Annotated in this window: 63 protein-coding genes (1 of these 63 cut by a window edge); 22 read left to right on the top strand and 41 right to left on the bottom strand. The window is 70.1% G+C overall.

Annotated elements, in window-relative coordinates; translation table 11 throughout:
* The 3 genes in view from AB0H54_RS04070 to AB0H54_RS04060 are tightly spaced (at most 9 nt apart) and all read left to right on the top strand, a layout consistent with a single transcriptional unit that may run on beyond the window.
* Positions 1–338, top strand: the final stretch of a protein-coding gene (locus tag AB0H54_RS04070) for a geranylgeranyl reductase family protein (protein ID WP_355273853.1). Its footprint begins 928 nt before the window's first position; 338 of the gene's 1266 nt are visible here — the last part of the coding sequence; the start codon falls outside the window, past its left edge; the stop codon is at positions 336–338.
* Positions 339–345: 7 nt separating this feature from the next.
* Positions 346–807, top strand: coding sequence for an AraC family transcriptional regulator (locus AB0H54_RS04065; RefSeq protein WP_357342603.1), 462 nt, complete (start codon positions 346–348; stop codon positions 805–807).
* Between the two features lie 9 nt (positions 808–816).
* Positions 817–1233 (top strand): VOC family protein, encoded by a 417-nt coding sequence (locus tag AB0H54_RS04060; protein WP_357342601.1) that lies wholly within the window; start codon positions 817–819, stop codon positions 1231–1233.
* Between the two features lie 42 nt (positions 1234–1275).
* Here the strand turns inward: AB0H54_RS04060 and AB0H54_RS04055 are convergent, their stop codons facing one another.
* Positions 1276–1773 carry a DUF2505 domain-containing protein gene (locus tag AB0H54_RS04055; RefSeq protein ID WP_357342599.1) on the bottom strand — a complete coding sequence of 166 codons (498 nt, stop codon included), beginning with the start codon at positions 1771–1773 and terminating at the stop codon, positions 1276–1278.
* 39 nt (positions 1774–1812) lie between these two features.
* On the opposite strand from AB0H54_RS04055, the gene AB0H54_RS04050 reads away from it, so the two are divergent.
* From AB0H54_RS04050 to AB0H54_RS04035, 4 genes are all read left to right on the top strand, one after another.
* Positions 1813–2238, top strand: a complete 426-nt coding sequence (locus AB0H54_RS04050) for a DUF3592 domain-containing protein (protein WP_355274640.1) — start codon at positions 1813–1815, stop codon at positions 2236–2238.
* Positions 2239–2310: 72 nt separating this feature from the next.
* Positions 2311–3453 carry a glycosyltransferase family 1 protein gene (locus tag AB0H54_RS04045; protein ID WP_357342597.1) on the top strand — a complete coding sequence of 381 codons (1143 nt, stop codon included), beginning with the start codon at positions 2311–2313 and terminating at the stop codon, positions 3451–3453.
* Positions 3454–3486: 33 nt separating this feature from the next.
* A complete protein-coding gene (locus AB0H54_RS04040) occupies positions 3487–4200 on the top strand; it encodes a demethylmenaquinone methyltransferase (RefSeq protein WP_355273866.1) in 714 nt (237 codons plus the stop codon).
* 185 nt (positions 4201–4385) lie between these two features.
* Positions 4386–8609, top strand: coding sequence for a bifunctional nitrate reductase/sulfite reductase flavoprotein subunit alpha (locus AB0H54_RS04035; RefSeq protein ID WP_357342596.1), 4224 nt, complete (start codon positions 4386–4388; stop codon positions 8607–8609).
* Here AB0H54_RS04035 and AB0H54_RS04030 read toward each other — a convergent pair whose 3' ends face one another.
* On the bottom strand, positions 8610–9653 hold the full coding sequence (locus tag AB0H54_RS04030) for an aldo/keto reductase (RefSeq protein WP_357342595.1): 1044 nt from the start codon (positions 9651–9653) through the stop codon (positions 8610–8612).
* A gap of 82 nt (positions 9654–9735) precedes the next feature.
* Between AB0H54_RS04030 and AB0H54_RS04025 the strand changes: the two genes are divergently transcribed.
* Complete coding sequence (locus tag AB0H54_RS04025) at positions 9736–10347, top strand: TetR/AcrR family transcriptional regulator C-terminal ligand-binding domain-containing protein (RefSeq protein WP_357342593.1); 612 nt, start codon at positions 9736–9738, stop codon at positions 10345–10347.
* A gap of 6 nt (positions 10348–10353) precedes the next feature.
* Here the strand turns inward: AB0H54_RS04025 and AB0H54_RS04020 are convergent, their stop codons facing one another.
* Together AB0H54_RS04020 and AB0H54_RS04015 are read right to left on the bottom strand one after the other, a co-directional pair.
* Positions 10354–11112: a hypothetical protein gene (locus tag AB0H54_RS04020; protein WP_357342592.1), complete on the bottom strand. Its 759-nt coding sequence runs from the start codon at positions 11110–11112 to the stop codon at positions 10354–10356.
* 43 nt (positions 11113–11155) lie between these two features.
* Positions 11156–11755, bottom strand: coding sequence for a TIGR03086 family metal-binding protein (locus AB0H54_RS04015; protein WP_357342590.1), 600 nt, complete (start codon positions 11753–11755; stop codon positions 11156–11158).
* Between the two features lie 156 nt (positions 11756–11911).
* Between AB0H54_RS04015 and AB0H54_RS04010 the strand changes: the two genes are divergently transcribed.
* Positions 11912–12148, top strand: a complete 237-nt coding sequence (locus tag AB0H54_RS04010; protein WP_357342588.1) for a hypothetical protein — start codon at positions 11912–11914, stop codon at positions 12146–12148.
* Positions 12149–12158: 10 nt separating this feature from the next.
* On the opposite strand, the gene menD is transcribed toward AB0H54_RS04010, so the two are convergent.
* From menD to AB0H54_RS03995, 3 genes are all read right to left on the bottom strand, one after another.
* A complete protein-coding gene (menD, locus tag AB0H54_RS04005; RefSeq protein ID WP_355273884.1) occupies positions 12159–13790 on the bottom strand; it encodes a 2-succinyl-5-enolpyruvyl-6-hydroxy-3-cyclohexene-1-carboxylic-acid synthase in 1632 nt (543 codons plus the stop codon).
* 264 nt (positions 13791–14054) lie between these two features.
* Positions 14055–14366: a hypothetical protein gene (locus tag AB0H54_RS04000; protein WP_355273887.1), complete on the bottom strand. Its 312-nt coding sequence runs from the start codon at positions 14364–14366 to the stop codon at positions 14055–14057.
* A gap of 377 nt (positions 14367–14743) precedes the next feature.
* The gene (locus AB0H54_RS03995; protein ID WP_355273890.1) at positions 14744–15190 is read right to left on the bottom strand and encodes a hypothetical protein; all 447 of its coding nucleotides are present in this window, start codon (positions 15188–15190) and stop codon (positions 14744–14746) included.
* Positions 15191–15331: 141 nt separating this feature from the next.
* Between AB0H54_RS03995 and AB0H54_RS03990 the strand changes: the two genes are divergently transcribed.
* From AB0H54_RS03990 to AB0H54_RS03970, 5 genes are all read left to right on the top strand, one after another.
* Positions 15332–16225 (top strand): 1,4-dihydroxy-2-naphthoyl-CoA synthase, encoded by an 894-nt coding sequence (locus AB0H54_RS03990; RefSeq protein WP_357342586.1) that lies wholly within the window; start codon positions 15332–15334, stop codon positions 16223–16225.
* Positions 16226–16239: 14 nt separating this feature from the next.
* Positions 16240–16632 (top strand): VOC family protein, encoded by a 393-nt coding sequence (locus tag AB0H54_RS03985; protein WP_355273895.1) that lies wholly within the window; start codon positions 16240–16242, stop codon positions 16630–16632.
* Positions 16633–16911: 279 nt separating this feature from the next.
* Positions 16912–18045 carry an o-succinylbenzoate--CoA ligase gene (gene menE, locus AB0H54_RS03980; protein ID WP_357344191.1) on the top strand — a complete coding sequence of 378 codons (1134 nt, stop codon included), beginning with the start codon at positions 16912–16914 and terminating at the stop codon, positions 18043–18045.
* Between the two features lie 76 nt (positions 18046–18121).
* Positions 18122–19108 (top strand): ATP-binding cassette domain-containing protein, encoded by a 987-nt coding sequence (locus AB0H54_RS03975; protein WP_355273898.1) that lies wholly within the window; start codon positions 18122–18124, stop codon positions 19106–19108.
* Positions 19105–19929: an ABC transporter permease gene (locus AB0H54_RS03970; protein WP_357342584.1), complete on the top strand. Its 825-nt coding sequence runs from the start codon at positions 19105–19107 to the stop codon at positions 19927–19929. Before AB0H54_RS03975 ends, AB0H54_RS03970 begins: the two co-directional genes overlap by 4 nt.
* Positions 19930–19959: 30 nt before the next feature.
* Here AB0H54_RS03970 and AB0H54_RS03965 read toward each other — a convergent pair whose 3' ends face one another.
* Positions 19960–23748, bottom strand: a complete 3789-nt coding sequence (locus AB0H54_RS03965) for a BTAD domain-containing putative transcriptional regulator (protein ID WP_357342582.1) — start codon at positions 23746–23748, stop codon at positions 19960–19962.
* A 116-nt stretch (positions 23749–23864) separates the two neighbouring features.
* Between AB0H54_RS03965 and AB0H54_RS03960 the strand changes: the two genes are divergently transcribed.
* Both AB0H54_RS03960 and AB0H54_RS03955 read left to right on the top strand, forming a co-directional pair.
* Entirely contained in the window at positions 23865–24323 is a 459-nt protein-coding gene (locus AB0H54_RS03960; protein ID WP_357342581.1) for an SRPBCC family protein, read from the top strand.
* Positions 24324–24351: 28 nt separating this feature from the next.
* Positions 24352–25221, top strand: coding sequence for a 1,4-dihydroxy-2-naphthoate polyprenyltransferase (locus AB0H54_RS03955; protein ID WP_357342580.1), 870 nt, complete (start codon positions 24352–24354; stop codon positions 25219–25221).
* Here the strand turns inward: AB0H54_RS03955 and AB0H54_RS03950 are convergent.
* From AB0H54_RS03950 to AB0H54_RS03925, 6 genes are all read right to left on the bottom strand, one after another.
* Entirely contained in the window at positions 25218–25604 is a 387-nt protein-coding gene (locus tag AB0H54_RS03950; RefSeq protein WP_218716646.1) for a phage holin family protein, read from the bottom strand. The two genes, AB0H54_RS03955 and AB0H54_RS03950, sit on opposite strands and share 4 nt — an antisense overlap.
* A 62-nt stretch (positions 25605–25666) precedes the next feature.
* Complete coding sequence (locus tag AB0H54_RS03945; protein ID WP_357342579.1) at positions 25667–26242, bottom strand: Clp protease N-terminal domain-containing protein; 576 nt, start codon at positions 26240–26242, stop codon at positions 25667–25669.
* Positions 26242–26463: a helix-turn-helix domain-containing protein gene (locus tag AB0H54_RS03940; RefSeq protein WP_355273913.1), complete on the bottom strand. Its 222-nt coding sequence runs from the start codon at positions 26461–26463 to the stop codon at positions 26242–26244. Before AB0H54_RS03940 ends, AB0H54_RS03945 begins: the two co-directional genes overlap by 1 nt.
* Before the next feature lie 50 nt (positions 26464–26513).
* Positions 26514–27056 carry a dihydrofolate reductase family protein gene (locus tag AB0H54_RS03935; protein WP_357342577.1) on the bottom strand — a complete coding sequence of 181 codons (543 nt, stop codon included), beginning with the start codon at positions 27054–27056 and terminating at the stop codon, positions 26514–26516.
* A 51-nt stretch (positions 27057–27107) separates the two neighbouring features.
* Positions 27108–28193 carry a PLP-dependent cysteine synthase family protein gene (locus tag AB0H54_RS03930; RefSeq protein WP_357342576.1) on the bottom strand — a complete coding sequence of 362 codons (1086 nt, stop codon included), beginning with the start codon at positions 28191–28193 and terminating at the stop codon, positions 27108–27110.
* On the bottom strand, positions 28190–28516 hold the full coding sequence (locus tag AB0H54_RS03925) for a DUF4229 domain-containing protein (RefSeq protein WP_355273922.1): 327 nt from the start codon (positions 28514–28516) through the stop codon (positions 28190–28192). Before AB0H54_RS03925 ends, AB0H54_RS03930 begins: the two co-directional genes overlap by 4 nt.
* A gap of 165 nt (positions 28517–28681) precedes the next feature.
* On the opposite strand from AB0H54_RS03925, the gene AB0H54_RS03920 reads away from it, so the two are divergent.
* The 3 genes from AB0H54_RS03920 (at position 28682) to AB0H54_RS03910 (ending at position 29928) form a co-directional block, all read left to right on the top strand.
* Positions 28682–28891 carry a BldC family transcriptional regulator gene (locus AB0H54_RS03920; RefSeq protein WP_019049435.1) on the top strand — a complete coding sequence of 70 codons (210 nt, stop codon included), beginning with the start codon at positions 28682–28684 and terminating at the stop codon, positions 28889–28891.
* A gap of 115 nt (positions 28892–29006) precedes the next feature.
* A complete protein-coding gene (locus AB0H54_RS03915; RefSeq protein WP_355273925.1) occupies positions 29007–29201 on the top strand; it encodes a hypothetical protein in 195 nt (64 codons plus the stop codon).
* Between the two features lie 70 nt (positions 29202–29271).
* Positions 29272–29928 carry a hypothetical protein gene (locus AB0H54_RS03910; RefSeq protein ID WP_357342574.1) on the top strand — a complete coding sequence of 219 codons (657 nt, stop codon included), beginning with the start codon at positions 29272–29274 and terminating at the stop codon, positions 29926–29928.
* 119 nt (positions 29929–30047) lie between these two features.
* Here AB0H54_RS03910 and AB0H54_RS03905 read toward each other — a convergent pair whose 3' ends face one another.
* The 10 genes from AB0H54_RS03905 to hemL form a co-directional block, all read right to left on the bottom strand.
* A complete protein-coding gene (locus AB0H54_RS03905) occupies positions 30048–30449 on the bottom strand; it encodes a DUF4189 domain-containing protein (protein ID WP_357342572.1) in 402 nt (133 codons plus the stop codon).
* Between the two features lie 151 nt (positions 30450–30600).
* The gene (locus tag AB0H54_RS03900; protein WP_357342571.1) at positions 30601–30924 is read right to left on the bottom strand and encodes a hypothetical protein; all 324 of its coding nucleotides are present in this window, start codon (positions 30922–30924) and stop codon (positions 30601–30603) included.
* Positions 30925–31043: 119 nt separating this feature from the next.
* Complete coding sequence (locus tag AB0H54_RS03895; protein ID WP_357342569.1) at positions 31044–31259, bottom strand: hypothetical protein; 216 nt, start codon at positions 31257–31259, stop codon at positions 31044–31046.
* 122 nt (positions 31260–31381) lie between these two features.
* The gene (gene ccsB / locus AB0H54_RS03890; RefSeq protein ID WP_357342567.1) at positions 31382–32347 is read right to left on the bottom strand and encodes a c-type cytochrome biogenesis protein CcsB; all 966 of its coding nucleotides are present in this window, start codon (positions 32345–32347) and stop codon (positions 31382–31384) included.
* Positions 32347–33981, bottom strand: coding sequence for a cytochrome c biogenesis protein ResB (locus AB0H54_RS03885; RefSeq protein ID WP_357342564.1), 1635 nt, complete (start codon positions 33979–33981; stop codon positions 32347–32349). The genes ccsB and AB0H54_RS03885 overlap by 1 nt, the downstream gene beginning before the upstream one ends.
* The gene (locus AB0H54_RS03880) at positions 33981–34793 is read right to left on the bottom strand and encodes a cytochrome c biogenesis CcdA family protein (protein WP_357342562.1); all 813 of its coding nucleotides are present in this window, start codon (positions 34791–34793) and stop codon (positions 33981–33983) included. The genes AB0H54_RS03885 and AB0H54_RS03880 overlap by 1 nt, the downstream gene beginning before the upstream one ends.
* The gene (locus AB0H54_RS03875) at positions 34793–34960 is read right to left on the bottom strand and encodes a hypothetical protein (RefSeq protein WP_355273943.1); all 168 of its coding nucleotides are present in this window, start codon (positions 34958–34960) and stop codon (positions 34793–34795) included. The genes AB0H54_RS03880 and AB0H54_RS03875 overlap by 1 nt, the downstream gene beginning before the upstream one ends.
* A gap of 56 nt (positions 34961–35016) precedes the next feature.
* Positions 35017–35658, bottom strand: a complete 642-nt coding sequence (locus AB0H54_RS03870) for a TlpA disulfide reductase family protein (RefSeq protein WP_357342560.1) — start codon at positions 35656–35658, stop codon at positions 35017–35019.
* Entirely contained in the window at positions 35655–36281 is a 627-nt protein-coding gene (locus AB0H54_RS03865; RefSeq protein ID WP_355274646.1) for a histidine phosphatase family protein, read from the bottom strand. The genes AB0H54_RS03870 and AB0H54_RS03865 overlap by 4 nt, the downstream gene beginning before the upstream one ends.
* Before the next feature lie 107 nt (positions 36282–36388).
* The gene (hemL, locus tag AB0H54_RS03860) at positions 36389–37735 is read right to left on the bottom strand and encodes a glutamate-1-semialdehyde 2,1-aminomutase (protein WP_355273949.1); all 1347 of its coding nucleotides are present in this window, start codon (positions 37733–37735) and stop codon (positions 36389–36391) included.
* 205 nt (positions 37736–37940) lie between these two features.
* On the opposite strand from hemL, the gene AB0H54_RS03855 reads away from it, so the two are divergent.
* Positions 37941–38327, top strand: a complete 387-nt coding sequence (locus AB0H54_RS03855; protein ID WP_357342558.1) for a hypothetical protein — start codon at positions 37941–37943, stop codon at positions 38325–38327.
* On the opposite strand, the gene AB0H54_RS03850 is transcribed toward AB0H54_RS03855, so the two are convergent.
* The 6 genes from AB0H54_RS03850 to AB0H54_RS03825 form a co-directional block, all read right to left on the bottom strand.
* On the bottom strand, positions 38324–38545 hold the full coding sequence (locus AB0H54_RS03850) for a hypothetical protein (protein ID WP_355273954.1): 222 nt from the start codon (positions 38543–38545) through the stop codon (positions 38324–38326). The genes AB0H54_RS03855 and AB0H54_RS03850 overlap by 4 nt on opposite strands.
* 83 nt (positions 38546–38628) lie before the next feature.
* Complete coding sequence (locus AB0H54_RS03845) at positions 38629–38898, bottom strand: hypothetical protein (RefSeq protein ID WP_357342556.1); 270 nt, start codon at positions 38896–38898, stop codon at positions 38629–38631.
* A complete protein-coding gene (locus AB0H54_RS03840) occupies positions 38895–39335 on the bottom strand; it encodes a hypothetical protein (RefSeq protein ID WP_357342554.1) in 441 nt (146 codons plus the stop codon). The genes AB0H54_RS03845 and AB0H54_RS03840 overlap by 4 nt, the downstream gene beginning before the upstream one ends.
* Before the next feature lie 278 nt (positions 39336–39613).
* Positions 39614–40126, bottom strand: a complete 513-nt coding sequence (locus AB0H54_RS03835; protein WP_357342552.1) for a hypothetical protein — start codon at positions 40124–40126, stop codon at positions 39614–39616.
* The gene (gene hemB, locus AB0H54_RS03830) at positions 40123–41100 is read right to left on the bottom strand and encodes a porphobilinogen synthase (RefSeq protein ID WP_357342550.1); all 978 of its coding nucleotides are present in this window, start codon (positions 41098–41100) and stop codon (positions 40123–40125) included. The genes AB0H54_RS03835 and hemB overlap by 4 nt, the downstream gene beginning before the upstream one ends.
* A gap of 42 nt (positions 41101–41142) precedes the next feature.
* Entirely contained in the window at positions 41143–42321 is a 1179-nt protein-coding gene (locus AB0H54_RS03825; RefSeq protein ID WP_357342549.1) for a serine hydrolase domain-containing protein, read from the bottom strand.
* Between the two features lie 222 nt (positions 42322–42543).
* Between AB0H54_RS03825 and AB0H54_RS03820 the strand changes: the two genes are divergently transcribed.
* Entirely contained in the window at positions 42544–42828 is a 285-nt protein-coding gene (locus AB0H54_RS03820) for a hypothetical protein (protein WP_357342547.1), read from the top strand.
* Positions 42829–42884: 56 nt separating this feature from the next.
* On the opposite strand, the gene AB0H54_RS03815 is transcribed toward AB0H54_RS03820, so the two are convergent.
* The 5 genes from AB0H54_RS03815 to AB0H54_RS03795 form a co-directional block, all read right to left on the bottom strand.
* Positions 42885–44456, bottom strand: a complete 1572-nt coding sequence (locus AB0H54_RS03815) for a bifunctional uroporphyrinogen-III C-methyltransferase/uroporphyrinogen-III synthase (protein ID WP_355273975.1) — start codon at positions 44454–44456, stop codon at positions 42885–42887.
* The gene (gene hemC / locus AB0H54_RS03810) at positions 44453–45523 is read right to left on the bottom strand and encodes a hydroxymethylbilane synthase (protein WP_355273976.1); all 1071 of its coding nucleotides are present in this window, start codon (positions 45521–45523) and stop codon (positions 44453–44455) included. The genes AB0H54_RS03815 and hemC overlap by 4 nt, the downstream gene beginning before the upstream one ends.
* The gene (locus AB0H54_RS03805; protein WP_355273979.1) at positions 45520–46917 is read right to left on the bottom strand and encodes a glutamyl-tRNA reductase; all 1398 of its coding nucleotides are present in this window, start codon (positions 46915–46917) and stop codon (positions 45520–45522) included. Before AB0H54_RS03805 ends, hemC begins: the two co-directional genes overlap by 4 nt.
* A gap of 76 nt (positions 46918–46993) precedes the next feature.
* A complete protein-coding gene (locus AB0H54_RS03800) occupies positions 46994–47863 on the bottom strand; it encodes a redox-sensing transcriptional repressor Rex (protein WP_355273982.1) in 870 nt (289 codons plus the stop codon).
* Positions 47864–48069: 206 nt separating this feature from the next.
* Positions 48070–48351 (bottom strand): glutaredoxin family protein, encoded by a 282-nt coding sequence (locus tag AB0H54_RS03795; RefSeq protein WP_355273984.1) that lies wholly within the window; start codon positions 48349–48351, stop codon positions 48070–48072.
* Between the two features lie 184 nt (positions 48352–48535).
* Here AB0H54_RS03795 and AB0H54_RS03790 point away from each other — a divergent pair, with 184 nt between their 5' ends.
* A complete protein-coding gene (locus AB0H54_RS03790; protein WP_355274648.1) occupies positions 48536–49465 on the top strand; it encodes an HAD-IB family hydrolase in 930 nt (309 codons plus the stop codon).
* A gap of 6 nt (positions 49466–49471) precedes the next feature.
* On the opposite strand, the gene AB0H54_RS03785 is transcribed toward AB0H54_RS03790, so the two are convergent.
* The 6 genes from AB0H54_RS03785 to AB0H54_RS03760 form a co-directional block, all read right to left on the bottom strand.
* Positions 49472–50356 (bottom strand): lysophospholipid acyltransferase family protein, encoded by an 885-nt coding sequence (locus tag AB0H54_RS03785; protein ID WP_357342544.1) that lies wholly within the window; start codon positions 50354–50356, stop codon positions 49472–49474.
* A gap of 128 nt (positions 50357–50484) precedes the next feature.
* A complete protein-coding gene (locus tag AB0H54_RS03780) occupies positions 50485–51519 on the bottom strand; it encodes an NAD-dependent epimerase/dehydratase family protein (RefSeq protein WP_357342542.1) in 1035 nt (344 codons plus the stop codon).
* A gap of 236 nt (positions 51520–51755) precedes the next feature.
* Positions 51756–51857, bottom strand: coding sequence for an AURKAIP1/COX24 domain-containing protein (locus AB0H54_RS03775; RefSeq protein ID WP_003402602.1), 102 nt, complete (start codon positions 51855–51857; stop codon positions 51756–51758).
* Between the two features lie 184 nt (positions 51858–52041).
* Positions 52042–52311: a helix-turn-helix domain-containing protein gene (locus AB0H54_RS03770; protein WP_355273993.1), complete on the bottom strand. Its 270-nt coding sequence runs from the start codon at positions 52309–52311 to the stop codon at positions 52042–52044.
* Positions 52312–52473: 162 nt separating this feature from the next.
* On the bottom strand, positions 52474–53292 hold the full coding sequence (proC, locus tag AB0H54_RS03765) for a pyrroline-5-carboxylate reductase (protein ID WP_355273996.1): 819 nt from the start codon (positions 53290–53292) through the stop codon (positions 52474–52476).
* Between the two features lie 28 nt (positions 53293–53320).
* Positions 53321–54193: a thioesterase family protein gene (locus AB0H54_RS03760; RefSeq protein WP_357342539.1), complete on the bottom strand. Its 873-nt coding sequence runs from the start codon at positions 54191–54193 to the stop codon at positions 53321–53323.
* Positions 54194–54238: the final 45 nt, after the last annotated feature.

Raw genomic sequence — 54238 nt, 5'->3', positions numbered from 1 at the left:
CGCTCAACGGCGAGGGCATCGACTACGGCCTCGAAGGCGGGCACCTGCTGGCCGGGCTGCTCGACGAGCCCGATCTGAGCCGGGTCTGGCCGCGCCTGCTGCGCGAGCGCTACGGCCGGACCTTCTCGGTGGCACGCAGGCTGGCCGGGCTGGCCACGCACCCGAAGATGGTCCCGCTCGGCGGCCCGCCGGTGATGCGCTCGAAGTACCTGCAGCGCACGGCGGTTCGGGTGATGGGCAATCTGGTGACCGACGAGGACGCCGACCTCACCGCCCGCGCCTGGCGAGCCGCGGGCCTGGCCTCGCTGCGCGCCGACGAACTGCCACCGTTCAGCTGACGACGCTGTGAGCGGGACGGCGCGTCGACCGGTCCTTGCCCTGCTGCCGCATCTGCGCAGGGCCCGCGATCTGATCGATCAGCGCTACGCCGACCCGCTCGATCTGGACGACCTCGCCCGCGCGGCCGGGGTCTCCAAGTACCACTTCCTGCGCGCGTTCACGGCCGTGTACGGGCGCACGCCGGGCGCCTATCTGGCCGAGCGGCGGATCGAGCGGGCCCAGGACCTGCTGCGGGCGACCAACCTGACCGTCACCGAGGTGTGCATGTTGGTCGGGTACTCCAGCCTCGGCTCGTTCAGCAGCAGGTTCCGTCAGCTGGTCGGGGTCACGCCGAGCGAGTACCAGGCCAGGTTCGCCGACGGCGCGCCGCACATTCCGGGCTGCTACGTCTTCATGCACGGGCTCTCCGACCGGGTCCGGCCCGACACCGCAATTTCGGAGAAGCCCGGCGGCACCGGCCCGTCCTAGCCTCGGGTCATGACAACGATCACGAACGTTTCCCTGGTCACCGTGTATGTGACCGATCAGGACGCCGCCAAGCAGTGGTACATCGATAAGCTCGGATTCGTCGAGACGGCGGATGTGAGCATGGGCGACAACGGCTTCCGGTGGGTGACCGTCGCCCATCCGGAGCACACCGAACTCGAGGTCACGCTGATGGTGCCGGGGCCACCGCTGACCGACGACCTGGCCGAGGCGATCCGGCGGGCCCTCGCCGACGGCACGCACGGCGCGCTCGGGCTGCGCACCGCGGACTGTCAGAAGACCTTCGAAGAGCTCACCGCCAAGGGCGTCGAGTTCATCCAGCCGCCCGCCGCGCGGCCGTACGGCACCGAGGCCATCATCCGCGACAACTCGGGCAACTGGCTGGTCCTGGTCGAGCCGAGCGCGTGAGCGCGGTGCCGCCCGGCCCGGCGGGCGGCACCTTCCGGCGATCTATCTGGTGGCGAAGCGGTTCTCGATGAACTTGCGTTCACTGTTGAGCACGCGCTGGTGCAGCTGCTCGGCCAGCGGCTCGATCGCGCCGCCGACCAGCGGCACCTTCACGGTGACGGTGCCGACGACCTCGATCTCACTGCCTTCGGCGGTGGGACGCAGTTCATAGGTGCCCGACATCTCGGTATTGATGCCGCCGGTCTTGCCGGTGAAGCTGCCCTTGGCGACCTCGCCCTGCAGCGGCTGCCAGTTGTCGGTCCTGGACAGCACCAGATCGCTCTTGAGCACCTTGCGGACCAGGCCGGGGACCTTGTCCCGGCCGGGCGTTTCAGTCATATGGAGGCGAATCGAACCCGGCCCGTCGGGATGGGAGAGTTCGAGGGTCGCGGTCTCGGCGGCAGCGAATCGCTCCTGCCAGACCGCATCGTCGACGAGTGCCCGGTGAAGATCTTCGACCGGGACTGCGTAGGGCACGGTGAAGCTGAATTTTCGGGACATGGCGGCAACGGTACTGTGTGCCGGGTGTCGGATGTGAGCCTGTCGGAGCGGCGGACCAAGCGCCTGCGACGGGCGCGGACGTCGGTGCTGGGCGTGGCCACCGTGATCAGCGTGCTGATGGTGCTGCTGGTTCTCGCGGCCTGGCGCAACGACTTCGAGATCGAGCATCATCGCGGCACCACCTCCGGCGAGGTGCTCTCGGCGGGCAGGCTGCGGTCGGCGGTCATGTACGTGACGCCGGACAGCGTCACGCACAATCCGAAGGTCGGCATCCTGTATCCGACCAATCTGACGGCCGGGCAGCGGATCAATGTCGAGTACAGCACCCGCGACCCCGATCTGGTCCGGGTCGCCGGGCGCGACGCCCGGGTGGCGATCATCCCCGCGGCGTCGGTGATCGTGGTGGTCTGGGCGCTGGCGCTGCCGGTGCTGTGGCTCATCCGGCGCAAGCAGCGCGAGGCGTAACTTCGCCTGCTGTTCGTCCCGGCTTCACGTCTGTGTGGGGGTGTCGCGCGGTGTGGCGGTCACCCTGAGGTGGTGCGCGTAGCCATCGTGGCGGAGTCCTTCCTGCCGAACATGAACGGCGTCGTCAACTCCGTGTTGCGGGTGTTGGACCACCTGGACCAGCACGGACACGACGCGATGATCGTGGCACCCGACACCCTGCGCGGCGCACCACCCGCACCCCGCTTCCACGGCCGCTTCCCGGTGCACCGCGTGCCCGCGATGATGGTGCCGAAGGTCAGCTCGCTGCCGGTGGGGCTGCCGCAGCCCGGGATCACCGCCGCCATCGCCGCCTTCGATCCCGATGTGGTGCATCTGGCCTCGCCGTTCCTGCTCGGCGCAGGCGGGCTGGCCGCGGCGACCCGGCTCGATCTGCCCTCGATCGCGGTGTATCAGACCGATGTCGCCGGTTTCGCCAAGAGTTACGGCCTCGGCCTGGCCGCCCGCGCCGCCTGGGCGTGGACGCGCCGGATCCACGAGGGCGCCACCCGCACGCTGGCGCCGTCCTCGGCGGCCGCCCAGGACCTGGCCGAGCACGGCATCCCCCGGGTGCACCGGTGGGGACGCGGCGTCGACATCGACCGGTTCAACCCCGCCGCGCGCAGCGCCGACCTGCGGGCGAGCTGGCTGGGCGACGAAGACCGGCTGGTGGTCGGCTTCGTCGGCAGGCTCGCGCCGGAGAAGCACGTCGACCGGCTCGCGGCGCTGGCGGGCGATCCGTCGATCCAGCTGGTCGTCGTGGGTGACGGCCCGGAACGCGCGCGGCTGAGCAGGCTGATGCCCGGCGCGGTGTTCACCGGCGAGCTCGGCGGCAGCGAACTGGCCACGCACTACGCGAGCCTGGACGTGATGGTGCATCCGGGCGAGCACGAGACGTTCTGCCAGGGCGTGCAGGAGGCGCTGTCCTCCGGTGTGCCGGTGATCGGTCCGGACGCGGGCGGGCCGCGCGATCTGATCGCGCACTGCCGCAACGGCTACCTGCTGCCGGTCGACCGCTTCGCCGAACTGCTGCCCAGCGCGGTGTCGGCCCTGCGCGACCAGGGCCAGCGCGCCCGGTTCGCGACGGCGGCCCGCAAGTCGGTGCTGCACCGCACCTGGCCCGCGATCTGCACCGAACTGATGACCCACTACGCCGAGGTGACCGGCATGCGGGACCGCTTGCCGCGCTCGGCGTAGAGCGCCGGGACGCGCGCCGGATAAGCTCGAATCGTGGCGACAACAGAGCAGCGGGAACCGATTCGGGCATCGCTGGACAAGCAACCCCACGAGGTCGCGTCGATGTTCGACGGTGTGGCCAAGCGCTACGACCTCACCAACACGGTCATCTCCGCGGGCCAGGATCGATACTGGCGGTGGGCGACGCGCCGCGCGCTCGGATTGCGGCCGGGTGAGCGGGTTCTCGACCTCGCCGCGGGCACCGGCGTCTCGACCGTCGAGCTCGGCAAGTCGGGCGCCTGGTGCGTGGCCACCGACTTCTCCCAGGGCATGCTGGCCGCGGGCCGGTTCCGTCAGGTGCCGATGGTCGCCGGTGACGCGATGGCCTTGCCCTTCGCCGACGACTCCTTCGACGCGGTGACCATCTCCTTCGGCCTGCGCAATGTCGCCGATATCGACCTCGCGCTGCGCGAGATGCTGCGGGTGACCAAGCCGGGCGGCCGGGTGGTGGTGTGCGAGTTCTCCACGCCGGTGTTCGGGCCGTTCCGCACCGTCTACATGGAGTACCTGATGAAGGCGCTGCCGCGGGTGGCGCGCGCGGTCAGCTCCAACCCCGACGCCTACGTCTACCTGGCCGAGTCCATCCGCGCGTGGCCGAACCAGCGCAGGCTGGCCCGGCGCATCGCCGACGCCGGGTGGGATTCGGTGCAGTGGCGCGACCTCACCGGCGGTGTGGTGGCGCTGCACCGCGGCTACAAACTGGGCTGAACCGCCCCGATCCCGGGGTGAGTCCCGTCACCCCGGGGCCGTGCGCGACGCGCGGCGGTGCGCCGGAATGCGCCCTGATCAGGCCCGATATTCGCGGCCGGACCTCACGACCGAAATTTTGACGTGTGAGGTCGATTGTCACCTGGACATAACGTTCGGTAAATCGAGCGCAACGACAGGTGCGGATGATCGAAGGCATGACAGGGGAAGCTGACATCCGCGACACGGACACTGTGCGTTCACAGTGCTCGTACTGCGGCGTCGGCTGCGGCATCACCGTCCAGACCAAGACCGATCAGTCGGGTGCGCGGTTGATCGCCAAGGTCAGCGGCGACAAGCTGCATCCGGCGAACGCGGGCAGGCTGTGCACCAAGGGCGCGACGCACGCCGAGATGATGGCCGCCCCCGGCCGGATGGACACCGCCTACCACCGCCCCGAGCGCGGCCAGGTCCCCGTCCCGCTGCCGGTCGACGAGGCCGTCCACGAAACCGCCACCCGGCTGCGCGCCATCCTCGACGAGCACGGGCCCGACGCGATCGCCCTCTACGTCTCCGGACAGATGTCGCTCGAGGCCCAGTACCTGGCGACCAAGCTGGCCAAGGGCTATCTGCGCACCAAGCACATCGAGGCCAACTCCCGGCTGTGCATGGCCAGCGCGGGCACCGGCTACAAGCAGTCCCTCGGTGCCGACGGCCCGCCTGGCTCCTACGACGACTTCGAGCACGCCGACCTGTTCCTCGTCTCCGGCGCGAACATGGCCGACTGCCACCCGATCCTCTACCTGCGGATGGCCGACCGGCTCAAGGCCGGCGCCAAGCTGATCGTGGTCGACCCGCGCCGCACCGACACCGCAGCCCGCGCCGACCTGTTCCTGCAGATCGCGCCCGGCACCGACCTCGCGCTGCTCAACGGCCTGCTGCACCTGCTCATCGCCGACGGCGCGATCGACACCGCGTTCATCGCCGAGCACACCGAGGGCTGGGACGCGATGCCCGAGTTCCTCGCCGACTACCCGCCCGCCCGGGTCGCCGAGCTCACCGGCCTGGCCGAGGCCGACATCCGGACCGCGGCGACGATGATCGCCGAGGCGGGCGAGTGGATGTCGCTGTGGACGATGGGACTCAACCAGTCGACCCACGGCACCTGGAACACCAACGCCCTGGTGAACCTGCACCTGGCGACCGGCGCGATCTGCCGCCCCGGCAGCGGCCCGTTCTCGCTCACGGGCCAGCCCAATGCCATGGGCGGACGCGAGATGGGCTACATGGGTCCCGGTCTGCCCGGCCAGCGCAGCCTGCTCTCCCCCGCCGACCGGACCTTCGTCGAGACCGCGTGGGATCTGCCCGCCGACACCCTGCGCACCGAGGCGGGCCCCGGCACCATCGACATGTTCCGCGGCCTGGCCGACGGCGAGATCAAGGCCGCGTGGATCATCTGCACCAATCCCGTCGCCACCGTGGCCAATCGCAAGACGGTGATCGCGGGGCTGGAGGCGGCCGAGCTGGTCGTGGTGCAGGACGCCTACACCGAGACCGCCACCAACGCCTACGCCGATCTGCTGCTGCCCGCCACGCTGTGGGCCGAGGCCGACGCGGTGATGGTGAACTCCGAGCGCAATGTCACCCTGCTCCAGCAATCCGTCGATCCGATCGGCGACGCGCGGCCGGACTGGCTGCTGATCGCGCAGGTCGCCACGGCCATGGGCTTCCCCGGATTCGACTTCGCCTCGAGCGCCGAGGTTTTCGCCGAGATCCAGCGCTTCACCAATCCGGCCACGGGCTACGACCTGAGCGGCATGAGCTACGAGCGGTTGCGTGAAGGCCCGATGCAGTGGCCGTGCAACGACAGCGCCGCACCGCGCAATCCGATCCGCTATCTCAACGACGGCGTACACCAGCCGCTGCACGTCGAATCCGACGGCACCACACCGCGACTGGCGTTCGCGACCCCGAGCAGGCGCGCGGTGTTCTTCCCCCGCCCGCACCTGCCCGCCGCCGAACTGCCCGACGACGACTACCCGTTCCTGCTGAACACCGGCCGGTTGCAGCATCAGTGGCACACGATGACCAAGACCGGCAAGGTCGCCAAGCTGACCAAGCTCAACGGCGCTCCCTTCGTCGAAGTGCATCCCGAGGATGCGCGAAATCTGGATCTGCAGCCCGGCGACCAGCTCGAAATCGCCTCGCGCCGTGGCCGTGCCGTGCTGCCGGTGCAGATCAGCGATCGGGTCCGGCCCGGCGATTGCTTCGCTCCTTTCCACTGGAACGACGAACAGGGCGAATATCTGACGATCAACGCCGTCACCAACGACGCGGTGGATCCCGCCTCGCTGCAACCGGAGTTCAAGGCGTGCGCGGTGGCGTTGCGCCGGGTCGGGCCCGCCGCCGCTCCCGAGCAGGCGCCGGCCCAGCCCACCCAGCTGTCCGCCCCGCCGAGCGCGCATCCGCTGGCCGGGATCCTCGGCCTCGACGCGGGCGCCTCGCCGACACTCAGTGAGACCGAGCGCATCTACCTCGGCGGATACCTCGCCGCGTTGCAGTCGCTGCCGGTGTCCGGGCAGCCGGTGCTGCCCGCGAGCGCGCCGCTCTCGGCCCAGTCCCGTCTCTGGGTCGACGGGCTGCTGGCCGGGATGTACTCCCGCACCTCCGGCGCCACCGCCGACGCTCCGGCCGCCGATGCTCCGGCGGCCGCCCCGGTGACGGTCCTGTGGGCATCGCAGACCGGCAATGCCGAGGAACTCGCGGCCACCGTCGCCGCGCGCCTGTCCGCCGCCGGATTCCTGCCGTCGCTGCTCGACATGGATTCCTGCGAGCTGTCGGCGCTCACCGGCGACATCCTCATCGTCACCAGCACCTTCGGTGACGGCGGCCCGCCCGACAACGGCGCCGACTTCTGGAGCAGGCTCGAGGACAGCATCGTCCGGCTCAACGACGTCCGCTACGCGGTCTTCGCCCTCGGCGACTCCTCCTACGACGACTTCTGTGGTCACGGCCGCAAACTCGACCGCCTCTTCGCCGCGCGCGGCGCCAAGCCGCTGGTGCCCCGCGTCGACAGCGAACCCGACTTCGCCGATGCCGCCGAGCAGTGGCTCGACGACGTGCTCGCCGCGCTCGGCGGGTCGACGCCAGGCGACGACACCCCGCCGGAGGGGCCGGGCATCGACACCCCGGAGCCACACCAGGTTTCCGGCTCGTCGCTGCCCCAGCCGACCGGTCGCGGCGGCGCGATCGTGCTCGATCGCCCGCTCGCGCCGGCGCCCACCCGGGTCAAGCGCACCGCACCCGCGCCCTTCACCCGCCAGTCCCCGGTCCGAGCGATGCTGATGCGCAACGAAATCCTCAGCGCGCCGGGTTCGCCGAAGGAGGTGCGCCGCTTCGGTTTCGACCTGCACGACCTCGACGCCAGCTACGAGGTCGGTGATTCGCTGGGCGTCCTGCCCGCCAACGGCCCGGAGCTCGTCGAGGAGTGGCTCACCGCGACCGGCTTGGACGGCCGCCGCGTGATCGAGCTCGACGACCGCGAGCTCACCCTCGCCGAGGCACTGCGCACCCACTACGACATCACCAAGGTGAGCCAGGACCTGCTCGGCTTCATCGCCGAACGCAATCCGCACCCGCAGCTGGCCAAGCTGCTGCGGCGCGACAACCGCAACGAACTGGCCAACTACCTGTGGGACCGGCAAGCCGCCGACGTGCTGCGTGACTTCCCGGTGCGCACCGATCTGGTCGACTGGCTCGGCACCATGAAAAAGCTGCAGCCGCGCCAGTATTCGATCTCCTCCAGCCCACTGACCACCCCCGACGAAGTGCAGCTGACCGTCGGCGTCGTCCGCTACGGCGAGCCGGCGGGCAACTCCGCCCGGCGCGGCGGCGTGTGCTCGACCTTCCTCGCCGACCGGGCCGGCGCCGAGGTGCCGATCTTCCTGCAGCGCGCGCCGCACTTCCGTCCGCCGCTGGACCCGAACGCCCCGATGATCATGGTGGGCCCCGGCACCGGTATCGCCCCCTTCCGTGGATTCCTGCACGAACGCCGGGCCATGGGCGCGACCGGGCGCAACTGGCTGTTCTTCGGCGACCAGCACGCCGCCCAGAACTTCTACTACCGGGCCGAGCTGGAGGACATGTTCCGCTCCGGCTTCCTCACCCGGCTGGACCTGGCCTTCTCCCGCGATCAGCGCGAGCGGGTCTACGTCCAGCACCGGATGATCGAGCACGGCGCCGAGCTGTGGTCGTGGCTGCGCGACGGCGGCCACTTCTACGTCTGCGGCGACGCGGCCCGGATGGCCAAGGATGTCGACGACACCCTGCTGCGCATCGCCCAGATCCACGGGAAGCTGGACGAGGCCGGTGCCCTGGCCTTCAAGAAGCAGCTGGTCGCCGAGAAGCGCTACGTCCGCGACGTGTACTGATCACGCCGCCCGGACGGTCGGCGGATTCAGCCGGGTGAAGTCAGGCAGCCGGTGGTACGGGTAGTACGGGTACGGCGGCGTGGTCGCGCTCGCGGCGTCGAGGGCAGTCCGATGCTCCGGTTCCAGCTCCCAGCCGACCGCGCCGAGGTTCTGGCGCAGCTGTTCCTCGTTGCGGGCGCCGATCAGCACGCTGGCGACGGTGGGGCGGGTGAGCAGCCAGTTGAGGGCGATCTGCGGGACGCTGCGGCCGGTCTCGGCGGCGATCCGATCGAGGACGTCGACGATGTCGTAGAGGTGTTCGTCGTCCACCGGCGGACCCGCCTGCGCGGTCTCGTGCAACCTGCTGCCCGCCGGTAGCGGCTGGCCACGACGGACCTTGCCGGTGAGCCTGCCCCAGCCCAGCGGACTCCAGACGATCGCGCCGACACCCTGATCGGCGGCGAGCGGCATGAGCTCCCACTCGTAGTCGCGGCCGACCAGCGAGTAGTACACCTGGTGCGCGACCGGCTTTTCCAGGCCGAGCGCCTCGGCGGTGGACAGCGTCTTCATCAGTTCCCAGCCGGCGAAGTTGGAGACGCCGACGTAGCGGATCTTGCCCGCGCGCACGAGATCGTCGAGGGCCGTGAGGGTTTCCGCGAGCGGGGTGCCCGCGTCGAAGGCGTGCAGCTGGAACAGATCGAGGTAGTCGGTGCCGAGCCGGCGCAGCGACGCGTCGACGGCGCGGATCAGCCGGGCCCGGCCCGCACCGGCCTCGTGTGCGCCGGGCCCGGTCGGCAGTGCGGATTTGGTCGACAGCAGCACCTGCTCGCGCCTGCCCTTGATCGCCGCGCCGAGCACCTCCTCCGAGGCGCCGTCGGAATACACGTCCGCCGTGTCGAACAGGGTGACGCCCGCCTCCAGGCTGATATCGACCAGGCGCCTGGCCTGCGCCGCGTCGGTATCGCCCCAGGCGCTGAACAGCGCGCCCCGTCCGCCGAAGGTGCCCGCGCCGAAACCGAGCGCGGGAACGTGCAGACCCGATGCGCCGAGCCGCCGGTACTCCATGAGAACTCCTAAAGGGTCTATAGTTCCGTTAACACTTCGGACAGTACACCCGTTGCGCGCTAAATGAAACTGGAGTTCCGTTATGAATCACGACATCGCCTGGCCGGGGTCCGTTCGCCCAGGTGGACGCACCGCCCGGGTCCGCGAATCGGTCCTGCAGGTGGCGGGTGATCTGATCGCCGACCGGGGCTTCGTCAGCCTCGATCTGGCGGAGGTCGCCGCGACGGCTGGCGTCGGCAAGACGACGGTCTACCGGCGCTGGCGCACACCGGCGGGCCTGGTCGCCGATCTGCTCGTCGACATGGCCGAGCAGTCGCTGCCGCGCGCCGACACCGGTGCCCTGCTCGACGACCTGACCGCCAATGCCCGGCTGGTGGCGAAGACGCTCGCCGACCCGCGCCAGGGCAATCTGTTCCGCGCCGTCATCGCCGCGGCCACCGGCGACGAGGTCACCGCCACGGCGCTGCACACCTTCTACGACACCCGGCTCACCGAGTGGGCGCCCTGTGTCGAGGACGCCGTGGCGCGCGGCGAGGCACCCGCGGGCACCGACGCGCGCGCGGTCCTGTCAGCGGTGTCGGCGCCGCTGTACTACCGGCTGCTCGCCAGCGGTGACCCCATCGACGACTGCGCCGCCGATCAGTCGGCGCGGGCGGCCACCCTCGCCACGATCGGCGGCGCCTTCGTCCGCTGAACCGGCCTACTTCGAGACGAATTCGGCCAGCGCGCGCTGGTATTCGGCGAGGTCGGGCTCGGTGTGGATCTTCGGGTTGTCGCCCTTGGTGAGCGCCGAGAACGGGCAGTCGGGCGTCGACTTGCCCGCCAGTTCGACGGTCCCGACCGTGCGGCCGGTCCGTGCCTCGCGGATGGTCACGTCGTAGCGACCCTGATAGAGCGGCAGCGTGCTGCCGGTGAACTTGCAGTCGGTGAGGAACTTGCCGTCCTCGGCCTCGTCGAGGCAGGCGATGAGCTGCACGTCGGCGGGTTTCAGCCCGCGGCCGCCCCACTCGCGCGGCGCGTCGGAACCGCCGATCTCGGCCTCCGAGGTCCCACCCACCTGCTCGTCGACGAACGCGACCACCGGATGCGGTGCGGGCCCGCCGAATTCGGCCGCGGACGGGAAGAACTTGCCGCCCATGTCATGGCAGGCCGATTCCATGTCGCGCACGTTCGCCAGCTGGCCCTCGTACTCCTTCGGCGTCCAGAAGGTCCAGTACACCGCGTAGCCGACCGCCCCGATGACGGTCACCAGCGCGATCACTCCCACCACCCTGGACTGCTTGCCGAACAGCGGACCGGTGGCTCCGGTTCGCTTGCGCACCATGGCGACCACGATCGCGATCAGCGGCGCCAGCGCCAGCAGCGCGAAGATCACGGCGACGACCACGCTGCCGTTGGTGAAGGCCATCCAGGAGAACAGCCCGGCCAGGGCCATCAGGATCAGAACGAATTGCAGCACAACGAAACCCCCCAGGTTTACCGTCAAACGTGCTGCGACCGTATCAAACCCGCCGGTCCGCTGCGATCGCAGCCGGACGCCAGCCCGGATCGCGTCCGGTCAGCCCGAGCAGGCGGTCGAACGCGGGCGCTGCATCGGGCACGGCGACGACCGGACCGAATAGCCCGGGGGTGCCGTCCGGGTCGGTGTCGCGCAGGAAGTCGAGCAGGATCGCCAGATGGTTCGGATCGACAGTCACGGACTGTCCCGTGGCGACCGCGAGATCCCAGGCGTGCACGGTGACCTCGTCGAGCGCGACGGTGGCCATGATCGCCGCGGGCAGCACGACGCCACCGGCCTCGGCGTCGCCGTCCCAGGCCGCGGGGATCCGCCAGGCCTCGGTGAGCGCGGCGAGCTGGGCGGGGATCAGGGTGCGCCAGTCGACGGCCAGCGGGCTGTCCAGGCTCGGCGGCTCCGAACGGCCGACGGACTCCTTGGTGGCGGCCTGCCGGAAGGCCTCGGTCAGCCCGACGACGTGGGCGAGCACCTGGCGCACGGTGGTGTCCTCGCACGGCGTCAGGGCGTCGAGCCGGTCGTCGGGGATCCCGGCGACGACGTCGGCGAGAGTGCGGGCGGCGAGGGCGAAGTCGAATTGCGGTTCCATGGACGCTCCTGGGCGAGGACGGACTCGGTCACCAATGCAGACGACGCGAGCCGCGCGCTCTCATCGGCGCGCGGGTTGCCGAGCGCTGCCGATCGGCGCACGCTGGATGGCGGAACGATCAGCGACACCGTGCGAGGCGACAACCGAGGAGCACCGATGATCGACTACACCGCCCGGCCGCTCGACGAAGTCCCCGAGGCCGATCGGATCGAACAGGAACAATCGGCCTTCGCCGCCGACGATCCCGACGACCCGGCGTCCTTCGATGCCGCCCGATACTCCGACGAGATGGCGGCCAATATCGACCGCGACGCCGACACCGCGAACGCCGCCGACGTGATCGAGCAGACGATCCCGGTCCCCTACGAGGACGAATTCGTCGAGGAGCCGTGACCGGCCCCGCCTAGCCCGCGATCTTGGCGCGGACGGTGGCGTGCAGTTCGCGCAGGCTGGAGCGCTCCGTCGCGACCTCGAGCACGCGCAGTCCGTGCGCGTCGCCCGCCAGCTCCACGGCCAGCTCCGCCGGGTCGACCTGGCGGTGCGGGATGCGGTAGGCCGCGCACAGGGCGGCCAGGTCCATGCCGTGCGGGGTACCGAAGACCCGCTCGAACACGCCCGCGTACTGCGGATCACCCTGTTCGAGCAGCTCGAAGATGCCGCCGCCGTCGTCGTTGGCGACGACGATGGTGAGGTTGTCGGGTCGCGGCTCGCCACGGCCGATCAGCAGGCCGGACGCGTCGTGCAGGAAGGTCAGGTCGCCCATCAGCGCGACGGTGCGGCCGGGATGGGCCAGTGCGGCGCCGACCGCGCCGGAGACGGTGCCGTCGATGCCGGCGACGCCGCGGTTGGACAGCACCCGGACACCGGGGCGCGGATGCGAGACCAGCGCCGCGTCGCGGACCGGGTTGGAGGCGCCGAGCAGCAGCTGATCGCCCTCGCGCAGCGCGTCCATGACGACGGCCGCGACGTGCAGGCCGGTGGCCTTCGGGTGGGTGGCCAGTTCGGCGCGCACCACCGATTCCGCCTGCCGGTTGAGATCGGCGCAGCGCGCCAGCCACTCCGGTCGCGGCGCGCCGGTGGTGACCGCGCGGGTACCGGTGCCGACGACATTGCCGGAGACATCGGGCCAGCGCGGGCCGGTGGTGAGCGCGAAGACGGTGACATTCGGGTCGGCGAGCACCCGCGAGACCTGCCGGTGCAGGGTCGGGCGGCCGGTGATGATCGCCTGCGTCGGCTTCAGCAGCGGCAACGCGAGCGGATGCAGGGCGGGACCGTGCATCGGCGCCGTCGGCTCGGCCACGGTCGGCAGCTCGGCGAGTTCGGGCAGCAGGCGCGCGCCGTGGCCGGAGATGACGACGGTGTCGGGCGTCAGGTCGATGTCGAGCGGCACGTCGAGGGTGGCGTACTGGGTGGCGGTCCAGGGCTGTTCGCCGTCGCGGCCGGTGGGCAGCGGATCGTCGGAGAGCTCGGGCACCAGCGGCTCGCGCAGCGGGATGTCGAACTGCACCGGACCGGCATTGCCCGACCTGGTGCCGCGGGCCGCGGCGAGCACCCGGCACACCGAGGAGCGCCAGACGCTGTTCTGGCGCGGATAGGCCGACTCCCCCGCCTCGGCTTCGGCGAGCCCGAGGCTGATGGTGGCCCGCACCTGGCTGCCGAACAGGCCCAGCTGCTCGACCGTCTGGTTGGCGCCGGTGCCGAGCATCTCGTACGGCCGGTTCGCGCTGACCACGATCAGCGGCACCCGGGCGTAGTTGGCCTCCAGCACGGCGGGGCCCAGATTGGCGACGGCGGTGCCCGAGGTCATCACGACCGGCACCGGCCGCCCGGACGACACCGCGAGCCCGACCGCGAGGAAGCCCGCGGTGCGCTCGTCGATGCGCATGTGCAGCCGCAGCTGTCCGGCCACGTCCGCCGCCTGCAGCGCGAAGGCCAGTGGGGCGTTGCGCGATCCGGGGCAGAGCACGACCTCGCGGACGCCGCCGCGCACGAGCTCGTCGACGACCACTCGTGCCTGCGCAGTTGACGGATTCACAATCCCAGAGTGTCAGACCGGACCACACGCGTCTGCCCCCGGCCCGCGTTGTCTGCGTCACCGGCCGGGCGGACCGGCCACCGCAACCGGCGGATCGGCGGTACGGTCACGTGTTTCGACCGTCCGATATCGGCACCAGCCGAAGCGTTTCCGTAATTACGTGGGAGTTATTCCGCGACCGGGTGTCCGATATGCCGAAAAAGGGGAATTCGGCGACAGATTCACCCCTGCCGCCGAATTCCGGAAAAACACACACAGATCAGCTCAGGACGCGGCGGGCGCGGGCAGCAGACCGTTGATACCGGTGATCAGGTCGATGACGTTGACCAGTGCCGAGGTACCGCCGTCGAGCGCCGAGCTGCCCGAGTCGAGCACGCCGGCGCCGGCGGCCGAACCGGTGGTCAGGGCGGCCGAACCCGAGGACAGGTCGGCGGAGCCACTGGCCAGATCGGCGGAGCCACTGAAGGATCCGGTCGCCGAACCCGAGTCGGCGCTCGCGACGGCGACGGGACCGAGGAACATCACGGCGGCGGCCGCGGCGGCACCGGTGGCGGCGAGAGTCTTGCGAGAGATCATGGGACCGAACTTCCTTCTCGAACCGAACCGAGCGGAAAGGACATTTTCCGCGTCGCGGTAATTCGCCTTCCGAATCACCTGAAATCGAACGTAATCGATTCGGAACGGAAAGAGTCAATCGCGCGGAACCGTCGCCGCGCGTCCGGAATTGTCGGCAACCCGCGATTTTCCAGCTGTTCACCGACGGCGTTGCCCGGCTCACAATCGCAGCTCCGGAATTTACCGCCGACCGGGAAATGCTGTGGCGGCGACCGCCCCGTCCCCCGTTACGTGAGTGTGGTCACCCACCGACGCGAAAGGCCGGTGCGGACGGGTTCGCACCCGGGCCGCACCGGCCTCACGTTCGATCTGACGCGGGGGCTACCCCGCCATGGGACTCAGCCCGCGTGCTTCTGCACCAGGTCGGCCACCCGCGGCAGGGCCTCGACGACGTGCTTCTTGGCCGAGCCACGCATGGAGGAGTACACCTTCTGCAGGGCGGGACGGCTCGACGCGTCGGCGCGGGCGTCGGTGACGGCCAGCAGCGACTCGGCGACCTCATCGGACTTCGAGGTCAGCAGGTCGGCGAAGGTGCCCGCACCCGAGGTGGTGTATTCGGCCCAGTACGGCTGGAGCTGATCGAGCAGCTTCGGCGCCAGCGAGGCCAGCGCATCGGGAACGATGGTCGGGCTGATCTTCTTGACCGCCGCGTAGCCACCCTTCACGGCCAGGCCGGACGCACCACCTTTGTCCGAGACCTCGGCGTCGAGAACTTCGACGGCGTCGGCGAGAAAAGCCGGACGCTTGGTGTCGTCGAGCAGGGATTCAGACAGCGCTGCAACCACTTTCAGGTTCCTCCGGATCGGTTCGTTGAACGAGCAGCCGCAACTATACGCACCGGGTCCGGGAAACACGCGCCGACCGCTCGAGCTGCGGTGTTACGACCTCGTACCGGTCCGCCGGACGGTAGGGCAATAATCAGGGTCGTGACTTTCGATCCGAAGCTGTGGCGGCCCGTCCCCGGGTTCGAGGACCTGACCGACATCACCTACCACCGACATATCGAGCAGGGCACGGTGCGGGTGGCGTTCGACCGGCCGGAGGTGCGCAACGCGTTCCGTCCGCACACCGTCGACGAGCTCTACCGCGCGCTCGATCACGCGCGGATGTCACCCGATGTCGGCGCGGTGCTGCTCACCGGCAACGGCCCCAGCCCCAAGGACGGCGGCTGGGCCTTCTGCTCCGGCGGCGACCAGCGCATCCGCGGCCGCAACGGCTACCAGTACGCCGAGGGCGAGACCGCCGACACCGTCGACACCGCGCGCGCGGGCAGGTTGCACATCCTGGAGGTCCAGCGGCTGATCCGCTTCATGCCCAAGGTCGTCATCGCGCTGGTGAACGGCTGGGCGGCCGGTGGCGGGCACAGCCTGCACGTGGTCTGCGACCTGACGCTGGCCTCGCGCGAGCACGCGCGGTTCAAGCAGACCGACGCCGATGTCGGCTCGTTCGACGGCGGCTACGGCAGCGCGTACCTGGCGAAGATGGTCGGGCAGAAGTTCGCCCGCGAGATCTTCTTCCTCGGCAGGCCGTACACGGCCGAGGAGATGCACCAGATGGGCGCGGTGAACAAGGTCGTCGACCACGACGAGCTGGAGAACCTCGCGCTGGAGTGGACCGCCGACATCAACGGCAAATCCCCGCAGGCCCAACGGATGCTGAAATACGCTTTCAACCTGCTCGACGACGGCCTGGTCGGCCAGCAGCTCTTCGCGGGCGAGGCGACCAGGATGGCGTACATGACCGACGAAGCGGTCGAGGGCCGCGACGCGTTCCTGGAGAAGCGCAAGCCCGACTGGGCGCCCTACCCCTGGTACTTCTGAGAACGGACGGCCCCATGGACATTCTCAACAGCCGGATCATCGTGCGGCCCAGCGACTATGCCACCACGCTGGCGTTCTACCGGGACGGCCTCGGCCTGGCGATCGCGCGGGAGTACCCGGGCGGCACCGTGTTCTACGCCGGACAGGGCCTGATCGAGGTCGCCGGGCACGGCGGCAGCGGCGAGCCGGGCCGGTTCGACGGCGCGATCTGGCTGCAGGTGCGCGATGTCGCCGACGCGGCGGCGGAGTTGGCGCTGAAGGGAATTGCGATCGAGCGCGCACCCGAGCTCGAGCCGTGGGGACTGTGGGAGATGTGGGTGCGCGACCCGGACGGCATCGCGATCGTTCTGGTACAGGTTCCTGCCGAACATCCGATCCGGCGGGATCCGCGCTGGTCGGCGGAGTGAACGAGTGGTTATCGCGGCGGACCCGAGTTGCCGATCCGGGTCCGGCCGCGCACGATAGCTGCGAGCAAGCGCCCGACCGCCGTCGTCCGGAGCGCAGTGCGAGTCGTCGTCCATCTACTGAATCGCAGTCGCTATGCCTGCCTTGTGGCGAACGTTATCCCGGCAAACCGACCCGTTGGCCGGGTCTCGGCCGTCGCATGACACGATCGAAGCCGTGAGGGAGCGCAGCAAGCTGTATCCGGAGGTGGTGGCGTGAGTAGAACCCTGCGGACGCTGCAGATGCCGACCGGTTCCGGTGTCGGCGAAGTGCTTCCCCACCTGCGTCAGGCGCTCGACGGCAACGGCCCGGCGTGGCTGCCGATCCCGACCACCGATCGCCGCGAGGCGCGCAGGCTCTCCGACGCGCTCAAGCCCGGCGATCCGATCGACGACGACGTCGCGCTGGTGGTGACCACCTCCGGCACCACCGGTATCCCCAAGGGCGCGCTGCTCGGCGCCGAAGCCCTGCGGGCCAGCGGTAACGCCACCCACGACCGCCTCGGTGGACCCGGCAGCTGGCTGCTGGCCCTGCCGACCCATCACATCGCGGGCATCCAGGTGCTGCTGCGCAGCATCCTGGCGGGCACCGAGCCGACCGTGCTGGACGTGTCGGGCGGGTTCCTGCCCGAGGCGCTGGCCGGCGCCGTGGCCGCCATGCGCGGGCCGCGCCGCTACACCGCGCTGGTGCCCACCCAGCTGATCAAGTCGCTGGATTCGCCGGTGGCGGCCAAGGCGCTGGCCGAACTCGACGGCGTGCTGGTCGGCGGGGCGGCGACACCGCTGCCGGTCTACGAACGCGCGCGCGAGGCGGGCATCACCGTCGTGCGGACCTACGGCATGAGCGAGACCTGCGGCGGCTGCGTCTACGAGGGCGTGCCGCTCGACGGCACCGAGGTGCGGATCGAGGACGGCCGGGTGCTGCTCGGCGGCGCCATGATCGCGCACGGGTACCGCAATCTGCCCGATCATCCGGCCTTCGCCGAACCCGGCTGGTTCCGCACCGAGGACGCGGGCGCCTACGAGGACGGCGTGCTCTCGATCAGCGGACGCCTCGACGAGGCGATCATGACCGGCGGGCTGCTGGTGATTCCGCAGGTGGTGGAGGCCGTGCTGGCCAACCATCCCGGGATCAGGGAGTGCATCGTGCTGGGGTTGCCCGACGAGCGGCTGGGTCAGCGGGTCGCGGTCGCGATCGTGCCGACGCCCGGCGCCGCGCCGACGCTGGACGAGATCCGGGCCCACGTGGTCGCCGAACTCGATTCCATCGCCGCGCCGCGTGAGCTGGCCGTGCTGACCGAGATCCCGCTGCGCGGCCCCGGCAAGCCCGACCGCGCCGCCCTGCGCGAACACCTGCTGGCCAACACCCGGAGCTGACGCTCACCGGTCCCTTGCGTGGCCACGCCATCGCGACGCAAGGGCCGTGCAAGGCGGGCCGGGCACCGTAGGTCCCATGACTTACACACCCACTGCAGCCCTCGCCGTCGAGGCGGACGGTCTGGTCAAGGTGTTCGGCAAGCAGCGCGCCGTGGACGGGGTGAGCCTGGCGGTGCCGCGCGGCTCGGTCTACGGGGTGCTCGGACCGAACGGCGCCGGCAAGACGACGACCATCAAGATGCTCGCCACGCTGCTGCGGCCCGACGGCGGCAGCGCGCGGATCTTCGGCCACGACGTCGTCGAGCGGCCCAACGCGGTTCGCTCGCTGATCGGCGTCACCGGGCAGTACGCCTCGGTCGACGAGGCGCTCTCCGCCACCGAGAACCTGATCATCTTCGCCCGCCTGCTCGGCCTGAGCAGGCCCGACGCCCGCCGCCGTGCCGTCGAGCTGCTCGACGAGTTCGACCTCACCGAGGCGGCGAACAAGCCGCTGAAGAACTTCTCCGGCGGCATGCGCAGGCGCCTCGATCTCGCGGCCAGCCTGATCTCCACCCCGCCGCTGCTGTTCCTCGACGAGCCGACCACCGGCCTCGATCCGCGCACCCGCGCCCAGATGTGGGACACCATCCGCAGGCTGGTCACCGAGGGCGCGACCGTGCTGCTCACCACCCAGTACCTCGACGAGGCCGACCAGCTGGCCGACCGGATCGCCGTGATCGACCACGGCCGGGTGATCGCCGACGGCACTGCCGACCAGCTCAAAGCCTCCATCGGCGGGTCCTCGGTGCACCTGACGCTGCTCGATCGCGAACAGCTCGAGGAGGCCAAGCGCATCGTCGGCGACTTTCTCGGCGTCGCCGCGCAGATCAGCCCCGAGGCGGGCAGGCTCACCGCGCCACTGCCCGATCCGAATCTCACCGCCGACCTGCTGATCCGCCTGCGCGACTGGGAGATCGGCGTCGAGGAGATCACCGTCTCCAAGCCGACCCTCGACGAGGTCTTCCTCACCATCACCGGCCACCCGGCCGACGAATCCGACGACACCGAACGGAGCGCGGCATGACCGCTGTCCTCACCGCTCCCGCAGCCACCAAGGACGTCGCTCAGGTCAGCGACCGGGTTGGCCTGCGCGAGACGATCTCCACCTCGTTCACCATGGCCTATCGCGGCCTGCTCAAGATCAAGCACAATCCCGAGCAGCTCTTCGACGTGACGGTGCAGCCGATCCTGTTCACCGCGCTGTTCACCTACATCTTCGGCGGCGCGATCTCGGGCAGCGTCGAGGGTTACCTGCCCGTACTCATCCCCGGCATCCTCGTGCAGACCGTCGTGCTCACCTCGGTGGTCACCGGTACCCAGCTGCGCGAGGACATGGACAAGGGCGTGTTCGACCGCTTCAAATCCCTGCCCATCGCCCGGGTGTCGGCCCTGGCCGGCGCGCTGCTGGCCGACATGGTCCGCTACGGCATCGCCTCCACGCTGACGATCATCGTCGGCCTGTGCCTGGGCTACCGGCCCGGTGGCGGCGTCGCCGGGGTCGTCGCGGCCTGCCTGGTGGTCGTCGTCTGCTCGTTCGCGATCAGCTGGGTGTGGGCGCTAGTCGGCGTCACCGGCAAAAGCGCTGCCTCGGTGCAGGGCATCTCGATGATGGTGATGTTCCCGCTGACCTTCATGTCCGGCGCGTTCGCCCCGGTGAGCACCATGCCGGGCTGGATGCAGGCGATCAATCACGCCAACCCGGTGTACTACATGGTCAACACCTGCCGGGACCTGATGAACGCCAACGTCTACAGCAGTGACCTGCTGTGGTCGCTGGTCGGTTCGCTCGTGGTCATCGCGGTGTTCGCGCCGCTCACCGTGCGAGCCTACATGCGCAGGGCCTGAACCCGCGCGGACACAACGGCATCCGATCCGTCAGGGTCGGGTGCCGTTGTCGTGTCCGTCCAGGTGCGTGACGAGCTCGACGATGCGGGTGGCGGCCGCGAGCCTGCGCACCCCCGCCGCCGCGCGCTCGGCCCCGGCCAGCGCGTCCGCGCCCACCCGGTCCCGGTGCAGCGCGCGGTGGCGGGCCAGTTCCATCGACGGATAGTCCTGTCTGGCCGCCGAAGCCGCGGCGAGCGTGAACAGTTCGAGTCCCTCGGGGCGCCGCGGATCGGTCGTCAGCAGGTAGGAGCCGACCGCGCAGGCCACCGCGCCGATCTGCGGCAGGTCCAGGTACTGCGAGAGCCTGCGATCGGTGGTCGCGACGATCTGCGCCACCAGATCGTCCGCCGCCGGGGCCCGGCCGTGCAGCACATGGGCGCTGACCGCCGCCGCCGACACCATCAGCGCGCCGGGACCTGGGCTGAGCTCGAAATCGGGCCAGCCGAGCAGCTCCAGCGCCCGGCGGTAGTGCCGGAGACCGGCGTCGATGTCACCGTCGGCCAGCTCCAGCTCGGCCACCGCGGTCGCGACGGTCGAGAGCCGGTGATTGCGGCGGATGGTGGGATCGTCGACCTGACCCAGCCCCGAATCCGCCGACCGCAGGACGAAATCCAGCTCAGCGCGGGCCTGCTCGCGCTGACCGGCGCCGATCAGGACGGCCGACAGGAAGCACCGTCCCTCCAGGATCTCGTCGTCGACCCGCAGGCGGCTCATCTGCGTCAGCGCCCGGCGGTAGTGGGTGGCCGACTCGGCGTACCGGGCGGACTGACCGCACAGCTGGGCGAGATGCTGGCTCATCATCGCCGCGCCCCAGACGTCGCGCGACTCCATCTCGTCCAGCGCGCGGACGGCGTCGCGGGTCGAGCCCGCCACGTTCCCCGCGTTCTCCCAGAAGTTGGCCCGAGCGGCCAGGGCGGCCACCCGCGCGCTGCGCTCCGGCGCGTGGGCGCCCTCGGCCAGCAACCGGCCGAGGCGGAAGCCGTGCGGCCGCACCGTGATCAGCGCGCCGAGCAGCCGCAGACCCGGATCGAGGCCGGGATGCTGCAGCAGCCTGCGGGCGCGCATCCGCGCCAGCGCGACCGGGCGCGCGTCACCGCCGTTGTGGAACATCAGGTGCAGGCAGGTCAGCATGTGGGTGACCATCTGGAGATCGGCGGCCACCCCGGAGACGGGCCGCGGCGGCGGGATCGCGACCAGCCGCACCGCCCAGCCGATGAACTCCAGGTGCGCGCCCCGCATCACCCACAGCGTCGCGACCACCGGGAACACGGTGTAGACCGTGTCGGCGTCGGCGTGCGCGGTGGCCGTGCGCAGGACCGCGACCAGATTGTCCAGCTCGGCGGTCACCGCGAGCACCACCGGCACCTGGTCGACGGCGGGGTAGTCGCCGACGGCACCGAGCACGAAGTCCCGTGCCCACCCGGCCATCCGCTCGCGGACCAGCGTGGTCTCGGCGCCGTCGGTCACGGCGTCGACGGCGGCCAGCTGCTCGGCGCCGAACTCCCGCACGGTCTCGAGCATGCGGTACCGGATGCCGGTGCCGTCGGGATCGTCGAGCACGGTGAGCAGCGATTGGCCGACCAGCCCGTCGACCGCGGCGGCGACATCGGCGACCTCGGGTCCGGCCGCGACGACTTCGGCCGCGGACAGGATGAAGCCACCCGGGAACCGGGACAGCCTGCGCAGCACGATCTGCTGATCGAGGTCGAGCAGGTTCCAGCTCCACGCGATCACCGCGTGCAGCGTGCGATGCCGCTGCGGGGCGGCCCGATCGCCGCTGCGCAGCAGGGCGAATCGATGTTCGAGCCTGGCTTCGATCTCGGCGACGCTCATCGTGCGCACCCGGGCCGCGGCCAGTTCGATCGCCAGCGGCAAGCCGTCCAGGGTGCGGCACAGCCGCGCCACGATCTCGGGATCGAGCCGGACATCGGGGCGCACCGCCCTGGCCCGCGCGGTGAACAGGTCCGTGGCGGGCGAGCCCGCCGCGTCGATCGCCAACGGGGCCAGCGGATAGACGGATTCGGCGGTGATCGCCAGCGGGGAGCGGCTGGTCGTCAGGACCGTCAGCTGGGCACAACTGCCGACCAGATCGGCGACGACCTCGGCGGCCGCCTCGATCACGTGCTCGCAGTTGTCCAGGATCAGCAGGGTGGGCCGGGCGGCGAGCGCGTCGCGCAGTCGAGCGCGCTGATCGACCACCCGTCCGAGGCGGAGACCGCCCGGCTCACGGATCACCTCACCCAGGCCCATCACGTGCCCGATCGCCGCTTCGATGTCGACCAGGGCCTGCGTGCCCTGCGACTCAGCCCGCGCGCCTGCCGACTCGGCCCGCACGCTAGCCGACTCGGCCTGCGCGCTAGCCGACTCGGCCTGCGCGCCCGCCGACTCGGCCTGCACCGGGGCCAGCTCGACCAGCACCACCGGCATGGTGCCGGTGAGTCGTTCGCCGACCGCGTTCGCCACCCTGGTCTTGCCGGTGCCGCCGGGGCCGAGCACCGTCGTCACCCGCGACCGGCGCACCAGATCGGTGATCGCGTCGAGATCGGCCGCGCGCCCGAGCAGTTCGTTGGGGGCGGCGCGCAAGCCGAGGGAGGTGGGCGGGAGGGTGCGCGGTTGGCCGTTGGCGCGGTCGGCCATCGGAGCGACCGGGCTGCCGGGTAGTCCTGCCGCGGACGCGTCCCAGGTGCTCGTCGACCAGCCGTCGCGGGACCCGGTCGCACCTGTGGCGACTGCCCGCGCCGTGGGGTCGGCGATCGGGGTGCCGGGCAGTGCTGCCGCAGACGCGTCCCGGCCGATGCTCGCCGCCGACCAGTCGTCCCGGGAGTGCGGATCGTCGGCGCCTGTCCGTGCGGCCGGGTCGACGATCGCGGTGTCGGCGGCCGGTGTTCGGTCGCCCATGCCCGGGTTCGCCGGTGCCGACCCCGCGGCATCGCGCTCCGGGATGCCGGTCGCGGAGGGCCGCTGCCTGGCGCCTGGGAGCTCGATCGGATCGCCACGCAGCACGGCGGTATTGAGCGCGAGCAGGGTCGGGCCCGGGTCGGCGCCGAGTTCCTCGATCAGCCGCAGCCGGTAGGTGGCGAAGGTTTCCAGCGCGTCGCTGGTGCGGCCCGCCGCGGCGAGCAGGCGGATGAGCGTGGTGTGGGCAGGCTCGTCCAAGGGGTGCGCTGCCGCGTCGGCGGCAGCCAGCGGGAGGGCGGCGGCGACGTCGCCCCGCGCGGTGTGGGCGGCGAGCTCGGCGCGGTCGAGGTCGCGGCGCAGCTGGTCGGCGGCGGCGCGCAGGTCGTCGGCGGGACCGGATTCGGGCAGGTCGGCGCCCGGTTCGCCGCGCCACAGCGCCCGGGCGGCGGCGATCGCGGCGATGCTCGCCGCGGTCTCGCCGGTCGCGCGCAGGGCATCGGCGCGGTGGACCAGGGCGGCGGCCGCGGTCAGGTCGACGCTGTCGGCGGGCAGGGTCAGCCGGTAACCGGCCGGGCCGATCTCCAGCGCACCGTCGGGCAGCAGCGCGCGCAACCGCGACACCTGCGTGTGCAGGGCGTTCATCGGCGCCCGTGGCGGCTGGTCGCCCCACACCTCGTCGACGAGCGCCTGCGCGCTGCGGGCCCGGCCGGGACGCACGGCCAGCGCGGCCAGCAGCAGCCGGGCCCGCGCGCCGGGCAGCGCGAGCAGCGTCGCGTCGTCGCGGCGGATCGCGATCACGCCGAGCACCCCCACGACGATGGGGGCAGCGGCCACCGCGACGGTGGGAGGCGGCCCGTCGGGGCCGAGATGCTGTGCAGACATGCCGCAAGTCATCGTAGGCGAGCACGGCGACCGGCTCCTGTTCCACGCGGACGACCGGCGCGACACCACCGCCGCACGCCGCGAAAATGTCGGTACCCCGGCCTAGGCTGACCCGCATGGGCGACTTCGAGGTGACCCGGCGCACGACCATTGCCGCCGAACCCGCACGCATCCACGGTTTCATCGACGATTTCCGCCAGTGGCGACTGTGGTCGCCGTGGGAGGACGCCGATCCCCAGCTCGCCCGCACCTACACCGGGCCCGAGTCCGGCGTCGGTGCGCGCTACACCTGGCGCGGCAACCGCAAGGCGGGCGCGGGCGCGATGGAGATCAAGGCCGACGCCGTGCACGAGATCGGCATCGAGCTGGCGTTCGAGAAGCCGTTCAAGGCCACCAACTTCGTCACCTTCACCCTCACCTCGAGTGGCAGCAACACCGAGGTGACCTGGCGGATGACCGGCACCCACTCGGGCCTGATGGGCGTGCTCGGCAAGGTCTTCCCGATCGACAACATGATCGGCAAGGACTTCGACAAGGGGCTGGCCCGGCTCAAGACCATCGCCGAATCCGCTTAGGACACCGGCCGGGGCTAGGCTTCGATCCATGGCTACAGCAGCGGAATGGATCGAAGGCGCCCGGCCGCGGACGTTGCCGAACGCGATCGCGCCGGTACTCGCCGGGACCGGCGCGGCGGCGTCGATCGACGGGGCCGTCTGGTGGAAAGCGCTGCTGGCGCTGCTGGTTTCGCTGGCGCTGATCGTCGGGGTGAACTACGCCAACGACTACTCCGACGGCATCCGCGGCACCGACGACGTGCGCGTCGGCCCGCTGCGGCTGGTCGGCTCGAAACTGGCCTCCCCCACCGCCGTCCGCAATGCCGCGGTGCTCAGCCTGGCGATCGGCGCGGTCGCTGGCCTGGTCCTCGCCGTGACGACCGCGTGGTGGCTGGTCGTGATCGGCGCGGTGTGCCTGGCCGGCGCCTGGTTCTACACCGGTGGCAGCAAGCCCTACGGCTACAGCGGTTTCGGCGAGATCGCGGTGTTCGTGTTCTTCGGCCTGATCGCGGTGCTGGGCACCCAGTACGTGCAGGCACTGCGGGTGGACTGGGTGGGGCTGCTGCTGGCGATCGGTGTCGGCGCGTTCTCCAGCGCCGTGCTGGTCGCCAACAACCTGCGCGACATCCCCACCGACACCGAGTCGGGGAAGGTCACCCTCGCGGTGAAACTCGGCGACGCCCGCACCCGCACGCTGCACCTGGTGCTGCTGGTCGCGCCGTTCGTGATCAGCCTGGCGCTGGTGGCCCGCACCCCGTTGGCACTGGCCGGACTGCTGGCGTTGCCGCTGGCGATCCGTGCCAATGCCCCGGTGCGCACGGGCAAGGGCGGGCTGGAACTGATTCCCGCCCTGCGCGATTCCGGGCTGGCGCTGCTGGCCTGGTCGGCACTGAGCGCACTCGCCGTCGGACTGGCTTAGTCGTCGCCGTCCGGCACGAGGATGCCCAGCGCCCAGTTGACCAGCGAGATGATCACACCGCCCCAGAACGCCGCCCAGAAACCGTCGACCCGCAGACCGTAGTCGGACAGTTCGGTGATCTTCGCGGTGAGCCAGAGCATGCCCGCGTTCACCAGCAGCAGGAACAGCCCGAGCGTGAGGATCACGAACGGCAGGGACAGGAGCTTCACGATCGGCTTGATGACGGCGTTCACCGCGGTGAACACCGCCGCGACGATCAGGATCACCAGGGCTTTGCCCCAGTTGCCCGAATCGGCCGGGACCAGGATGTCGATCTTGTCGATCCACGCCGCCGCGGCCCAGATGGCAATGGCGTTGATGACCAGTCGAATGGCTAGCTGCATGGAGCCATGCTATTCCGGGAATCGGACATTGCGGCGGGTCTGACACACACCCGACACGGAATTCACGCTGCGCGGTCGAGCATTCCGTAGACGTCGGCGCGCAAGGCGGCGGCCCCGTCGCGGCCGCCGAGCAGGTCGGTGGTGGCCGGGTCGGCGGCGCGCAGAATGCCGAGCAACAGGTAGGCCGTGGAAATCTCGCGTTCCTTGCGGTGGATCGCCTCGCGCAGTGCGAGTTCGAGCGTCTTCTTGGCCGGGTTCGTGAACGGGATGTGCCCGGCGCCGAGCAGCCGGCCGAAGACGCCGCGCCGGACCTCCGGTTCGGCCCGGTCCCAGGCGTCGGGGCCGAAGTTCTCGGTGACGCTGGCCCGCACCGCGTCCAGGTCGATGCCGATCGAGCGCAGGGCCTCGGCGTCGTCGGCGCCCAGCGGTGGCGTGCCCGTCCGGGCGGCGAGCGCGGCCCGCGTCCCGTCGGCGGTGATGCCCCGCGCGTCGAGCACTGCCCGCAGGCCCGGTTCGGCGTTCGTGATCACGCCGAGCAGCACGTGCTCGGGACCGATCCGGCCGGCGCCGAGTTCCTTGGCGTCGTCCTGGGCACTGACGACCGCCACCCTGGCCTGTCGGCTGAACTTCTCGAACATCAGCGGGTACCGCCCTTCCGATTGTGTTTCTGATGCACCGCCTGCTTGCTCACCTCGAGCGCTTCGGCAATCGCCTGCCACGACCAGCCATGGGCCCTGGCATTGGCCACCTGGATGGATTCGAGCCGGTCGGCCAGCCTGCGCAGGGCGAGTACCGCGCGCAGGCCGACCGCCGGATCGGGATTGCCCGCCGCCGAGGCGAGCGTTGTTGCATCGGTCATGGCGTCAATTTTGATTGACGATTTCGGCGGTGTCAACAAAAATTGACGAATCACCGCAATCGGTAGACGAGCTTGGCGAACTGGCCCAGCTGTTCGACCTCGACCAGCCGCAGCCGATCGGAGAGCAGGCGGCGCGGCAGCAGCGGGGCGCCGCCGCCGAGCGTCACCGGCGCGACACCGACGATCACCTCGTCGAGCAGCCCGGCATCGGCGAACTGCCCGGCGAGATCGCCGCCGCCGATGATCCAGATATCGCGGTCACCGGCCGCGGCGACCATCTCCGCGTGCACCGACTCGACCCCGCCCGCGACGAAACGCACATTCGCGCCGGGGAACTCGGGCAGCACGCGATGGGTGAACACCCAGGTCGGACGGTCGCCGTAGTTGTCGTGCCAGGACTCGGGCGGTTCGTTGGCCACCATCCACTCGTAGGTCGTCGAACCCAGGCACAGCGCGCCGACGCCGCGCAGGAATTCGCCGACATCGCCGGTCGCGGTGCCCGCGTCGGGGACGGCCATCAGCCAGTCCAGCGAATTGTCGGGGTCGGCGATGTAGCCGTCGAGGCTGGTAGCGGTGTAGTAGCGGGTCGTCATGGACACCGATCCTGACAGCGAAACCTGACACCTTCGGTCAGGTTTCGCCGGTCAGCCGTGCCAGCGACCGGTGGCGGCGAATTCGGTGAGTACGGCGGTGGGTCCGGCCAGGTCGAGATGCTGGGCGTCGACCCAGGCGTCGTCGAAATACGTTCCGGCGTACCGGTCGCCGCCGTCGCACAGCAGCGTCACGACACTGCCGCGACGCCCCGCGGCGAGCAGCTCGGACACCAGATGGAAGGCGCCCCACAGGTTCGTTCCCGTCGAACCACCGACCCGTCGACCCAGCACCGTGCTGGCGTGACGGGCCGTCGCGACCGAGGCCGCGTCCGGGACGACGATCATCCGGTCGACGACCTGCCCGACGAAGGACGGCTCCACCCGCGGCCTGCCGATGCCCTCGATCCGCGAGGGCATCCCGGTCTCGTAGCCCGCGTCACCGGTCTCGTAGCCGCCGAAGAACGCCGAGTGCTCGGGGTCGACCACGGCCAGCCGGGTCGCGTGCCTGCGATAGCGGATGTAGCGGCCGATCGTGGCGCTGGTGCCGCCGGTGCCGGCGCCGACCACGATCCACTCCGGAACCGGATTGGTCTCCAGGGCCAGCTGCTGGAAGATGGATTCGGCGATGTTGTTGTTGCCGCGCCAGTCGGTCGCGCGCTCGGCATGGGTGAACTGATCCATGAAGTGCCCGCCGGTCTCGGCGGCGAGCCGCTTGGCCTCGGGATACATGTCGGGTGCCCGCTCGACGAAATGACATCGGCCACCCTGCGCTTCGATCAGCGCGATCTTCTGCGGCGACGTGCTCGCCGGCATCACCGCGATGAAATCCAGACCGAGCAGCTTCGCGAAATACGCCTCGCTCACCGCCGTCGACCCCGACGAGGCCTCCACCACCGTGGTGCCCTCGGTGACCCAGCCGTTGCAGATCGCGTACAGGAACAGCGAGCGCGCCAGCCGGTGCTTGAGGCTGCCGGTGATGTGGGTGGACTCGTCCTTGAGGTACAGCTGCACCGGCCAGCCGGCGGGCAGCGGGTACCGCAGCAGGTGGGTGTCGGCGGAGCGCTGGGAGTCGGCGTCGATCAGCCGGACGGCGTTGTCGACCCAGTCACGCGGGGCGCTGCGGTCGAGGCACTTCACGCGGTCGGCCCGTCGTCGTCACCTCGCAACCGGGCCCGCAGCTGCGCCTTGTCCTGGCGGCGGCGCGCGTCGACGACGGCGATGTCCTCGTTGACCTTCGTGCGCAGCTTCTTGAACAGGGTGAGCGAGAGCGGCATCGCGACGATCAGCGCGAACAGCGCGGCCACGATGATCGGCACCTCGACGCCGATGAGCTTGGCGACCCCGACGATCACCGCCGCGATCAGCACGACCAGCCCGAGCCGGGCCAGCGTGTAGAGGGCCAGATTGCGGACCAGCCGCTTCCCCGCGCCAGAACCTTGCTGACCAGTTGCTTCACTCACGCCCAACAGCCTAACCCCGCCGCGGCCTGGCCCGATGCAGCCCCGTTCGCGGCTTTTGTCTATTACTTCCCCTTTACCAACAGTAGGTGGTTCGACTACGTGGGGGTCGCAGTGCGACGATGGCGCCATCTGATGAGGGAACTGTCGAGAACGGAGAGGTTAGCTATGACTGCGATCACCGTCGGCGGCCAGGACACTCTGCTGACACCAGGCCAAGTAGCCGCAATGTTCCACGTAGACCCCAAGACCGTCACCCGGTGGGCTCATGCGGGCAGGCTCGGTTCGCTGCGCACGCCGGGCGGACATCGCCGATTCCGCGAGTCCGAGGTCCTGCAGTTGCTGAAATCGCTCACCACGGAGGCAGCACCCCGCTGACCCCACCGGCCGGCGCGAGTCCGCCACGGGCTCGCGTTTGCCAGGAATTTCCCTTCCGTTACGGATGTGCACACGGCGCGGACACGGCTACCCTCGATAGCAGGAGGTGAGCGACGTGACGTACCTGTTGGCACTCATCGCGATCGTGGCCGTCGCGGTGTTGTGCTGGAAGGCGTTCGGCCCGGAGAAGATCGGCCCGAGTTCCGGCCCGCCGTCGCGTCGGCCGATCCTCGGCCCCGACGACGACCCGGAGTTCCTCTGGCGACTCGGTAAGCAGCACCGCGACGATTCGGGTCAGTCCGACTCGTGATCCGCGCGCGTGACCTTACCCACATACCCCCCGATGCACCGCGAAAAACCCGGGTAGATAACGTATTCCGGTGATCGATGTGCAGCAGAGTTCCATCCCGACCACCTGGCGCGCGGCCGACGGCAGCGCCGTGACGTTCACCGAGGCACGGTCGGCGTGGACTCGCGCGGCACACGAGGTGCTCGCCGACACCGCGACCAGGTTCAACAACTTCATCGTCAACACCGAGCTGGCCGAGCTGGTCCAGGAGGAATCCGGGATCCGCACCCAGGTGAAGTGGCAGCACTGGCTGCCGGTCGTGCTGGACAAGGTCGCCGAGCACTGTCACAAGAACAACGAGCCGCCGCTGAGCGCGCTGTGCGTGCGCAAGAACCAGACGGTGGGCACCGGCTACCGCTACATCCTCGAACTCGCGGGCCTGCCCATCCCCGACGACCTCGAGATGCACGCCGCCGCCGCCCGCTGGCAGTGCTACCAGCACTACGCCACCGACCTCCCCGCCGACGGCGGCCTCCCCACCCTCCCCCCGAAGGTCGCGGCCCTGCGCCACCAGACCTCCCAGGACCTCGCCACCGCCGAAGCGGCCGAAGCCGCCGCCAAGCCCAAGCGCACCTCGACGTCCGCCCGCCGCACCGTCACCGTCCCCAAGCCGGAACCGGTCCGCAAACCCGTCTGCCTCAACTGCCACGTCGAACTCCCGGCCAACAAGATCTGCTACTACTGCTGATCCCCGATCACCCCCAAGGCCCGGCCGCTCCTCGAGCAGCCGGGCCTTGGGCGTTTCCGAGCAGGCTTCGGCAGAAAGACCCGGCCCCCGACGGTGTCCGGTCTTTCCGACTACTGCGGTCAGTACGCGTTGGCGGTGCAGAGCACCTCACTGATATGCGCCCCGGACAACTCGGCGGAACCGACGTTGGCCAGGACCGCGGGCGGGTGGAGTTCGGCGAGGCTGGAGTAGGCGTAGGCCAGCGCCTTCCGGCGGTCGGAACCCCACCCGGAGCCCACCGCGTAATCGGAATAGACCAACGCTCCACACCCGTCCGACCAGTCCACGAGAACGACACAGTCGGATCCGCCCATGAACTCGCACCAAGCGAGCGCCTCATCAACAGCCGCACCACGAGTTTCGGCGTCGACACTGGTGCCGTACACCCAGCTCTCCTCGCTGAACGCGATCGCCCCGTACAGATGATCCCCGTCCGCCTTCGCCGTCCCCGCCCCGAAGACCGACCCCGCCGCGAGAACCACACCCGCCACCGCGACAACGGCCCTACCCAACAATTTCATCGAGCACTTTCCTCTACGAACCACGACCGACACAAGACCCGCCGAATCATGTCGGATCACACTCTGATGCGCCCACTTCAACCCGCAGAATCACATCACCCGCCCTCGGCTATTACCCCGCCGAAGTTGATGCCTCCGCAATGGTGGCCGTACGGACGATGAACCGGACTTGGTCGCTGGTCGACACCGACCCGCGCAGGACTACCGTGGTGCGGCCATCATCGAGATGCTCGACGATGGCTATCTCGAGGGGGCACGGAATCGGGTACGGCGAAGACGGGGTGGGTTCGTCATCGCGCGAGGTGAAGAAGATCGGCAGCTTGTCGATGACGGAATGCACGACGCCGTCCGCATCGGCGAACTGGACTTCGATGACGCCGCCAGCGGTGCAGTCGTCCTCAACCCACCGAACGGCTGTCCCTCGCAGTGTTGGCACCCACGGATTGTCCCATCGGGCACCCGCGACCGCCCGGTGCAGCCGGACGACCGCGAAGACCTATGCCAAAGGCCCGGCTGCTCATTCAAGAGACCGGGCCTTGTTGTCCCGACCTGGGATCAGACGCAGGTCGGCATCCCCATGGACACGCTGGTGCCGGTGCTCAGGCAGCGCAGCAGCAAGCCGGGGAGCGCGGCCGAGCCCGAATCCGGGTCAGCGGACGCGGTGTACGGGGTCGCCGAGCCCGAATCGACGGCAACCGGCTCGACCGGTACCGCGGGTGCGGCGGTCGCGATCGCCGCGCCCGACACACCGCATCCCAGCGAAATCGCCACGGCCGCAATCACACTTACACTCCGACGACGCATGTCTTCCACCTCTCGAGCAACCAACAGACACCGAAACGGTAGCGCTGCCCGCCAAAAGTGAAACGCCCATACTTCCGTGGGCGGTACGGCTAGTTGAGACCCGCGTAGCTGTGCAGCCCGCTGATCACCATGTTGATGATGAAGAGGTTGAAGAGCATGGCGACGAAGCCGGCGATGTTGATCCAGGCGGCCTTGGTGTCGCGCCAGCCGGAAGTCGCCCGGGCGTGCAAATACGCCGCGTAGAGGACCCAGGCGATGAAGGAGCAGGTTTCCTTGGGGTCCCAGCCCCAGAAGCGGCCCCAGGCGGCTTCGGCCCAGATGGCGCCGAGGATGACGCCTGCGCCGAAGAGGGGGAAGCCGATGATGGTGGTCTTGTAGGCGAGCTGGTCGAGGGTGCGGGCGTCGGGGAGGCGGCGGGCGATGGTGCCGAAGATCGAGGTCGACTCCTCGCCCGCGGGCTGACGCATGCGGTACAGGTAGAGCAGGCTGGCGACGCCGGAGACCAGGAAGACACCGCTGCCGACGCTCACGATGGTGACGTGGATCGGCAGCCAGAACGAGCGCAGCGCGGGGACGACGGGCGCGGCGTCGGCGTAGAGGACGGTGCCCGCCAGGAACATCAGGATCAGCACGGGGACCAGCAGGAAGACCCACATGGACCGGTAGCGCTGATCGCGCAGGAAGTACAGGCCGATCACCACGGCGGCCGCGGTGGCCATGGTGGTGAACTCGTACATGTTGCCGAGCGGGAAGCGGTGGGTGGCGAAGCCGCGCAGCACGATCGAGCCGACGTGCAGCACCGCGCCGACCAGCAGCACCGAGAACGCCATGTTGCCGAGGCGCTCGGAGGTCGGCTTGGCGGCCGGTGTCTCGATGCGGCCGGGCAGCGACGGGTCGACGGGCGCGCCCGCGGTGACCAGCTCGCGCTCCGCGACCTTGTTGGCGCGCGCCGAGGCGTACTGCACCAGCAACAACACCAGCGCCAGGGCGTAGATCGCCATGGCCGACATGAAGGCGAAGTCGCTGTAGCGCGCCACCGTTTCGTCGATCGGCATCAGTTCTCCGTTTCCGCGTCCAGTACCCGCGCGCGCAGCCGGTCGAATTCGCCGCCCCAGCCCGCCTGATCGCTTCTGGCCAGACCGCCCATTTCTACTACGGTCCGTCGTTGATCCACGGTACCTGCCCCGGTCTCGGCGGGGTACGCCCGGATCCAGATTCGGCGCCGCTTGACCAGCAGCGACACCAGCAGACCCGCCATCATCGTCAGCGCGCTCACCAGCACCCACTGCTGCGCCGGATCGTGCGAGACCTGGAGGTTCACGAACTCCTTGGCGCCGTCGAAGGTGACCTTCGCGCCGTTGGGCAGGGTGGTCGACTCGCCCGGCCGCAGGTTGACCCGCGCTTCCTTGGTGAGCCTGCCCTGCTTGATCATCTCCGGGTCCAGCGCGAACAGCGACTGCGACCGGCCGGTGTCCAGGCCGGTGTTGCCGCGGTAGATGTCGACCGCGACGGCCGGATCGTCCATCGTCGGGAACGACGAGGTGAGCAGGCTGCCGTGGAACAGCGCCGTCGGCGCGAACAGGCCCTCGATGGCGATCTGGTTCTGGCGGCGCTCCTCGTCGGTGGCGTACATGCCGCCGGGCGGGTCGATCCGCAGGACGCCGCTGGACAGGAAGGTCCTGGCGTCGTCGGGGCGCCACTGGATGGTCTCGGTGCGGGTCTGCCCGTTCGGGAAGGTGACGGTGAACGTCGGCGCGAAACCGTGGCCATGCAGGTAGACGCGGTCACCGGCGACACGCAGCGGGTGGTTCACCCGCAGCTCGGTGGAGCGCCAGGTGTCGGTGCTCAGGTCTTGGCCCGCCTGGTACTCGATGTTCGAGGTGAACATCTCGGCCTGGCCGGTGGGCAGGTAGTCGGCCTTGAAGTCCTTGACGCGCACGCACAGCGGGGTCATCCCGGTGCCATCGTTGACATTGCCCGCGCGGAACGAGTCGAACACCGCGGGCGAGGTGGTGCAGAAGCCGGCGCCGTTGTCGGCGATCACGATGACATTGCCCTCGTAGCCGAACAGCTTGCCCAGCGCGATCGAGGCCAGCAGCCCCACCAGCGACAGGTGGAAGACCAGGTTGCCGAACTCGCGCAGGTAGCCCTTCTCGGCCGACAGCGTGACCTCGCCGGCGCGCTTGCCGGGCCGCACCTCGGTGCGCCAGCCGCGCAGCTGCCCGCGCGCCTGCTCGACGACGGCTTCGGCGTCGCGGTCGACGGTCTCGCTGAAGTGGTGCGGCAACCGGCCCAGGTTGCGTGGCGTCGGCACCGGCGGGGTGCGCAGGGCCCGGTAGTGGTCCAGGCAGCGCGGCAGGATGCAGCCGACGAGTGAGATGAACAGCAGCGCGTAGATGGCGGTGAACCAGAAGCTGCCGAACACGTCGAACAGCTCGAACCGGTCCATCCACGGGCCCAGCGTGGGACGGTCGGCGATGTACTGCTCGACCTTCTGCGTGTTCAGGCTGCGCTGCGGGAGCAGGGCGCCGGGAATGGCGGCCAGGGCCAGCAGGAACAGCAGCACCAGGGCGGTGCGCATGCTGGTGAGGCCGCGCCAGGTATTGCGGACCAGGGCCCAGGCCCGGCCCGGCAGGGACTGCCGGACGGGCGGGTTGGGGGTGGTCGGCGGAGTCAGTGTGTCAGTCATCAGATCGGGAGAGTCACCTCGGAGACGAACCCGTCACGCACCCAGCTGACGAACTGGTCCCATGCCCCCGTGACCAGCGCGACGCCGACGGCGACGAGCAGAACACCCCCGATTACCTGAATGGTGCGCGAATTGCGCCGCAGCCAGCCGACCCCGCGCAGGGCCCCGGCCGAGCCGAACGCCAGCACGACGAACGGCAGCCCGAGCCCGAGGCAGTACGCCACGATGAGCACGACACCGCGCACCGCGGTGGTGCCCTCGGTCCCCGCGGACACCGCCATCACCCCGGACAGCGTCGGCCCGAGGCACGGCGTCCAGCCCAGTGCGAACACCCCGCCCAGCAGGGGCGCGCCGACGATGCTGGTGAACCGGCGCGGTTCCATCCTGGTGTCGCGCTGCAGCGCGGGCACCAGGCCGATGAAGACCAGACCCATCAGGATCGTCACCACACCGCCGATGCGCTGCAGCAGCTCCCGGTTGACGTTGAGGGTCTGGATGACACCGAACACGGTGGCCGTGGCCAGCACGAACACCACCGTGAACCCGGCGACGAACAGTCCGGCGGCACCGGCCACCCGCATCTTGGCACTACGGCGCTGCGCGGTGAGCGTGCTCACCTGCGCGGCGCTGGCCGGTGGCGCCTCGGCGCCGACCAGCCCGGCCAGATAGGACAGGTACCCCGGCACCAACGGCACGACACACGGTGAAGCGAACGACACCAGGCCCGCGAGCAGGCAGGCACCCAACGCCAACAGCAACGGACCCGATGCCGCCGTCTGCTGGAAGGAATCCCCGACTGCGGCGAGCACCATCACTCGGAGGTGTCCTCGTCACGCTGCTCGTCGCGGGGCAACGACAGGGTGCGCTCGGTCTCGGCCGGTTCGGCCGGGCCGAAATCGAACAGGCCCGCACCGGCGACGCTGCGCGGGACGGTCGCGATGCCCGCCCAACGATCGTCGACGGTCCACCCCGCTCCCATGCGGCGCGCGCCCTGACGGGGGCGACACGCGGTCAGATTTCCGGGACGACGACGGCTCACTGCTTCTCCTCGGCGGCGATGCGCTCGACCACGGGCTGCAGATCTTCTGCCAATAGCGAGCGAAGGAAGACCGCGGCGACCCGGTGTTGACGATCCAGGATCAACGTGGTCGGAATGACACTGGTGGGAAAGTTTCCGCCGAGAGCGAGCAAGGTTCGCATCGACGGGTCGTAGATGGACGGGTATTCGATCTTGTTGTCCACTACGAAGTCCTGGGCTTTGTCCCGCTGATGGTCGCGGACGTTGATTCCCAGAAACGCGACGCCCTTGTCTTTGGTCGCCGCGTAGACCTTTTCGAGTGCGGGTGACTCGGCGCGGCACGGGCCACACCACTGTCCCCACAGATTCACGACCACGATCTGGTTCGGGAAATCGTCGACCGAGACGGTCTTTCCCTCGTTCATCAGATCGGGCCCCGAGAGCTTGCCGATCGTCCCGCGCGTGGCGGGCGGGTCGTAATAGATATCGGTTCTACCACCGGGCGACACGAATTCGAAGGTGCCGCCGCCGGTTGCCACCGCATCGGTACCTGTCGAGCAGCCCGCCGCCGCGACGATCACGAACAGCGCGGACAGGACGGCAGTGATCGCCCGCAGCCGATGGCTGTGGGCGGGGCCCGACGCGGTGGAGCGTGTCATGCGCCGTGAACCGAAGGGTCGGAGGCGCCCGCTGGTTCGGAGTACACGATGTCCACCAGGGTATCCCCGTGGTAGACCAGCGAGGTCAGCGAGGCGAGCGAGCACTGCCGGTTGCGCGGGTCGTGCCAGAGCCGCTGGCCCTGCAGGAACCGGCGCAGCGTCCACACGGGCAGCTGATGCGAGACCAGCACGACCTCGTGCCCCGCGCCCTCGACCCGCGCCTTGTTGACCGCGGCCAGCATGCGGTGCGCGATCTGCAGGTACGGCTCGCCCCAGGACGGGGTGAACGGGTCGCGCAGCTTCCACCAGTGCCGGGGCTTGCGCAGCGCGCCGTCACCGACGGACACGCGCAGGCCCTCGAAGGTGTTGCCCGCTTCGATCAGGTTCTCGTCGGTGCGCACGATGACGTCGTGGGCGGCGGCGATCGGTGCCGCGGTCTCCTGGGCGCGCTGCAGCGGGGAGGCGATCACCAGGGAGACGTCGTGGTCGGCCAGCGAGCGCGCGACGGCGGCGGCCTGCGATCGGCCGGTCACCGAGAGGCTGAAGCCGGGCAGGCGCCCGTAGAGGATGCCGTTGGGATTGTGCACCTCGCCGTGGCGCAGCACGTGCACGATGGTTTCCACGGTCGCGGGGTCGTCGTCGAGGGCGGGCGGCGCGGCGGCGGGCGTGGGATGCGGCGCCTCGTCACCGTCGACCTGGGTGGCGAATTCTGCGTCGGGCTGGTCGGAGCTCACGCTAGGGATCCTTCGGGGGTTGCGGCCGCGGCCGCGAGGGCGGCGGCGGGCAGAGCGGCGGCGATACGGTCGAACGCGTCCTCGTCGAGCGCCGCGGAGACGAACCAGGCCTCGAACGCGCTCGGCGGCGCGTACACGCCCGCGTCGAGCAGGGCGTGGAAGAAGGCTGGGTAACGCCAGGTCTGGCTCGCCTTGGCGGCGGCGTAATCGGTCACCGGGCGGTCGGCGAAGAACACGCTCACCATATTGCCTGCGAACTGCACTTGATGCTCGACCCCGGCCTCTGTCAGGGCTTTCGCGAACAGACCACCGAGCCGATCGGCGTTGCGGTCGAGGGCCGCGTACACCTCGGCGTCGGCGGCGCGCAGCGTCGCCAGCCCGGCCGCGACGGCGACAGGGTTACCGGAGAGCGTGCCCGCCTGATAGACCGGGCCGAGCGGGGCGAGGTTGTTCATGATCTCGGCGCGACCGCCGAACGCGGCGGCGGGCAGGCCACCGCTCATCACCTTGCCGAAGGTGTAGAGATCACCGGCGACACCCTCGCGGCCGTACCAGCCCGACGCGCTGACCCGGAAGCCGGTCATGACCTCGTCCATGATCAGCAGCGCGCCGTTGTCGTGCGCCAGCGTGCGCAGGCCCTCGTTGAAGCCGGGCAGCGGCGCGACCGCGCCCATGTTGCCCGCGGCCGCCTCGGTGATGACGCACGCGATCTGGCCGGGGTTGGCCTCGAACGCGGCCGCGACGGCGGCGAGGTCGTTGTAGGGCAGCACGATGGTGTCGGCGGCCTGGGCGCCGGTGACGCCGGGCGAGGTCGGCAGGCCGAGGGTCGCGACGCCCGAGCCCGCGTCGGCCAGCAGCGCGTCGACATGACCGTGGTAGCAGCCGGAGAACTTGACGATCTTGGACCGGCCGGTGAAGCCGCGGGCCAGCCGCACCGCGCTCATGGTGGCCTCGGTGCCGGAGTTGACCAGCCGGACCCGCTCGACCGGCTCGACCCGGGCCGCGATGGCCTCGGCCAGCTCGATCTCCGCCTCGGTGGGCGCGCCGAACGACAGCCCGCCGGTGGCCGCCCGCTGCACCGCTTCGACGACGGCGGGGTGCGCGTGGCCCAGGATCATCGGACCCCACGAGCAGACCAGATCGACGTAGTCCCGGCCGTCGGCGTCAGTCAGCGTGTAGCCGTTCGCCGAGGCGATGAACCGCGGCGTGCCGCCGACCGAATTGAACGCACGGACCGGGGAATTGACACCACCCGGGATCACCGAAGCGGCCCGCTCGAAGAGCCGAGCGGACATCGGAACCTGCGACGGACTGGCCTCGGCCGCGCGCGGAGAAGAACTCACGGATTCCAGTCTCTCAGCTCGCCTCGGCGCGCCGGACGACAGGGTGGAGCACAGTGACCCAGACCGCAGCGACCCACCGGCGACACGCCCGACACGCCGCCCCCAGGCGCGGATGATTTCGATCCGGGTGCGCTGGCCTGCGGCTACGCTGCGGGCTGCTCAGGCACTGAGCGGTAGACATCAGCTATCAGCGGAAGGGTATTTCATGCGTTTCGGCGTCACCAGCACTGCCCTCGGCGTGGGTTTCGCCGCGGCCGGAGTGGTCTTCGGCGCGGGCTCGGCCACCGCCTTCGCACCGCAGGTCCAGCCGGACCGGATCGGCGCCCAGCTGAGCCACGAGGAGACCGTCGCGCTCGGCGCCGGACCGATCCCGGCGCTCACCGCGATGTTCGTCCCCGCCAACCGGATCGGCGCCGGGCTGCACGGGGAAACGAACCTGCACCGCGACGCCGACGGCGGCATCCGCGCCACCCTGCGTCAGGTGGTGACGGAGGCGGCGAGCCATCCCGACGGCACCGTCACCGTGTTCCTGAACGCGCCGGGCACGCGCGGCGGCCGCGTCGTCGACGTCTACCAGCAGTGGGCCGGTTAGGTGTACATGCAGGGGACCTCGGCCGAGATCGTGTGCAGCTGGCACATGATGCCGTTGTAGATACCGCTCGAGCCGGTCTCCGGGGCGAAGCCACCGGCGGCCGGCTCGGCGATCATGGGGGTCAGGGGCAGGCCTGCGGCCTGGGCGGGTGCCGCTGCCAGGGCGATCGCGGCCGTGGCCGCGGCCGCGGTACAAAATCCTGCGATGAGCTTGGTCATCGGTGGTCCTCCGTGGTGCCCGCCGAGGCGGGCGGTCGAGATGTGTCCCGAATCCCAACGCGCGCATCGGGATTCGGCTGCACTCAGGACATCGGTTCGGCGGACCGCAGTGCTACAGATCCGGTCACGACCCGGGCGACGGCGTCGATCGCCAGCACCCCGGCGACGATGACCAGCGCCGTCGCGAGCAGCAGCAGGGGCGGCACGTAGCGAACGGCCTCGAATCCCGGGTGCTCGTCGGAGGTGACGAAGCCGGTGACCCGCCGCGCGTGGCTCCAGCTGTAGACCGCACCGGCCAGGCAGATCACGGCGAGGCCCAGCTCGAACAGCGCCGTGGCGATCCAGCGTCTCATCCTTGCGATCCTGCCAGGGCCGAGCCGAGTGCGGCGCGCAGCCCGGCGTGGTCGATCGCCCATGCCTGCACGATCCGGCCGTCGACCAGGCGCAATCCGATGCCGCGACGGCGCCGCGGCACGCCGCTGAGGGCGCCGAGCGCGCGGCCGTCGGCGGCGTCGTCGTCATCGGTGGGCAGCACGGCGGCGATCTCGGTCAGCGGCATCGACTCGACGCCCTGATGCAAGGTGGTGCCGGTCAGTTCGACCCGGGCGTGGGTGCGGCCCGCGATCACCTGCAGCACCGTGAAACCACCGATGGCGACGGCGCAGAACCCGAGGGCGAACCCGTGCAGGGTGCTGCCCGCGAGCCATTCCACCAGCAGGATCACCGCGCACAGCAGCGGGCCGTAGGCGACCGCGCGCCACCGCGCGCCGGGCTCGGAGAACAACACCATGGGAGGACCGCGGCGCCTGGGCGCCCGAGGATCAGCCGACCAGGCTCGGCAACAGGATCAGGGCGATGGTGACGACGGCCAGCAGGACCATCAAGCCGATGACCAACAGGTCGCGCCGCAGGCGGTGCTGCTGCTCGATCACCACGCGCATCATTGCCTCCGAATCCCCCGGTTCTGCCACCGGTCACATCACCGGGATTACCCCAAATCCCTGTGATCATGCTCACCATACACTGTGGCGTGTCAGTGACCAAAGACGTCGGCGTTCAACCTCGCGTTCACCGACGGTTCAGCTGGAAGTACTTCGTCGATTCCGGCCGGTAACTCAGGTACGCGGCGCCGACCGCCAGCACGCCCTGCACGATGGCGGTGCCGCCGGCGATCATCGTGGCCACCGAGGTGTCGCCGGAGAAGGCGAACATCGTGGCCACCGCGCCCATCCCCAGCCAGACCGCGACAACGGTGAGCACCGTGCGCGCCCAGGACTTACCTTTGCCGAGCTGCTGGGCGATCAACACGGTGACCCCGGCGAGCACGAGCCCGACGACCGCGGTCAACCCGAAGGCGAGCAGCACCATCACGTCGACCGTGGATGCGGGGAAATTCGGGTCGCTCTTGTGCATCTCGTCGAGGAACTGCTTGCTCAGCTCGTCGCGCTGTCCGGTCATGGTGGCGATGCCGGCGCCGGTGTAGACGACCCCGAGCCCGGACACGGCCCACCACAGCTGACGTGCGGTGCCGACATCCTCGGGCATCGGGCGGGTTTCGGGTTTCTGCGGTGGAACGATCACGACAGCCAGTGTGCAGCCTCGGTCGCCCAATAGGTGAGCACGATGTCGGCGCCCGCCCGGCGGATGCCGATCAGCGACTCCAGGACCGAGGCCCTGCGGTCGATCCAGCCGCGCTCGGCGGCGGCGGTGATCATCGCGTACTCGCCGGAGATCTGGTACGCGGCGACCGGGACCGTGGAGCGGTCGGCCACGTCGCGCAGGATGTCGAGGTAGGACATCGCGGGCTTGACCATCACGATGTCGGCGCCCTCGGCGAGGTCGAGATCGAGTTCGCGCAGGGATTCGCGACGGTTGGCCGGGTCCTGCTGGTAGGTGCGGCGATCGCCTTCCAGCGACGAGCCGACGGCCTCGCGGAACGGGCCGTAGAAGGCGGAGGCGTACTTGGCCGCGTAGGCGAGGATGGCGGTGTCGGTGCGCCCGACCGCGTCCAGGCCGCGCCGGATCGCGCCGACCTGGCCGTCCATCATGCCGCTGGTGCCGAGCAGGTCCGCGCCCGACTCGGCCTGGGCCAGCGCCATCTCGACATAGCGATGCAGGGTGGCGTCGTTGTCCACCGCGCCGTCGGCGCCGACGACGCCACAGTGGCCGTGATCGGTGAACTCGTCCAGACAGGTGTCGGCCATGACGACAGTCGCGTCGCCGACCTCCTCGGCCAGCGCGCGCAGCCCCCGGTTGAGGATGCCGTTCGGATCGCTGGCCTGGCTGCCGGTGGCGTCCTTGTCCTCGGGCAGCGGCACGCCGAACAGCATCAGGCCGCCGACCCCGGCGGTCACCGCTTCGACCGACGCCTTACGCAGCGAGTCCAGCGAGTGCTGATACACGCCGGGCATCGAGCTGATCTCGCGCGGTTCGTCGATGCCGTCGGCGACGAACATCGGCAGCACCAGCTGACGCGGCTCCAGCGTGGTCTCGGCGACGAGCCGACGCAATGCGGGTGTCCTGCGCAACCGCCGCGGGCGGTCGAAAGCGGTCATAGACCGCAGAATACGCCTGGCCACGCAGGCCCGCGACGGCGCCTACGCGGGGTCGCCGGCGCGGGCCACCTCGCCCAAGATCGACTCGAACGTGGCAAACACCGGGAGCGGTCCGGCCGAGTTCCAGGTCTGGTTGGTGAGCAGGATTCCGGTCACCGCGCCATCGTTGGACCAGGTGGAGCCGAGGCCGCCGGACCAGCCGTAGGAGCCGGCGCGCGGGCCGTCCGGCAGGTCGCTGAGCTGGACGCCGACGCCGTAGCCCCAGCCCGCGCTGCCGTCCGGGTTCGGCCCGCCGCGCGCGAGCTGTTCGGCGGTGAGGTGGTCGCGCGTCATCGTGGCCACCGCCGCTTCGGACAGGATCCGCTCGCCGTCGAGGACGCCGCCGTCGCGCAACATCCGGGCGAACCGGTGATAGTCGGCGAGGGTGGAGACGAGTCCGTCGCCACCGCCCTCGAACGCGGGTGGCGTGCTCCACTGTCCGTCGACCGGGTCGAAGACGACGCGCGTGTCATCGCGGTCGGCGTAGTGCGGACCGAAGCGGTCGCGCTTGTCGGCGGGGACGGCGAAACCCGTGTCGTCCATGCCGAGCGGACGCAGCACCCGCTCGGCCAGGAACTCCGAAAACGGCGTGCCCGCTGCCCTGGCGACCAGGAATCCGAGGATCGGCGCGCCGACGTGATACAGCCAGCGCTCCCCCGGCTGATATTGCAGCGGCAACGTGCCGAGCCGGGCCAGCCAGACATCGGGTGAGGGCAGCCGGGCCGGGGTGGGCGGACCCCAGCCGAGGCCGAGTTCGCTCCAGGCCGCGTCCAGCGGCTTGGGTGTGAAGTCGGCGAAGTCCATCCCCCAGCCGAGCCGGAAGGTGAGCAGGTCGTCGACCGTGATCGGGCGCCGGGCCGCGACGGTGTCGGTGATCTCGGCGGCCGGATGCGCCAGTACGCGGCGGTCGGCGAGTTCGGGCAGCAGCCGGTCGACGGGTTCGGCCGGGTCGAGCACGCCGTCCTCGATCAGGATCGCGGCGGCCACGGCGGTGAGCGGCTTCGTCATCGAGGAGATGCGGAAGATCGTGTCGGTGCGCACCGGGGCCGCGCGCGACTCGTCGAGATGGCCCGCCGTTCCGGTGCGCACCTCGTCGCCGACCGCGACCAGCCAGGCCAGGCCGAGCAGTTCCCCCGCCTCGACGTGCGTGCCGAGCCGTTCGCCGATCCCGTCCACCGTCATCGTGTCTCCTCCCGTGACATCGGTGCCCACTAGAACACACGGGTCCGACAGCCGCCCGGCGGCAGGCCGTCGCGACCCTGTGGATAACATCGAATCCCACTGGAGCTCAATGGCTTCCGCGAGAGATCGGCGAAACTTGTCGGACCCCCTCGCTACAATCGAAAGCGTGTTCGAGGGTTCCCGACGATCGGGGGCGGGACCCATTCGCGACGGGAGGACGCCATGAACGCCATTGCCGCAACGTCGAAGTCCGGTTTCATCACCGCACCGTATGTGCCGCTGGAGAAGAAGCGGCTGCCCGCGGGCAGGCCGCGGCGCTGGTACGTCACGCACAACCGCAGGCTCAAGGCCATGCGGTTGACGATCGCGCTGCTCGATTCCGGTGTGTACCTGCCGAATCAGGCGACCAACGAGACGATCCGCCGCACCGCCGAACAGATCGAGCTGCGCCCGCCGTCGGATGCCACCTGCCGGCTGGTCCGCACGCTGCTGCGCTACAGCCGATGATTCCGATACGCCGAAGGCCCGCCACGGTGGGCGGGCCTTCGGGCGGTCTCGGCAGGCTAGCGGCTGCTGCTGCGGCGGCTCTTCTTCCGCGGCGGCGGCAGCAGGCCCTCCGCGCGCAGGCGCGAGGCGTGCTCGGCCAGCGCCTCCACCAGCGGACCCACCTGCGCGGTCTCGGGCTGCACGTCCACGCGCAGGCCGAACTCGATCGCGGTCTCGGCCGTCTTCGGGCCGATGCAGGCGACGATGGTGCGCGCGTGCGGCTTGCCCGCGATGCCGACCAGGTTGCGGACCGTGGAGGACGAGGTGAACAGGACCGCGTCGAAACCGCCGGTCTTGATCATCTCGCGGGTCTCCGCAGGCGGCGGCGACGCGCGCACGGTGCGGTAGGCAGTGACGTCGTCGATCTCCCAGCCTCGCTCCCGCAGGCCCTCGGCCAGGGTCTCGGTGGCGATGTCGGCGCGCGGCAGCAGCACCCGGTTGACCGGGTCGAACACGTCGTCGTAGGGCGGGAAGTCGGCCAGCAGGCCCTCGGAGGACTGCTCACCGCTGGGCACCAGTTCGGGGTTGATGCCGAAGGAGCGCACCTTCTCCGCGGTGGCCTCGCCGACGCAGGCGATCTTCACGCCGGAGAACGCCCGCGCGTCCAGGCCGAACTCGGCGAACTTCTCCCACACCGCGCGCACCGCGTTGGTGGAGGTGAACACCACCCACTGGTAGCGGCCGTCGACCAGGCCCTTCACCGCGCGCTCCATCTGCGCGGGGCTGCGCGGCGGCTCGACCGCGATGGTCGGCACCTCCATCGGGATGGCGCCGTGGGTCACCAGCCGCTCGCTCATCTCGCCGGCCTGGTCCTTGGTGCGCGGCACCAGCACGGTCCAGCCGTAGAGCGCCCGCGACTCCCACCACGACATCTTCGAACGCTTGTCGACTTCCTTGCCCACGGTGACGACCAGCGGGCCGACCAGCTCGGAGGCGGCGTTGTTCAGCGTGGCCAGGGTGGCCTCGATGGTGCGCTGCTGCCGGGTGGTGCCACGCACCGTCACCGCGACCGGGGTCTGCGGGGCCAGCCCGTGCTCGACCAGCGCGCTCGCGGTCTCGGCCAGGTGGCCGGAGGTGGCGCTGAGCACCAGCGGACCGGGGGCGGCGGCCAGCGCCGCCCAGTCGACCTCGCCGCGCACATCGGCCTCGGTGTGCCCGGAACCGAGGGCGATGCCCGCGTAGCTGGGCACCGCGGAGCCGTTGGGCAGGCCCGGCAGCACCTCGAACACCATGTGCGAGCGGGTGACGGCGTTGACCTCGTTGATCACCGAATCGGTGGTCAGCGGATCACCGGCGACGACGCGCACCACATCGTGGCCGTTGCGGGCCTCGGCGATCAGCGTCTTGGCCACCTCGGCGGGCTCGCCGAGCGCGGGCCGCACGTCCACCGGACGCTCGCCGTCCTCGGCCGCCTCGACGCCGATGCCGATCAGCGCGAGCACGCCCTTGTCCACGTCGGGGTCGGTGAACGCCAGCGTCGCCCGCTCGAGCACCTCACGGGCGCGCACGGTCAGCAGGGCCGGGTCGCCGGGGCCGGATCCGACGAAAAGGATCCGCCCTGGTTGCTTCTTGGTGCCTCGGCTGCTCATCGGTTGTTCTCCATCGGGCTGGAATTGGTGAAGTCTGGGGCGGGAGTGTTCACCGCCTGTGTGGGGGAACCGACCTCCGGTTCCGGCTCGTCCGCGACGCTCAGCAGTGCGCGAGCGCCCAGATCCAGCAGTTCGCGCGCGAGCGTGCGGCCGAGCTCCTCGGCATCGGCGGGCGCGCCGACGATCGAGGCGCGCAGCACGTCGGAACCGTCGATCGCGGCGGCACAGGCCCGCAGCGACAGCTCCTCGAAGATCCGGCCGTCCTCGTCGATCGACTCGACGACCTCGGCGATCGCGCCGATCGGAGCGGTGCAGCCCGCCTCGAGCTCACCGAGCAGCGCGCGCTCGGCCACGACCGCGGCCCTGGTCGGCGCGTCGTCGAGGCCGGTGAGGATCTCGATCAGCTCCGGGTCGTCGCTGCGGCACTCCACCGCGAGCGCGCCCTGCGACGGCGCCGGCAGCATCTGCACCGGCTCGAGCGACTCGGTGATCGCGTCGGTCCGCTCGATCCGGGACAGGCCGGCGCGGGCGATCACGATGGCGTCGAGCTCGCCCTCGCTCACCTTGCGCAGCCGGGAGTCGATGTTGCCGCGCAGCGGGACGATGTCGAGGCCGAGGCCGAGCGCGCGCAGCTGGGCGGCGCGCCGCGGCGCGGAGGTGCCCACCCTTGCACCCGCGGGCAGCTCGCCGAGGACCAGGCCGTCGCGAGCCACCAGCGCGTCGCGCGGGTCCTCGCGGGGCGGGATGGCGGCGATGGTGAAGCGGGGGTCCTGGGCGGTGGGCAGGTCCTTGTAGGAGTGCACCGCGATGTCGATGCCGCCCGCGGCGAGCTCGTCGCGCAGCGCCGAGGTGAACACGCCGACGCCGATCTTCTGCACCGGATCCGACGACAGGTCGCCCGGCGTCTTGATGACGACCAGCTCGGCGGGCTGACCCGCGGCGATCAGCGCGTCACGGATGGTGCCCGCCTGGGTCAGGGCGAGCAGGCTGCCGCGCGTGCCGATCCGCCACGGCGCACGAATGCTGCCTGCGGTCACGGTGTCCTCTTCCTGCACTGTCGTGGTCATGATGCGTCCTGCCCGTCGCCGAGGTGTCCTGCGGTGAAGTCGTCGGCCAGCGCGGACTCCGCCGCAGCGACCTCCATGGGAGCGGCAACCGCTTGCACCGCACCGGGTTTCAGTTCGAACAGCTCACGCAGCGCCTCGGCGTAGCTGTCGCCGCCCGGCGTGGAAGCCAGCTGCTTGACCCGCACCGTCGGCGCGTGCAGCAGCTTGTCGACGACGCGGCGCACGGTGCGCGCCACCTCGTCGCGGGCCGGGTCGGCCAGGTCGGGCAGCCGCGAATCCAGCCGCAGCAGTTCGGCTTCCACCACTTCGGCGGCCCGCTGCCGCAGCGCGGCCACCGTGGGGGTGACCTCCGCCATGCGTTGCCCGGCAAGGTATTTGGCGAGTTCGTCGGCGACGATCTGACGCGCCGCGGCGGTGTCGTCGGCCGCGGCGCCCGCGGCCGGATCGCGCTGCAGCGATTCGATGTCGATGACGGCGACGCCGGGCAGCCCGGCCACGGCGTGTTCCACGTCGCGCGGCAGGCCCAGGTCGCAGAAGACCAGCGGCCGGTCGGCGGCTTCGGTGTTGACCCGCCCGGCGAGCGCGCGGTGGGTGTCGGCCAGGGTGACGACCGCACCGACCGCGCCGGTACAGGTGATGACGACATCCGCGGCCGCCATCGCCTCGGTCAGCCGCGACATCTCCACCGCTTCGGCGTCGACGCCGTGCATGCTGCGGCCGGTCTCGGCCAGGCGCTGTGCGCGGTCGAGCGTGCGGTTGACGACCACGATCCGGCCGATCCCGGCCCGCGACAGATGCGCGACGGCCAGGCCGCCCATCGCGCCGGCGCCGAGCACCACCGCGGTGCGCCCTGCCAGCTCGCCGACGACGCCGCGCGCCCGGTCCAGCGCCACCGACACCACCGACGCGCCCGCCCGGTCGATGCCGGTCTCCGAGTGCACCCGCTTGCCGACCCGCAGCCCGTGCTGGGCCAGCTCGTGCAGGGTGCGCCCGACCGCCTGCTGCCCATCGGCGCTGGCGTAGGCGCTGCGGATCTGGCTGAGTACCTGCTGCTCGCCGACGACCATCGAGTCCAGGCCGCTGGCGACCGCGAACAGGTGCTCGGCGGCGGCCTCGCTGTAGCGCACGTAGGCGTGCCGGGTGAGATCGCCGAGCGGCAGCCCGGAGTGCTTGGTGAGCAGTTCGCTGACCTCGCCGAGCCCGCCGTGGAAGGCGTCGACCACGGCGTAGACCTCGACGCGGTTGCAGGTGGAGACGATCATCGCCTCGGACACGTGGCTGGAGGCGAGCAGCCGGTCGACCAGCTTCGGGCGGTCGGCCTCGCTGATCGCGACCTTCTCGAGCACCGAGACCGGCGCACTCCGATGAGAAATTCCGACGAGCAGGACACTCATGACTGCGCCTCGCTGACGCTCGGCTCCGTCATGCGCGTCCGCACGCTGCTCTGTCGATTCGCTCGCTGGCGCTCGCTCATGGCGTGATCACCGATCCCTTGGTGCTTGGCTCCGTTGCCGAATGCGGGGTGGCCGAGTGCGGCGCGGTGCGTCGCGTGGGCCTGCCGCGCGCCGGTTCGACCGGCGCGGGGTGCGTGAGGGCGGGATGGTTCTGCGCCGGTACCCGGCGGGCGATCCGGCCGGATCCGGCCTGGGCCACCTCGGGCAGGGCGGGCGCGTCGTTGCGAGCGGCGTCGAAGGAGAGCATCTGCAGCTCCATCGCCAGATCGACGCGGCGGACCTCCACGTGGGCGGGTGCGCGCAGTTCACACGGGGCGAAGCTCAGGATCGACGGGAGCCCGGCGGCGACGAGCCGGTCGCACACGTCCTGGGCGGCCTCGTCCGGCACGGCGAGGACCGCGATGGTCGGCGCGAGCGCCGGGATCTGCTCGGTGAGCTGGTCGACATCGCGCACGACGAGACCGGCGTACGCCTGGCCGATCACCGCGGAGTCGTTGTCGAAGATCCCGACCACGGTGAAGCCACGTACCCCGAAACCGCCGTAGCCGACCAGGGCGCGGCCCAGATTGCCCGCACCGATCAGCACCACCCGATGTCCCTGTGACAGACCGAGCACATCTTCGATCCTGGTGCGCAACTTGGCTACGTCATAGCCGACACCCCGCACACCGTTGGGTCCGAGGAAGGAAAGATCCTTGCGCAGCTTGGCCGAATTGACACCCGCCGCGACAGCCAGTTCCTCACTCGATACGATGGCTACACCCTCGTCGGCCAACCCGGCGAGAACCCGGAGATAGGTAGCAAGACGAGTCACCGTGGCCTGGGGGATATCCCTCTGAAGAGCCTTGCCGGAGACGCCACCTGGCGTCTCATGCTGCTCTGTCACGTCGTCGGCTCCTCGTGCCGGGCCTGATCGCGGTCCGGTTCCTGTCGTTCGTTCACCGGTGGGGGTCACTGCGTCGCGAGAGCGCGACCGGTGCCATGGGGGGCTGTACAAACCCGGTCACCGCCGCTGCTGAGCGCGGCGGTGCGGATTGCGTGCCACCACCGTAACCGCTTGTGCAGGCGTTCACAAAGTCGGTGAAATTGGCCTCATTTTCCGCCGCGACCAGCGAAACGGCTCAGGTCGGCCCGCAAACGTGGCTCGTCGACGTCGAAATAGCTGTGTTCACGGCCATCCAACAGGACCACGGGCAGCCGATCGCCGTATTCTGCGCGTAGTCCGGGGTCGTCGGCCGCGGCCTCGTCGACGTCGACGGTGTGCACCGGGAGACCGAAATCACCACAGATCGTCTCCAATTGCGCCAGTGCCGTGGTGCACAGGTAGCAACCGGCGCGCGTCAACAGGGTCACGGTGGGTGTGGGATTAGTCATGAGCCCTATTTAATCCTCGAGCCCGCCGCGGCTTGTCGGTGAATCCGGTTACTGTGGACATGGTTCGCGCGACTAGCGGAGGGTACTGGTGCCGGAACGTTCGAAGGTGGCTAGGGCCGGATTCGTCGCAGGGCGATTCGGGGAGTTCCCTGCGCGGTGGCAACCCAGCCGCCTCGGCCAGGAACTGCAGGAACAGTTCGCACGGCTGCCCCGCAGCCCGTTCGGGCCGAGCGAGGAGGAGCTGCGCGCCAACCTGGCCGGTGAGGCCAGCGCCGACGCCGCGCTCACCCTGCACGAGTCCGAACTCGCCGAACAGGGCGAGCCGACGGGCCGGGAGGTACCCCGCGATCTGACGGCGGCGGCGTTCTTCGACGTCGACAACACCCTGGTCCAGGGCGCCTCGATCGTGCACTTCGCCCGCGGGCTGGCCGCCCGCAAGTACTTCAAGACCTCCGACCTGGTCGACGTCGCCTGGAAGCAGGTGAAGTTCCGGGTCACCGGCAAGGAGAACTCCTCCGACATGGCCTCGGGCCGGGAGAAGGCGCTCAGCTTCATCGCGGGCCGCCCGACCGCGGAGCTCGCCGCGCTCGGCGAGGAGATCTACGACGAGATCATCGCCGACAAGATCTGGCCCGGCACCCGCGCGCTCGCCCAGATGCACCTGGACGCGGGCCAGCAGGTGTGGCTGGTCACCGCGACGCCGGTGGAGCTGGCCAACGTCATCGCCAAGCGGCTCGGGCTCACCGGCGCGCTGGGCACGGTGGCCGAGAGTGTCGACGGCAAGTTCACCGGCCGCCTGGTCGGTGACATCCTGCACGGCCTCGGCAAGGCGCACGCGGTGCGCACCCTGGCCATCCGCGAGGGCCTCAATCTCAAGCGCTGCACGGCCTACTCCGACAGCCACAACGACGTGCCGATGCTCTCGCTGGTCGGCACCGCGGTGGCGATCAACCCCGACTCCGACCTGCGTGAGGTCGCCAAGAACCGGGGCTGGGAGATCCGTGACTTCCGCACCGGCCGCAAGGCCGCCAAGATCGGCGTGCCCACCGCGCTCGCACTCGGCGCGGCGGGCGGTGCGGTCGCGGCGGCGGTCGCCCGCCACCGGGAGCGCTAGGCGCCGCTACCCCAGCACGGTGTTGCGGCGCTTGGCCAGCAGTTTGTAGAGGGTCTGCTGGATGGTCTCGCGGACCTGGTCGGTGACCTCGAACATCGTCATCGGGTCGTCGGCCTCTTCCGGCTCGTAGGCCGTGGTGGCGATCGGCTCACCGAATTCGATGTACCACTTCGAGGGCAGCGGCACGGCGCCCAGCGGGCCCAGGTGCGGGAACAGCGGGGTCACCGGGAAGTACGGCAGGCCGAGCAGGCGGGCCAGCGGCTTGATGTCGGCCAGCTTCGGGTAGATCTCCTCCGAGCCGACGATCGAGCACGGGATGATCGGCACACCCGTGCGCACGGCCGCCGAGACGAACCCGCCGCGCCCGAAGCGCTGCAGCTTGTAGCGGTCGGCGTAGTTCTTGCCGACGCCCTTGAAGCCCTCGGGGAACACACCCGCGATCTGGCCGGAGCGCAGCAACCGCTCGGCGTCGGGGTGGCAGGCCAGCGTGTGCCCCGCCTTGCGGGCCAGCGCGCCGAGCAGGGGCAGCTCGAAGATCAGGTCGGCGGCCAGCAGCCGCAGCGCCCGGTGGCTCGGATGCTTGTCGTGGATGGCCAGCTGCAGCATCAGCCCGTCGAGCGGGACGGTGCCCGCGTGATTGGCGACGATCAGCGCGCCGCCGGTGGCCGGGATGTTCTCCAGGCCCGCGGCCTCGACCCGGAACCAGTAGTCCGACAGCGGCCGCAGCGCGGGCAGGATGACCGACTCGAGCAGATGCTCGTCGTAGCCGAACTCGTCGACCGAGTAGTCGCCGGTGAGCCGGCGGCGCGCGAACTCCGCGGCGTTCTCGATCTGGCCAGCGACGGTGTCGCGGACGAGGTCGGACAGGGTCTTGGGTGGCCGGGTTGGCATCCCCGGCCTGCGTTCACTCAGCGAAGTGACCGGGGTGGCTTGCCTCGGCTGGTCTGGCCAGCGGCGCGCCTGTGGTCGTTGTCGGGTCTCGACATTCACGTCGAGACGAATGACTTTCGCTCCCTCGTTCATGTATGCGCTCCCGAACCGGCCCCGATGAGGCCGAGCAGTTTGGTTTCCGCGGCGTCGATCCATGCCGGATCGAAGACGGGCCGCAACGCTGCGCCCGCGATGAAGTCGTCGAATGCCTGGACCGTGGTCCAGCGGGGGGTGAAACCGAGTTCGGTCCGCATGCGGGTGGTATCCAGCCCGCAACCGAAGTAGAAGTAGTCGGGTTGTTCACCGCTGAATCCGCGCATGACCGGGCCCATCAGTGTGCGCCCGACAGTGCGGAAAACGAAGAACGGCACCGGCGCGACAATGCGGCCCGCCCTGCGGATCGCCTGGGACATGGCCAGCGCGCCGTCGCCCGCGATATTCACCGTGCCGCCGTGTGCCCGAAATGCCGCGTGCACCAGGACGGCGACAGCGTCTTCTTCATGCAGCAATTGCAGCCTGGCTTCGCGCCCGAGGACGGTGGGGGTGATCGGCGAGCGCAGATATTGCACGCCCCGATCGGCCAGCCGGGGACCCACGATCGGCGCGAAACGCAGAATCGAGGCGGAAATATCGGGCCTGCGTCGCGCCATTCCGCGCACCAGTGCCTCGATATCGATCATGTCGCGCGCAAACCAACCGGCCGGTGGGGTACGCGCGCCCATTTCCTCGGTGAATTTCGCCGGATCCTTGGCGCTGCAGCCGTACACCGCCGAGGACGACCGGACGACAACGCGCCTCACCGACGGCGCCTTCTGACAGACCGCGAGCAACTGCATCGTGCCGAGGACGTTGAGATCCTTCATCACCGCGCGTCCGCCACCGGCGGGCGGACGGGTGAGCACGGCCGCGTGGACGACGGTGTCGACGTCGTTGCCCTCGACGACCTTGCGGATCAGCGGATTCCTGATGTCGGCGCGCACGAACTCGGCGCTGCCCATGCGACGGCGGAGCTCCCGGCTGGGGGTCATCGTGTCGACCGCGATGACGCGCTCGACACCCGGTTCCGCGGCGAGCCGGGACGCGACATTGCCACCGAAGAAGCGGCTGGCTCCGGTCACCAGCACTACCTTCGGTACGTGTCGTTCCCGTGTATCGGAACTCGGTCCTGGCCCCACTCAAAGCCCCCTGCTTCTCATGTTTTCCCGCGTACCAGAGTAGCCGCATTCGTGCCACCCACCGACACGATCAACAAGCTTTTAACGAGGTCGACTCGTCAGCGCATGACGAGATTCACAAACCTGATCTTTTCAAAACGAGAGCCCGCCACCTCGAAGGTGACGGGCTCGCGTGGCACGCAGGCTTACTTGCCGAGTTTGCGCCGCTGAACACGCGTGCGGCGAAGCAGCTTGCGGTGCTTCTTCTTCGACATACGCTTGCGGCGCTTCTTGATCACAGAACCCATAGGGTTTCCTCGCGTTTCTCTTCTCGGCATACACACGCGGTGTCGCGTGCGTCGTCTGGTGTCCGCGCCGCCGGGGCGCACCGGACACCACGAAGCGGTGCCACCGGCAGGCGGACACGAACCGAGGGTTCATGCTACCGGGACACCCGAGCAGCGACGAAACCGCCCTTGTGGCCGACCTGGGTCAGCCGGCGTCGAAGTACGACGTCTCCAGGTAGTCGTGCACCGCCTTCGCGTGCACCCGGAACGAGCGGCCGACCCGCACCGCGGGCAGTTCACCCGAGTGGACGAGCCGATACACCGTCATCTTGGACACCCGCATGAGATCGGCGACTTCGGCGACGGTGAGAAACTGTGTGCCACCGCCGATCACCGGTTGTCCCTGTGTGGAGCCGACCCGCGGACTCGGCGAACCCGATCCGCCGCCCGACGCCGGTGAATTGCTTGCAGACATTCTGTTCGCAGACATCATGGCACCATTGACCTCCGGCACGTCCGCGCCGCCGGCTTCCCCACCGGCGGAACAGACACGCACGTGCTTCTACGAGCTTAGCGGGACCAGTGGGATTACTGCGACGGGTGTGAGAAATCGGTTTTCATCCCGGGTACCCGATCGTCATTCGTTCGACGCGCCCTGTTCCGCGGAGCGTTGCTTGGAGGCGTGCAGCGCCTCGATGAACGTCGAGCGCAACGCGCCGCGCTCGAGCACCCGCAATGCCGCCGCCGTCGTACCGGCGGGCGAGGTGACCGCGGCCCGCAGATCTACCGCGTTCTGCCCGGTCTCGTCCAGCAGCGCCGCCGAGCCGATCATGGTCTGCACGACCAGCTGGGTGGCCACATCGCGCGCCAGCCCCAGGCTCACACCGGCATCGATCATCGCCTCGACGACGAGGAAGAAATACGCCGGTCCGGAACCCGACACCGCGGTGACCGCGTCCATCTGCGATTCGGCCACCGTCACCACCTTACCCACGGCCTCGAGCATCTCGCCGACGAGCTCGAGCTGCTCGGCGTCGGCGTAGCGGCCCGGCGCGAGCACGCTCATGCCCTGCCCGACCAGCATCGGGGTGTTCGACATGACCCGGACGACCGGGAAGCCCGCGGGCAGCTTGGACTCCAGCCGCGCGGTGGTGACACCCGCGGCCAGCGACACCAGCACCTGCTCGCTACCGGTATCGAGATCGGCCTTGGACAGATCGGTGAGCACCGAGTCGACATCGCCCGGCTTGACCGCGACGACGACGATGTCGGCCCCGACGACCGCCTCGACGACCGAACCGCTCACCCGCACCTTGAAACGCTCGGCGAGCTGCGCGGCCCGCGCGGCGACCGGCTCGACGACGACCAGGTCCTTGGTCGCCCGGCCGGACTCCAGCAATCCGGCGACCAGCGCCTCACCGATCCGACCGCCACCGACTACCGCAATTCTCGTCATGGAATCCAGGTTAGTGGTGCGGCACCCCTCAGCGCGCCGCCGGGATCAACGCCAATTGACGACTCTGCGCGACGACCGCGCCGGTGGAGTCGATGACCAGCTGGTCCTCGTCGAACATGCGCTCACCGACCTCACGGGCGGTCGCGATGACGCGCAGCCAGCCGGGAGCGGGGATGCGGCGCAGGTAGGTGGTCATCTGGACGGTCGGCGACCAGCCGAACTGGCCCAGGTTGATCGGCACCGGCGGGCTCATGTCGGCGGCCATCATGGCGAAGGCGGCGCGCACGCGCGGGTCGGCCTCGTCGCCGTCGAGCGGGCGGATCCACAGCCGGGCCCGGGGCGCGCCGGTCTCGCCGCGGGCGAAGTCGGCCCACTTCGCGTCGAGGTAGACCCGGGCCACCTCGCCGACGTGCACGATCTTGCCCATCGGCGAATCGGGGGTGTACTCGAGCGCGGTGGCGTCGGGCTCGGCGGGCATGTCGGTGGCGGTGTCGCTCCAGCGGGTGCCGTCGGCGTCGAGGTGGCCGAAGGTGAAGGCGGTGCGCACGAGGGTGCGGCCGTTCTGGATCAGCTCCGCGTCGGCGAGGCAGATCTGGCGGCCCTTCTTGCGGATGTGGACCGCGTACTCGACCTCGCCGGGCTCGGGGGCGCCGAGGAAGTCGGAGCTGGCCGCGATCGGCGCCATCTGCGCGAGCGAGGCGTCGGACTCGGTGAGCCAGCGGGTGGCCGCGGCGGCGCTGGCGGCGACCATGGTGCCGCCGTGCACCTTGGGACCGATGGTCCAGGCGGGTGCGATGATGCCGACGTAGCGCCCGGTCTCGGCATCGGTGGTGGGGAGTTGGGGGAGGGGGGCGGACAGTACGCAACGCGCGGGGGGGGGGGGGTTTGGGGGGATCGTCACGACAGGTGGGGGGTGTAGTGGGTTGTGTAATCGTAAAAAAAATAT

Source organism: Nocardia sp. NPDC050718 (genome assembly GCF_040654235.1).
Classification (GTDB): Bacteria; Actinomycetota; Actinomycetes; order Mycobacteriales; family Mycobacteriaceae; genus Nocardia.
The sequence above is the reverse complement of the archived record's forward strand: the minus strand, read 5'-3'. Positions and strand labels throughout refer to the sequence as shown.

Coding starts and splice junctions, on each gene's coding strand:
- AB0H54_RS04060 (WP_357342601.1), top strand. CDS start 817: ATGACAACGATCACGAACGTTTCCCTGGTCACCGTGTATGTGACCGAT.
- AB0H54_RS04055 (WP_357342599.1), bottom strand. CDS start 1,773: ATGTCCCGAAAATTCAGCTTCACCGTGCCCTACGCAGTCCCGGTCGAA.
- AB0H54_RS04035 (WP_357342596.1), top strand. CDS start 4,386: ATGATCGAAGGCATGACAGGGGAAGCTGACATCCGCGACACGGACACT.
- AB0H54_RS04030 (WP_357342595.1), bottom strand. CDS start 9,653: ATGGAGTACCGGCGGCTCGGCGCATCGGGTCTGCACGTTCCCGCGCTC.
- AB0H54_RS04025 (WP_357342593.1), top strand. CDS start 9,736: ATGAATCACGACATCGCCTGGCCGGGGTCCGTTCGCCCAGGTGGACGC.
- AB0H54_RS04015 (WP_357342590.1), bottom strand. CDS start 11,755: ATGGAACCGCAATTCGACTTCGCCCTCGCCGCCCGCACTCTCGCCGAC.
- AB0H54_RS04010 (WP_357342588.1), top strand. CDS start 11,912: ATGATCGACTACACCGCCCGGCCGCTCGACGAAGTCCCCGAGGCCGAT.
- AB0H54_RS04000 (WP_355273887.1), bottom strand. CDS start 14,366: ATGATCTCTCGCAAGACTCTCGCCGCCACCGGTGCCGCCGCGGCCGCC.
- AB0H54_RS03985 (WP_355273895.1), top strand. CDS start 16,240: ATGGACATTCTCAACAGCCGGATCATCGTGCGGCCCAGCGACTATGCC.
- menE (WP_357344191.1), top strand. CDS start 16,912: ATGCCGACCGGTTCCGGTGTCGGCGAAGTGCTTCCCCACCTGCGTCAG.
- AB0H54_RS03975 (WP_355273898.1), top strand. CDS start 18,122: ATGACTTACACACCCACTGCAGCCCTCGCCGTCGAGGCGGACGGTCTG.
- AB0H54_RS03970 (WP_357342584.1), top strand. CDS start 19,105: ATGACCGCTGTCCTCACCGCTCCCGCAGCCACCAAGGACGTCGCTCAG.
- AB0H54_RS03965 (WP_357342582.1), bottom strand. CDS start 23,748: ATGTCTGCACAGCATCTCGGCCCCGACGGGCCGCCTCCCACCGTCGCG.
- AB0H54_RS03960 (WP_357342581.1), top strand. CDS start 23,865: ATGGGCGACTTCGAGGTGACCCGGCGCACGACCATTGCCGCCGAACCC.
- AB0H54_RS03955 (WP_357342580.1), top strand. CDS start 24,352: ATGGCTACAGCAGCGGAATGGATCGAAGGCGCCCGGCCGCGGACGTTG.
- AB0H54_RS03950 (WP_218716646.1), bottom strand. CDS start 25,604: ATGCAGCTAGCCATTCGACTGGTCATCAACGCCATTGCCATCTGGGCC.
- AB0H54_RS03945 (WP_357342579.1), bottom strand. CDS start 26,242: ATGTTCGAGAAGTTCAGCCGACAGGCCAGGGTGGCGGTCGTCAGTGCC.
- AB0H54_RS03940 (WP_355273913.1), bottom strand. CDS start 26,463: ATGACCGATGCAACAACGCTCGCCTCGGCGGCGGGCAATCCCGATCCG.
- AB0H54_RS03935 (WP_357342577.1), bottom strand. CDS start 27,056: ATGACGACCCGCTACTACACCGCTACCAGCCTCGACGGCTACATCGCC.
- AB0H54_RS03920 (WP_019049435.1), top strand. CDS start 28,682: ATGACTGCGATCACCGTCGGCGGCCAGGACACTCTGCTGACACCAGGC.
- ccsB (WP_357342567.1), bottom strand. CDS start 32,347: ATGCCGATCGACGAAACGGTGGCGCGCTACAGCGACTTCGCCTTCATG.
- AB0H54_RS03885 (WP_357342564.1), bottom strand. CDS start 33,981: ATGACTGACACACTGACTCCGCCGACCACCCCCAACCCGCCCGTCCGG.
- AB0H54_RS03880 (WP_357342562.1), bottom strand. CDS start 34,793: ATGGTGCTCGCCGCAGTCGGGGATTCCTTCCAGCAGACGGCGGCATCG.
- AB0H54_RS03875 (WP_355273943.1), bottom strand. CDS start 34,960: ATGGGAGCGGGGTGGACCGTCGACGATCGTTGGGCGGGCATCGCGACC.
- AB0H54_RS03870 (WP_357342560.1), bottom strand. CDS start 35,658: ATGACACGCTCCACCGCGTCGGGCCCCGCCCACAGCCATCGGCTGCGG.
- AB0H54_RS03855 (WP_357342558.1), top strand. CDS start 37,941: ATGCGTTTCGGCGTCACCAGCACTGCCCTCGGCGTGGGTTTCGCCGCG.
- AB0H54_RS03850 (WP_355273954.1), bottom strand. CDS start 38,545: ATGACCAAGCTCATCGCAGGATTTTGTACCGCGGCCGCGGCCACGGCC.
- AB0H54_RS03845 (WP_357342556.1), bottom strand. CDS start 38,898: ATGAGACGCTGGATCGCCACGGCGCTGTTCGAGCTGGGCCTCGCCGTG.
- AB0H54_RS03840 (WP_357342554.1), bottom strand. CDS start 39,335: ATGGTGTTGTTCTCCGAGCCCGGCGCGCGGTGGCGCGCGGTCGCCTAC.
- hemB (WP_357342550.1), bottom strand. CDS start 41,100: ATGACCGCTTTCGACCGCCCGCGGCGGTTGCGCAGGACACCCGCATTG.
- AB0H54_RS03825 (WP_357342549.1), bottom strand. CDS start 42,321: ATGACGGTGGACGGGATCGGCGAACGGCTCGGCACGCACGTCGAGGCG.
- AB0H54_RS03820 (WP_357342547.1), top strand. CDS start 42,544: ATGAACGCCATTGCCGCAACGTCGAAGTCCGGTTTCATCACCGCACCG.
- AB0H54_RS03815 (WP_355273975.1), bottom strand. CDS start 44,456: ATGAGCAGCCGAGGCACCAAGAAGCAACCAGGGCGGATCCTTTTCGTC.
- hemC (WP_355273976.1), bottom strand. CDS start 45,523: ATGACCACGACAGTGCAGGAAGAGGACACCGTGACCGCAGGCAGCATT.
- AB0H54_RS03805 (WP_355273979.1), bottom strand. CDS start 46,917: ATGAGTGTCCTGCTCGTCGGAATTTCTCATCGGAGTGCGCCGGTCTCG.
- AB0H54_RS03795 (WP_355273984.1), bottom strand. CDS start 48,351: ATGACTAATCCCACACCCACCGTGACCCTGTTGACGCGCGCCGGTTGC.
- AB0H54_RS03785 (WP_357342544.1), bottom strand. CDS start 50,356: ATGCCAACCCGGCCACCCAAGACCCTGTCCGACCTCGTCCGCGACACC.
- AB0H54_RS03775 (WP_003402602.1), bottom strand. CDS start 51,857: ATGGGTTCTGTGATCAAGAAGCGCCGCAAGCGTATGTCGAAGAAGAAG.
- AB0H54_RS03770 (WP_355273993.1), bottom strand. CDS start 52,311: ATGTCTGCAAGCAATTCACCGGCGTCGGGCGGCGGATCGGGTTCGCCG.
- proC (WP_355273996.1), bottom strand. CDS start 53,292: ATGACGAGAATTGCGGTAGTCGGTGGCGGTCGGATCGGTGAGGCGCTG.